This window comes from Polynucleobacter ibericus (assembly GCF_018687955.1).
Lineage (GTDB): Bacteria > Pseudomonadota > Gammaproteobacteria > Burkholderiales > Burkholderiaceae > Polynucleobacter > Polynucleobacter ibericus.
Genome location: NZ_CP061309.1, coordinates 284462 through 342132 on the forward strand (window position 1 = coordinate 284462; position 57671 = coordinate 342132).

Annotated in this window: 56 protein-coding genes (2 of these 56 running past the window's edge); 45 read left to right on the plus strand and 11 right to left on the minus strand. The window is 41.9% G+C overall.

Going from position 1 to position 57671, the window contains the following annotated elements; all coding sequences use genetic code 11:
• The 9 genes from AOC20_RS01545 to AOC20_RS01585 all read left to right on the plus strand — a co-directional run.
• Positions 1 to 112 carry the end of a YajQ family cyclic di-GMP-binding protein gene (locus AOC20_RS01545; RefSeq protein ID WP_215360834.1) on the plus strand. It extends 374 nt beyond the left edge of the window, so only the last 112 of its 486 coding nucleotides appear in the window; the start codon falls outside the window, past its left edge; it ends in the stop codon at positions 110 to 112.
• Positions 105 to 1031 (plus strand): site-specific tyrosine recombinase XerD, encoded by a 927-nt coding sequence (gene xerD, locus AOC20_RS01550; RefSeq protein WP_215360836.1) that lies wholly within the window; start codon positions 105 to 107, stop codon positions 1029 to 1031. Before AOC20_RS01545 ends, xerD begins: the two co-directional genes overlap by 8 nt.
• Before the next feature lie 59 nt (positions 1032 to 1090).
• Positions 1091 to 1723, plus strand: a complete 633-nt coding sequence (plsY, locus tag AOC20_RS01555; protein ID WP_215360838.1) for a glycerol-3-phosphate 1-O-acyltransferase PlsY — start codon at positions 1091 to 1093, stop codon at positions 1721 to 1723.
• A gap of 21 nt (positions 1724 to 1744) precedes the next feature.
• The gene (locus AOC20_RS01560) at positions 1745 to 2116 is read left to right on the plus strand and encodes an MAPEG family protein (protein ID WP_215360839.1); all 372 of its coding nucleotides are present in this window, start codon (positions 1745 to 1747) and stop codon (positions 2114 to 2116) included.
• 66 nt (positions 2117 to 2182) lie between these two features.
• Positions 2183 to 2983 (plus strand): GTP cyclohydrolase I, encoded by an 801-nt coding sequence (gene folE, locus AOC20_RS01565; RefSeq protein WP_251373121.1) that lies wholly within the window; start codon positions 2183 to 2185, stop codon positions 2981 to 2983.
• A gap of 4 nt (positions 2984 to 2987) precedes the next feature.
• Positions 2988 to 3935 carry a hypothetical protein gene (locus tag AOC20_RS01570; RefSeq protein ID WP_215360840.1) on the plus strand — a complete coding sequence of 316 codons (948 nt, stop codon included), beginning with the start codon at positions 2988 to 2990 and terminating at the stop codon, positions 3933 to 3935.
• 20 nt (positions 3936 to 3955) lie between these two features.
• Entirely contained in the window at positions 3956 to 4159 is a 204-nt protein-coding gene (locus AOC20_RS01575; protein ID WP_251373122.1) for a hypothetical protein, read from the plus strand.
• Between the two features lie 178 nt (positions 4160 to 4337).
• Positions 4338 to 4646 carry a high-potential iron-sulfur protein gene (locus AOC20_RS01580; protein WP_215360842.1) on the plus strand — a complete coding sequence of 103 codons (309 nt, stop codon included), beginning with the start codon at positions 4338 to 4340 and terminating at the stop codon, positions 4644 to 4646.
• A 110-nt stretch (positions 4647 to 4756) separates the two neighbouring features.
• Positions 4757 to 5299 carry an HPP family protein gene (locus tag AOC20_RS01585; RefSeq protein WP_215360844.1) on the plus strand — a complete coding sequence of 181 codons (543 nt, stop codon included), beginning with the start codon at positions 4757 to 4759 and terminating at the stop codon, positions 5297 to 5299.
• A 27-nt stretch (positions 5300 to 5326) separates the two neighbouring features.
• Here AOC20_RS01585 and AOC20_RS01590 read toward each other — a convergent pair whose 3' ends face one another.
• Entirely contained in the window at positions 5327 to 5467 is a 141-nt protein-coding gene (locus tag AOC20_RS01590) for a hypothetical protein (protein WP_215360845.1), read from the minus strand.
• Positions 5468 to 5653: 186 nt separating this feature from the next.
• On the opposite strand from AOC20_RS01590, the gene AOC20_RS01595 reads away from it, so the two are divergent.
• The 10 genes from AOC20_RS01595 (at position 5654) to AOC20_RS01640 (ending at position 16577) form a co-directional block, all read left to right on the plus strand.
• Positions 5654 to 7138, plus strand: coding sequence for a mannose-1-phosphate guanylyltransferase/mannose-6-phosphate isomerase (locus AOC20_RS01595; protein ID WP_215360846.1), 1485 nt, complete (start codon positions 5654 to 5656; stop codon positions 7136 to 7138).
• Between the two features lie 45 nt (positions 7139 to 7183).
• Positions 7184 to 8314, plus strand: coding sequence for a GDP-mannose 4,6-dehydratase (gene gmd, locus AOC20_RS01600; protein ID WP_215360848.1), 1131 nt, complete (start codon positions 7184 to 7186; stop codon positions 8312 to 8314).
• A gap of 29 nt (positions 8315 to 8343) precedes the next feature.
• The gene (fcl, locus tag AOC20_RS01605) at positions 8344 to 9321 is read left to right on the plus strand and encodes a GDP-L-fucose synthase (RefSeq protein WP_215360849.1); all 978 of its coding nucleotides are present in this window, start codon (positions 8344 to 8346) and stop codon (positions 9319 to 9321) included.
• A gap of 12 nt (positions 9322 to 9333) precedes the next feature.
• On the plus strand, positions 9334 to 10080 hold the full coding sequence (locus AOC20_RS01610; RefSeq protein ID WP_215360851.1) for a glycosyltransferase family protein: 747 nt from the start codon (positions 9334 to 9336) through the stop codon (positions 10078 to 10080).
• Between the two features lie 3 nt (positions 10081 to 10083).
• Positions 10084 to 11460 carry a hypothetical protein gene (locus tag AOC20_RS01615; RefSeq protein WP_215360853.1) on the plus strand — a complete coding sequence of 459 codons (1377 nt, stop codon included), beginning with the start codon at positions 10084 to 10086 and terminating at the stop codon, positions 11458 to 11460.
• On the plus strand, positions 11453 to 12793 hold the full coding sequence (locus tag AOC20_RS01620) for a flippase (RefSeq protein WP_251373123.1): 1341 nt from the start codon (positions 11453 to 11455) through the stop codon (positions 12791 to 12793). The genes AOC20_RS01615 and AOC20_RS01620 overlap by 8 nt, the downstream gene beginning before the upstream one ends.
• On the plus strand, positions 12793 to 13950 hold the full coding sequence (locus tag AOC20_RS01625) for a glycosyltransferase family 9 protein (RefSeq protein WP_215360856.1): 1158 nt from the start codon (positions 12793 to 12795) through the stop codon (positions 13948 to 13950). The genes AOC20_RS01620 and AOC20_RS01625 overlap by 1 nt, the downstream gene beginning before the upstream one ends.
• The gene (locus AOC20_RS01630; protein ID WP_251373124.1) at positions 13951 to 14787 is read left to right on the plus strand and encodes a glycosyltransferase family 2 protein; all 837 of its coding nucleotides are present in this window, start codon (positions 13951 to 13953) and stop codon (positions 14785 to 14787) included.
• A 75-nt stretch (positions 14788 to 14862) separates the two neighbouring features.
• On the plus strand, positions 14863 to 15777 hold the full coding sequence (locus tag AOC20_RS01635) for a glycosyltransferase family protein (protein ID WP_215360857.1): 915 nt from the start codon (positions 14863 to 14865) through the stop codon (positions 15775 to 15777).
• Between the two features lie 29 nt (positions 15778 to 15806).
• Positions 15807 to 16577, plus strand: coding sequence for a class I SAM-dependent methyltransferase (locus AOC20_RS01640; RefSeq protein WP_215360858.1), 771 nt, complete (start codon positions 15807 to 15809; stop codon positions 16575 to 16577).
• Between the two features lie 16 nt (positions 16578 to 16593).
• Here the strand turns inward: AOC20_RS01640 and AOC20_RS01645 are convergent, their stop codons facing one another.
• The 4 genes from AOC20_RS01645 to AOC20_RS01660 form a co-directional block, all read right to left on the minus strand.
• Entirely contained in the window at positions 16594 to 17391 is a 798-nt protein-coding gene (locus tag AOC20_RS01645) for a WecB/TagA/CpsF family glycosyltransferase (RefSeq protein WP_215360859.1), read from the minus strand.
• A 4-nt stretch (positions 17392 to 17395) separates the two neighbouring features.
• Complete coding sequence (locus AOC20_RS01650) at positions 17396 to 18454, minus strand: glycosyltransferase family 9 protein (protein ID WP_215360860.1); 1059 nt, start codon at positions 18452 to 18454, stop codon at positions 17396 to 17398.
• A gap of 38 nt (positions 18455 to 18492) precedes the next feature.
• Entirely contained in the window at positions 18493 to 19854 is a 1362-nt protein-coding gene (locus AOC20_RS01655; RefSeq protein WP_215360862.1) for an undecaprenyl-phosphate glucose phosphotransferase, read from the minus strand.
• Positions 19855 to 20069: 215 nt separating this feature from the next.
• Entirely contained in the window at positions 20070 to 20969 is a 900-nt protein-coding gene (locus tag AOC20_RS01660; RefSeq protein ID WP_215360864.1) for a hypothetical protein, read from the minus strand.
• Positions 20970 to 21631: 662 nt separating this feature from the next.
• Between AOC20_RS01660 and AOC20_RS01665 the strand changes: the two genes are divergently transcribed.
• From AOC20_RS01665 to AOC20_RS01770, 22 genes are all read left to right on the plus strand, one after another.
• Positions 21632 to 22903 (plus strand): hypothetical protein, encoded by a 1272-nt coding sequence (locus tag AOC20_RS01665; protein ID WP_215360866.1) that lies wholly within the window; start codon positions 21632 to 21634, stop codon positions 22901 to 22903.
• 48 nt (positions 22904 to 22951) lie between these two features.
• Positions 22952 to 24232, plus strand: coding sequence for a Vi polysaccharide biosynthesis UDP-N-acetylglucosamine C-6 dehydrogenase TviB (gene tviB / locus AOC20_RS01670; protein WP_285896901.1), 1281 nt, complete (start codon positions 22952 to 22954; stop codon positions 24230 to 24232).
• Between the two features lie 17 nt (positions 24233 to 24249).
• The gene (locus tag AOC20_RS01675; protein WP_215360868.1) at positions 24250 to 25278 is read left to right on the plus strand and encodes an NAD-dependent epimerase/dehydratase family protein; all 1029 of its coding nucleotides are present in this window, start codon (positions 24250 to 24252) and stop codon (positions 25276 to 25278) included.
• Positions 25279 to 27048: an ABC transporter ATP-binding protein gene (locus AOC20_RS01680; RefSeq protein ID WP_215360870.1), complete on the plus strand. Its 1770-nt coding sequence runs from the start codon at positions 25279 to 25281 to the stop codon at positions 27046 to 27048.
• Positions 27045 to 27749: an acylneuraminate cytidylyltransferase family protein gene (locus AOC20_RS01685; RefSeq protein WP_215360873.1), complete on the plus strand. Its 705-nt coding sequence runs from the start codon at positions 27045 to 27047 to the stop codon at positions 27747 to 27749. The genes AOC20_RS01680 and AOC20_RS01685 overlap by 4 nt, the downstream gene beginning before the upstream one ends.
• The gene (locus tag AOC20_RS01690) at positions 27742 to 28785 is read left to right on the plus strand and encodes an N-acetylneuraminate synthase family protein (RefSeq protein ID WP_215360874.1); all 1044 of its coding nucleotides are present in this window, start codon (positions 27742 to 27744) and stop codon (positions 28783 to 28785) included. The genes AOC20_RS01685 and AOC20_RS01690 overlap by 8 nt, the downstream gene beginning before the upstream one ends.
• Before the next feature lie 2 nt (positions 28786 to 28787).
• Positions 28788 to 29927, plus strand: coding sequence for a UDP-N-acetylglucosamine 2-epimerase (neuC, locus tag AOC20_RS01695; RefSeq protein ID WP_285896909.1), 1140 nt, complete (start codon positions 28788 to 28790; stop codon positions 29925 to 29927).
• Positions 29924 to 30664 carry an imidazole glycerol phosphate synthase subunit HisF gene (gene hisF, locus AOC20_RS01700; protein ID WP_215360879.1) on the plus strand — a complete coding sequence of 247 codons (741 nt, stop codon included), beginning with the start codon at positions 29924 to 29926 and terminating at the stop codon, positions 30662 to 30664. The genes neuC and hisF overlap by 4 nt, the downstream gene beginning before the upstream one ends.
• A gap of 5 nt (positions 30665 to 30669) precedes the next feature.
• Complete coding sequence (gene hisH / locus AOC20_RS01705; RefSeq protein WP_215360880.1) at positions 30670 to 31308, plus strand: imidazole glycerol phosphate synthase subunit HisH; 639 nt, start codon at positions 30670 to 30672, stop codon at positions 31306 to 31308.
• A 1-nt stretch (position 31309) separates the two neighbouring features.
• Entirely contained in the window at positions 31310 to 31453 is a 144-nt protein-coding gene (locus AOC20_RS01710) for a hypothetical protein (RefSeq protein WP_215360882.1), read from the plus strand.
• On the plus strand, positions 31450 to 32652 hold the full coding sequence (locus tag AOC20_RS01715) for an N-acetyl sugar amidotransferase (RefSeq protein WP_215360886.1): 1203 nt from the start codon (positions 31450 to 31452) through the stop codon (positions 32650 to 32652). Before AOC20_RS01710 ends, AOC20_RS01715 begins: the two co-directional genes overlap by 4 nt.
• Positions 32649 to 33461 carry a hypothetical protein gene (locus tag AOC20_RS01720; protein ID WP_215360889.1) on the plus strand — a complete coding sequence of 271 codons (813 nt, stop codon included), beginning with the start codon at positions 32649 to 32651 and terminating at the stop codon, positions 33459 to 33461. The genes AOC20_RS01715 and AOC20_RS01720 overlap by 4 nt, the downstream gene beginning before the upstream one ends.
• Positions 33462 to 33507: 46 nt before the next feature.
• Positions 33508 to 34179: a methyltransferase domain-containing protein gene (locus AOC20_RS01725; protein WP_215360891.1), complete on the plus strand. Its 672-nt coding sequence runs from the start codon at positions 33508 to 33510 to the stop codon at positions 34177 to 34179.
• Positions 34176 to 35231, plus strand: coding sequence for a glycosyltransferase family protein (locus AOC20_RS01730; RefSeq protein WP_215360894.1), 1056 nt, complete (start codon positions 34176 to 34178; stop codon positions 35229 to 35231). Before AOC20_RS01725 ends, AOC20_RS01730 begins: the two co-directional genes overlap by 4 nt.
• A 163-nt stretch (positions 35232 to 35394) precedes the next feature.
• Positions 35395 to 36684 carry an O-antigen polymerase gene (locus tag AOC20_RS01735; RefSeq protein WP_215360897.1) on the plus strand — a complete coding sequence of 430 codons (1290 nt, stop codon included), beginning with the start codon at positions 35395 to 35397 and terminating at the stop codon, positions 36682 to 36684.
• Positions 36677 to 37765 carry a glycosyltransferase gene (locus tag AOC20_RS01740; protein WP_215360899.1) on the plus strand — a complete coding sequence of 363 codons (1089 nt, stop codon included), beginning with the start codon at positions 36677 to 36679 and terminating at the stop codon, positions 37763 to 37765. The genes AOC20_RS01735 and AOC20_RS01740 overlap by 8 nt, the downstream gene beginning before the upstream one ends.
• Before the next feature lie 3 nt (positions 37766 to 37768).
• Entirely contained in the window at positions 37769 to 39631 is a 1863-nt protein-coding gene (gene asnB / locus AOC20_RS01745; RefSeq protein WP_215360900.1) for an asparagine synthase (glutamine-hydrolyzing), read from the plus strand.
• 135 nt (positions 39632 to 39766) lie between these two features.
• The gene (locus AOC20_RS01750; RefSeq protein WP_215360902.1) at positions 39767 to 40909 is read left to right on the plus strand and encodes a glycosyltransferase family 4 protein; all 1143 of its coding nucleotides are present in this window, start codon (positions 39767 to 39769) and stop codon (positions 40907 to 40909) included.
• A gap of 85 nt (positions 40910 to 40994) precedes the next feature.
• On the plus strand, positions 40995 to 42116 hold the full coding sequence (locus tag AOC20_RS01755; protein WP_215360904.1) for an SGNH/GDSL hydrolase family protein: 1122 nt from the start codon (positions 40995 to 40997) through the stop codon (positions 42114 to 42116).
• A gap of 4 nt (positions 42117 to 42120) precedes the next feature.
• Positions 42121 to 43578, plus strand: coding sequence for an MBOAT family O-acyltransferase (locus AOC20_RS01760; protein ID WP_215360909.1), 1458 nt, complete (start codon positions 42121 to 42123; stop codon positions 43576 to 43578).
• Between the two features lie 8 nt (positions 43579 to 43586).
• Entirely contained in the window at positions 43587 to 45344 is a 1758-nt protein-coding gene (locus AOC20_RS01765) for a carbamoyltransferase family protein (RefSeq protein ID WP_215360911.1), read from the plus strand.
• Positions 45345 to 45349: 5 nt separating this feature from the next.
• On the plus strand, positions 45350 to 46165 hold the full coding sequence (locus tag AOC20_RS01770) for a glycosyltransferase family 2 protein (RefSeq protein ID WP_215360914.1): 816 nt from the start codon (positions 45350 to 45352) through the stop codon (positions 46163 to 46165).
• A 249-nt stretch (positions 46166 to 46414) separates the two neighbouring features.
• On the opposite strand, the gene AOC20_RS01775 is transcribed toward AOC20_RS01770, so the two are convergent.
• Positions 46415 to 47494 carry an MraY family glycosyltransferase gene (locus AOC20_RS01775; protein WP_215360918.1) on the minus strand — a complete coding sequence of 360 codons (1080 nt, stop codon included), beginning with the start codon at positions 47492 to 47494 and terminating at the stop codon, positions 46415 to 46417.
• A gap of 377 nt (positions 47495 to 47871) precedes the next feature.
• On the opposite strand from AOC20_RS01775, the gene AOC20_RS01780 reads away from it, so the two are divergent.
• A complete protein-coding gene (locus AOC20_RS01780) occupies positions 47872 to 49302 on the plus strand; it encodes a bifunctional class I SAM-dependent methyltransferase/glycosyltransferase family 2 protein (RefSeq protein WP_215360919.1) in 1431 nt (476 codons plus the stop codon).
• Between the two features lie 103 nt (positions 49303 to 49405).
• Here AOC20_RS01780 and AOC20_RS01785 read toward each other — a convergent pair whose 3' ends face one another.
• A complete protein-coding gene (locus AOC20_RS01785; protein WP_215360920.1) occupies positions 49406 to 50923 on the minus strand; it encodes a phospholipid carrier-dependent glycosyltransferase in 1518 nt (505 codons plus the stop codon).
• Between the two features lie 83 nt (positions 50924 to 51006).
• Between AOC20_RS01785 and AOC20_RS01790 the strand changes: the two genes are divergently transcribed.
• Both AOC20_RS01790 and AOC20_RS01795 read left to right on the plus strand, forming a co-directional pair.
• Complete coding sequence (locus AOC20_RS01790; RefSeq protein ID WP_215360923.1) at positions 51007 to 53055, plus strand: acyltransferase family protein; 2049 nt, start codon at positions 51007 to 51009, stop codon at positions 53053 to 53055.
• Between the two features lie 48 nt (positions 53056 to 53103).
• Positions 53104 to 54003 (plus strand): glycosyltransferase family 92 protein, encoded by a 900-nt coding sequence (locus AOC20_RS01795; RefSeq protein WP_215360926.1) that lies wholly within the window; start codon positions 53104 to 53106, stop codon positions 54001 to 54003.
• A gap of 79 nt (positions 54004 to 54082) precedes the next feature.
• Here AOC20_RS01795 and AOC20_RS01800 read toward each other — a convergent pair whose 3' ends face one another.
• A complete protein-coding gene (locus tag AOC20_RS01800; protein ID WP_215360928.1) occupies positions 54083 to 55102 on the minus strand; it encodes a calcium:cation antiporter in 1020 nt (339 codons plus the stop codon).
• An 80-nt stretch (positions 55103 to 55182) separates the two neighbouring features.
• Between AOC20_RS01800 and AOC20_RS01805 the strand changes: the two genes are divergently transcribed.
• Entirely contained in the window at positions 55183 to 55545 is a 363-nt protein-coding gene (locus AOC20_RS01805) for a sirohydrochlorin chelatase (protein WP_215360930.1), read from the plus strand.
• Here the strand turns inward: AOC20_RS01805 and cobA are convergent.
• The 3 genes in view from cobA to AOC20_RS01820 are tightly spaced (at most 33 nt apart) and all read right to left on the minus strand, a layout consistent with a single transcriptional unit that may run on beyond the window.
• Positions 55468 to 56325: a uroporphyrinogen-III C-methyltransferase gene (gene cobA, locus AOC20_RS01810; RefSeq protein ID WP_215360934.1), complete on the minus strand. Its 858-nt coding sequence runs from the start codon at positions 56323 to 56325 to the stop codon at positions 55468 to 55470. The two genes, AOC20_RS01805 and cobA, sit on opposite strands and share 78 nt — an antisense overlap.
• A 33-nt stretch (positions 56326 to 56358) precedes the next feature.
• Entirely contained in the window at positions 56359 to 56934 is a 576-nt protein-coding gene (locus AOC20_RS01815; protein ID WP_215360936.1) for a DUF934 domain-containing protein, read from the minus strand.
• Positions 56931 to 57671, minus strand: partial view of a nitrite/sulfite reductase gene (locus AOC20_RS01820; protein WP_215360939.1) — the 3' end only. The gene runs 975 nt beyond the window's last position; the window shows 741 of its 1716 coding nt (coding positions 976–1716); its start codon lies beyond the right edge, outside the window; the stop codon is at positions 56931 to 56933. Before AOC20_RS01820 ends, AOC20_RS01815 begins: the two co-directional genes overlap by 4 nt.

Genomic DNA, 57671 nt, shown 5'->3' on the forward strand with positions numbered 1-57671 from the left:
TGATGCGGTACGTGTTACTGGTGCTAAGCGTGATGACTTACAAGAAACAATGGCACTACTTAAAAAAGAAGTAACTGAAGCGCCATTAGGCTTTAATAATTTCCGTGACTAATGTTGCGTCACCTGCAATAGCCCCAGCAAGCCAAGAAGCCATTGAACGCTTCTGCGATGCTTGCTGGTTGGAAGATGGGCTTGCTCAAAATAGTTTAGCTGCATACCGTAGAGACTTATTGCTATTGGCCCAATGGCTTTATAAAGAGACTGGCGGTGATCTTTACGGCGTTACAGAAAAAGATCTCACTGCTTATATCGCTCATCGTAGAGCTGATAAAGCTACTACTGCCAATCGACGTTTAACAGTTTTCAAACGTTTCTACCGTCATGCCCTGCGTATCAATTTAGTGAAGAGTGATCCTTGCATAGGATTACGCGCTGCTAAGCAAGCGCTGCGCTTTCCAAAAACATTAAGTGAAGATCAGGTAACGGCACTACTGAATGCGCCTGATATCGAAACGCCTTTAGGTTTGCGTGATCGCACTATGTTAGAGCTGATGTATGCCAGTGGTTTGCGTGTTTCAGAAATCGTCTCATTAAAAACGGTGGCACTCGGTTTAAATGAGGGTGTAGTACGGGTAGTCAATGGTAAAGGTGGTAAAGAGCGTTTAGTCCCATTTGGTGGTGAAGCAGGGCAGTGGTTAAGAAAATATTTAGCAGAAGCGCGTACTCCATTATTAGAGGGCAAAACAACAGATGCGGTATTTGTAGGTCGCCATACTGGCACCGGTTTAACTAGGCAAGCTTTTTGGGCATTGATTAAGCGTTACGCGACAGTAGCAAATATTCCTGTGGCCCTCTCACCCCATACCTTGCGTCATGCCTTTGCGACCCATTTACTCAATCATGGCGCCGATTTAAGGGTGGTTCAGCTGCTTTTAGGGCATGCGGACATCTCTACTACTCAAATCTATACCCATGTGGCCAGAGAAAGACTCAAATCCATTCACCAGCAACATCATCCTCGGGGTTCTTAAGCGCTTTCCGAGCCAAGGTTTGGCGTCTGCCTGCATTCATAAGTGTTTAAGATAGCGGTATGGACCTTACTTTAGATCTTTTGTTGATCCCCATTGCCTATTTCATTGGCTCTATCTCTTTTGCGGTCGTGGTGAGTAAGTGTATGCGCTTGCCTGATCCCCATTCTTATGGCTCAGGTAATCCAGGGGCAACCAATGTTTTGCGTACCGGCAATAAATTGGCTGCAGTGTTGACCTTAATCGGCGATGCCCTTAAAGGATATTTTGCAGTCATGCTCGCACGCGTATTGTTAGGTGATGAGTCATTAACCTCGACATTAAATTCTTGGTTGCTTTGCGGAGTAGTGATCGCTGTTTTTCTGGGCCACCTCTTTCCGATATTCCACGGCTTTAAAGGTGGCAAAGGGGTTGCTACAGCCTGCGGAATTTTGTTTGGTATTAATTGGATCCTAGGTTTAGCGACACTGAGTACCTGGATTATTGTGGCGATGTTTATGCGCTACTCATCATTGGCTGCATTAGCAGCTGCAATCTTTGGCCCCATCTATTTTGTTTTCTTGTTTGGCTTTCAGCCTATGGGTATCGCCCTACTTATTGTTTGCCTCTTATTAATTTGGCGCCACCGTAGCAATATCCAAAATTTACTCAATGGAACCGAGAGTCGCATTGGTTCCAAAAAGACTTCTCAATAATTTAATAAAAACGCTCAAAATATGACTATTGCTTATGCTTGCGTTCTCTTTATGGGACTGTTCCCCTATGTTGCTGCTGGTATAGCCAAGAAGGGCTTTCAGGGCTATGACAATGCCTTACCTAGACAATGGCTTGCTCAGCAAACTGGTTTTAGAGCAAGGGCCAATGCCGCACAAGCTAATTTATTTGAGTCCTTGCCCCTATTTTTTGCGGCAGTAATCATCGCCTCGATTGCCAATGCCCCGCAAGCTAGAATTGACCTGCTTGCACTAGGCTTTGTAGCTGCACGAATTGCTTACTTAATTTGCTATGTAGCCAATTGGCCAACGACTCGATCGATTGTTTGGTCGATTGGAATTATCTGCGTTGTCAGTATGTTTTTTCAGCTTTAAGAATTTCAATATTAAATACTATTTAAAACCTAACAATAAGTAAAAATTCGAGACAGACTATTTCTTATGCCTACTAAAAAACCAGCCGCAGCAAAAAAGACTGTAGTTAAAAAAGTAATTGCAGTAAAAAAGACAGCTCCAGCAAAAAAGATCACTACAGCAAAAAAGACCACAAATACAAAAGATGAGGGTGGCTTACCTTTGTCGGTAGTCATTCGTCGCCGTATTGAAGCGCAAAAAGCACGCTTTCATGCGAACGACAATATCTCGGCATTCATTGAGCCAGGTGAGTTAGAGGGATTAGTAGATGAGGTCGCAGAAAAGATGCAGGCTGTTCTAGAGAGCTTGGTTATTGATACTGAAAATGATCACAACACGCAAAATACAAGTCGTCGCGTTGCCAAGATGTATGTCCAGGAGGTATTTAACGGTCGTTATGTAGTTCAGCCTACCTTGACTAAGTTCCCCAATGTGAGCCGTCTCAACGAATTGATGATTATTGGGCCTATTACCGTACGTAGCGCTTGCTCCCACCACCTTTGTCCAATTATGGGTCGCATTTGGATTGGCGTACTACCTAGTAAAGAGTCTGCCTTGATCGGCCTTTCTAAATATTCGCGTCTTACCGAGTGGGTCATGTGTCGTCCGCAAATTCAGGAAGAGGCGGTAGTGGAGTTGGCTGATATGTTGGAGAAAAAAATTAAGCCTATCGGTGTTGCTGTAGTGATGGATGCGGATCACTTTTGCATGCAGTGGCGTGGCGTTAAAGATCGCGACTCGAAGATGATCAACAGTGTGATGCGTGGCGCTTTCTTGAAAGACTCTAATCTGCGTAGAGAGTTTCTGGCGCTGATTGATCGAAAATAGGAATATGAAAAAAGTTCTTATCCTGGTTGTTTTGTTTGCTATGGGTTGCTCTATGGGCCCCAATAGACAGGACTATCAGACCTTAGCGAGTGAAAAAATGGAGTCTCCATTTTTTTATATTCCTCCGCTTAATCAAAAAGACTTCAAAGACCGTACTTGGATTCTGTTAGCAGAATCCAAGACAAAGACTTGGCTCTATGATCCCTACACTTTGAGTGAAGATGAGGATGGCATTCTATCTTTTGCCGCTTACATTGCCCCCAGAGAGAAAAATAATCTACCCGCATTTAATGCCACGATCGTTGGCCCATATTTACAGAAGTTAGATTGTTTTAGTAATAATCAATGGTCAGAAACCCTCTACACCAAAGACTTGCTTGCGCAAAGGCCGCTAGTCGGAGATGCTAAGCCAGTGAACGGTTCTGGCTGGGTCAAGATTAAAGCTAAAACTGCGATGGCTTATGTGCGTTCGCGTCTGTGTGGGCGTAAATTTATTGATGATCAAAACGTCAATTATTTCTTATTCCAAGATGGTGCCTTGCCAGCGCCGATTGCTAAGAAAGCGCCAGAAGAAGTGTTTGATCAAAAACAAAGTAAGCAGATCGTGACTCTTGCGCAAGAAGAGGTCATTGAATCAAGCAATACCAAGCCGCCTATATTTTATGAAGTCATCAACAATGAAGTAACTATCGTAGATAGTAAAAAAGAGATCCGCCAGTTACGAATAAACGCTTACTATCTCGATAAAAATTTATCCAAACAAGCAGACTATATTTTTACAGCTAGCTGCGCAGATAACTCATATGCAATGACTGCTGCTGGAACAGCTCCAAAATCGAGCGCTACTAATGGCGCCATTGCTGCAAAAGATTCATTGTCTGCAGTAGCATTTAATCGCGCCTGCGGCAATCACGGCGCGTACATGAAGATGGCGACCCGAGGCTCCAAATGATGTGTATGCAATCCCGATATATGCGTCTTTTATTTTCAGTATTACTTGGGGTTGTTGTGGTTGCTTGCGCAGGTTTCCCTGACGAGAATGTTGACCCAACCAAAAACAATAAGGCGACCTACAACAAGGATTTAAAAGAGTGCCGCGAGGATTATCCAGAGCAGGGGTCTGGTGTTCACTATCGCCAGTGGATTGGTTGCATGAAACTCAAGGGTTGGAAGTAGATTTGCATTCGAACTCTTGCTGAGAACAATTCTCATCTAAATTTCTATATAAATCAAAGACTTGCATCACCCAGTGACTGAATAAATCTTCTCCACTATGATCATCTGAGTTTTCAAAGTTGCGCATTGCTACAAAGTGCGTTTGCATGTTCATCACTGATTTATTTTTGGAGAATCCATGAAAAATAGTCGTCGCCAATTTATGATTTTGTCTGCAGCTGGTGCTTGTACTTTGGCATTGAACGGTAAAGTTCAAGCTCAAGCAATGGTTGCTGAAACCGATCCACAAGCTGCTGCATTGGGTTACAAAGCAGATGCTTCTAAAGTAGACAAGGCAAAGTTTCCAAAATATGCCGCTGGTCAAAAGTGCGATAACTGTGCTTTGTACCAAGGTAAGCCTGGCTCTCCAGCAGGTGGTTGCTCATTGTTCGCTGGTAAGCAAGTTGCTGGTCCAGGCTGGTGCTCTGCTTACGCTAAGAAGGCTTAATTACCTTTTGCTAGCGTATTCATTCCAGGGCTTTAGATGTCTCGGAATAGAAAAAAGGCTGCTTTTGCAGCCTTTTTTATTACCCTCGCTGAGTCCATCAAGGAATGTGAATGAAGCAGTCCAATAAGCGTTTTTTAAAAGACCTTCTTTTTTATATGGGCGGTGATCAACCGCCTGTGAGTTGGTTGGAGAAAATTCGCTCGGTATTGGGTGCTTTTATTGGCCTTATGTTAGTGTTCACTATCGCCAAACACCTTGGCGAGCTAAGTGGTGTAGATGAATGGCTCATGGCATCCTTGGGAGCAAGCGCTTTATTGGTGTTTGCTCTGCCGGGTAGCCCTATGGCACAACCTTGGGCAGTAATCGCTGGCAATACGCTATCTGCACTAGTCGGAATTGGCTGTTTTCATCTCATTGAACAGCCATTGTTGGCGTTACCTGCGGCAGCTGCACTATCTATTCTCGGGATGTTTGTATTGCGCTGTCTGCACCCACCAGCTGCAGCCGTCTCTTTGATTGTGGTGCTAGGGCATATCGGCAGCTATCGCTATGCCTTTTTCCCTGTAATGGTGGACTCTGTTTTATTGATTCTGGCTGGGGCGGTTTACAGCAATCTGACTGGTAAACCTTACCCCAATAGGCCGCCTAGATAGGGTTCTAGACGGTAGCTGTGTTTTTTCTTATTTGATTTTGCCTGCAGCAATAGAGGCTTTGCAGTCCAAAATAGCGTAGTTCTGGAACTTCCCGGCATTCTCCTTGCGGATAGATTGACCGCACTCAGTTAAGGAATTGCGTAAGTTAATTTTAGGGATATTGCTCATAGTGATGGCTCCTGTAGTGATTTCTCTAGTTATTGTTTGAAATTCAATCTGCAATACAGCGCCATTGTGCTCTTGGCTGACGCTTTTTGGGGTTTTAATAAATTCCCAAGCTTTGCTAAAGAGGGGTCATAAACCCTTTAAAATCTACTTTTATTTATAAAAAGCATATCCATTGCTTTCAATTTCATGGCTTTAGTGATTCCAGTCATTCTTTGCGGCGGCTCCGGTACTCGGCTTTGGCCTTTGTCCCGTTCGGGCTTTCCAAAGCAATTTTTGGTTCTCTCTGGCGACGGCTCATCTCAAAGCCTTTTTCAACAAGCGGTCGAGCGCATCAATTTCGTTGCTAGTACAAAAATTACACTCGGTAATACCTTGGTAGTCACTAATGAAGACCACCGATTCTTGGTGCTAGATCAATTACGTGAAATGAAATCAGTTCACGCCACTTTGTTACTAGAGCCAGTAGGTCGCAACACAGCACCTGCATTAAGCATGGCTGCTTTTTGTGCTCAGCAGTTAGCTCAAGATCAAGATCCCATTTTGGTAATTACTCCAGCGGATCAAACGATTCAAAATCCTGCCGCCTTTACTAAGGCATTGCAAGATTGCATTTCAGTGGTTGAGGTAAATGTACCAAGCATTGCTATCTTGGGTATTACACCAACTGCACCTGAAACAGGCTATGGATATATTCAGCGCTCTGGTGCAAAGGATCAACACAACGCATTTGTAGTCGATCGCTTTGTAGAAAAGCCAGATAGCCAGACTGCACAAAGTTATTTGGCTGATGGAAGCTATCTTTGGAACAGCGGTATGTTTGTGCTCAAAGCCAGTACATGGCTTGCTGCCCTCAGGGAATATCGTGGTGATATCTATGATGCTTCACAAAAAGCATGGCAAGCGAAATCTGAAGATAGGGCCGACGGAGTGCAATTTATTCGCCCAGGCAAAGAAGAATTTATGGCAATTCCAAGTGAGTCGATTGACTATGCGGTGATTGAAAAGTGTCCGAATAGCCAAGGCGGTCAATACAACATCAAGATGGTGGAATTAGATGCCGGTTGGAATGATCTCGGTGCTTGGGATGCAGTGTGGCAAGTAGGCAAACAAGACCAAGATGGTAACGTGACTAGTGGCGATACATTGCTAACGAACTCCAAGAACTCCTTAGTGCATGCCAACAGTCGTTTGGTGAGTGTGGTTGGGGTTGAAAATCTCATCATCGTAGAAACAGCAGACGCAGTACTAGTAGCTGATCGCAAAAATAGCCAAGATGTTAAAAACATTGTGAATCTGCTGGAATCACAAAAGCGGGAAGAGAAAAGTCTGCATCGCAAGGTTGCTAGACCCTGGGGCTGGTATGACAGTGTGGATGAAGGCGAGCGCTTTAAAGTAAAGCGCATTCAGGTCAAACCAGGTGCCAGCCTTTCTTTACAAATGCATCATCACCGCGCAGAGCATTGGATTGTGGTTAAAGGTGTGGCTGAGATCACCAATGGGGATCAAGTAATCACTCTCCATGAAAATCAAAGTACTTATATTCCTCAAGGGCAAACACATCGTTTGGCTAATCGTGGCTCTGAGCCCCTGGAGATTATTGAAGTGCAGTCGGGTAGTTATTTAGGTGAAGACGACATTGTCCGTTTTGAAGACACGTATGGTCGTAGTTGATACCTAAAAAAATTAATAGCGAAGATTAAAGAGTAGAGAAGAAACATGACAAACAAACAAAAAGTAGCTCTTATTACAGGTATTACAGGTCAGGATGGCTCCTACCTTGCTGAATTCCTATTGGAGAAGGGTTATATCGTTCACGGTATTAAGCGCCGCTCATCTTCTTTTAACACCGAGCGTATTGATCATATTTATCAAGATCCACATATCGATCATCAAGATTTGATTCTGCATTACGGCGACTTAACTGATACCAGTAACTTGGTACGCATTATTCAAGAATCACAGCCCGACGAGATTTATAACTTGGGCGCACAGTCCCATGTAGCGGTATCTTTTGAGTCGCCTGAATACACGGCTGATGTCGATGCTATTGGACCATTGCGTATGTTGGAGGCTATACGTATCTTAGGTTTAGAAAAGAAAACCCGTTTTTATCAAGCATCGACTTCTGAGCTCTATGGTTTAGTTCAAGAAATTCCCCAAAAAGAAACTACGCCGTTCTATCCAAGAAGTCCATATGCCGTAGCCAAGATGTATGCTTACTGGATCACCGTGAACTATCGCGAAGCTTATGGGATTTACGCTTGTAATGGAATCTTGTTCAATCATGAATCTAAGCGCCGCGGCGAGACCTTTGTTACACGCAAGGTGACCCGTGGCTTGGCAAACATTGCTCAAGGCTTAGAGAAGTGCCTGTTCATGGGTAATATCGACGCCCTTCGTGACTGGGGTCACGCTAAGGACTATGTTCGTATGCAATGGCTAATGTTGCAGCAAGAAGTGCCCGAAGATTTTGTGATTGCAACGGGTGTGCAGTTTACTGTTCGTGAATTTATTGCCCGTAGTGCCCAGCAACTTGGCATTACCCTTAAGTTTGAAGGCGTTGCTGAAAATGAGAAAGCTATCGTAGCTGCTATCGAGGGTGATCAAGCCCCCGCATTAAAGGTAGGCGATGTGATTGTGCAGATTGATCCGCGCTATTACCGTCCAACTGAAGTAGAGACCCTATTGGGTGATCCAGCTAAGGCGAAAGCAAAATTGGGTTGGGTTCCAGAAATCACGCTTGACCAAATGATTGTTGAAATGGTTGCCAATGACCTCGATAAAGCCAAGCAGCATGCCCTATTACTTAAGCATGGCCATAGCGTTGCCGTTGGTAAAGAAAATTAATCCCCATTTTTATAAATAGAGCTAATAAAGTGTCGATTAATCTAAATCAAAAAATTTATGTAGCAGGCCATAGGGGGATGGTTGGCTCTGCGATTGTTCGTACTTTGAAGGAAAAAGGGTATGAGAACATCATTACTCGCACACATGCAGAGCTCGATTTAACGAATCAAGCAGCTGTTCAAGCCTTTTTTGAAGAAGAAAAGCCCGATCAAGTCTATTTGGCTGCAGCAAAAGTAGGCGGCATTTATGCAAACAATACTTTTCCTGCAGAATTTATTTATCAAAATCTCATGATGGAATCCAATGTGATTCATCAGGCTTTCGTTGCCGGCGTTAAAAGACTTCTGTTTTTGGGTTCGAGCTGTATTTATCCTAAATTAGCTCCGCAGCCTATGGCTGAAGATGCGTTACTAACGGGCTTGCTCGAGTCGACAAATGAGCCGTATGCAGTTGCCAAAATTGCTGGTATTAAATTGTGCGAGAGTTACAACCGTCAATATGGAGCCTCGCATGGCATTGACTATCGCTCCGTCATGCCAACCAATTTATATGGACCGGGCGATAACTATCACCCAGAAAATAGTCATGTGATTCCAGCATTGATTCGACGCTTTCATGAGGCTAAAGAAAGTCGATCACCAAATGTCACAATCTGGGGCTCAGGAACTCCTAGGCGAGAGTTTTTATTTGTGGATGACATGGCTGCTGCTTCAGTCTTTGTTATGGAATTAGAAAAGTCGATTTACGACGAACAAACAGAACCGATGTGCAGTCATATCAATGTAGGGTATGGCTCGGATGTAACTATTGCTGATTTAGCTAAGGCAGTAGGTATAGCTGTCGGCTATCAAGGCCATATCGACTTTGATCCTACCAAGCCTGATGGAGCTCCGCGTAAATGGATGGACTCCTCTAGGATCAATCGTTTGGGATGGACTCCATTGGTTACTTTAAATGACGGCCTGCAATTAGCTTACCAAGAGTTTTTACTGCGACTAACTAAATAATGAATGGGTTTCATGCGTTTTAAAGATAGCAATTTCAAAAGAGCATTAAAAAACCTTTATCTTCCAATAAGGAAAGATATTGTTGTTTTAGAACCCCATTTTGGTCTTGGCGATAACTTAGTTTGTTTGGGTTTAATGCGTGCGCTCTCGAAGCGTAATCCAAAAACTCGCTATTACTATGCTTGTTTGCCTCGCTGCTACCAGTCTTTAGCTTGGATGTTTCAAGATCTAGATAACGTTTTCCTTTTTCCAATTGAGGGTGGGCGTGAAGTCCGCCAATTTACCAGCTTCTTAAATGCCAGTTACGCGCCTATAGGAATTGATGGTGTGGATATCAAGCGCTTTGATGAATCCTTTTATGAGCAACATCACGTTCCTTTTGAAGCTCGCTGGAGTGATTGTGATGTGCCGCCGGGGCCCAAATCTGAATGGCTTTATGAAAGACTCAATCCTAATCATGAACCCTATATTTTGGTTTGCAACTTTGAATCTGGATTAGTGAGTTACGACCTCAAAATTGAAAATCCTGATGGTAAAAAAATTATTACAGTTGCACCAGAAACCAACAATATTTTTGATTGGACTAAGCTTGCCTTAATGGCTGATGAAATTCACACAATTGATACATCATTTGTGCATTTTGTAGAGAGCTTATTTCACAATCAACCACATAAACCTTTTTTCTATCATTTAGCCAGAAATAGCCCCACTGAATTTACCCGCCGCCTTCCATGGCAGGTCATTCGCTATCGGGATTGATTAATGATGAATCAAGTGAGACTGTTGGGAAGGCAAATCTATACGCCTCCTTCATTCGCTATTTATCTACAGTGCGCACTGTTTGCCATTTTATTTGGCATTTGGGTGCTTCCTGAAACAATTCTAATTCGCCACCTTTGCTTGTTTACAGGTGCGCTGATCAGCCTTTACACCATCGCTCGCAACCTAAGCATTTTTGGTAGTAAAAATTCCTTACCTATATGGATGGTTGGAGCTTTATTTGCTTGGGTTGTCTTTCATTTGATATTTTTATCTTCTGACTTTGATGCGCAGTGGTTGGAATTTGGAACTATCTGGAAGCGTACCGCCATTGGATTTATTTTTGCCTGCGGTTTGGGTCTGTCTCTCAATGGGCAGTTATTGATTGCGCCTGATAAAGCGAAAATTTCACAGAGAATTCTGTTTGCAGGATTCGCTCTGCCTACTTTGATTTATTGGATTAAATTTGGGGCCGGTATTTTGGTTGCTCGTTATGGTCTAGATGTGCCTGAGCTTATGTTGCTTCAACCTGAGGCCACCAAATATTTTGTCCATAAATCTGCTTATGTCTTTTTCTGCCTCCCTTTATATACAATATCTCTAGCATGCTTGTATGAGCTGTATTTGAAGGGTAATTTATTAAGTCGTAATGCAATGATTTATTTCATATGTATTGCGGCTGTACTACTTAATTTTATTCATGAAAAGGATCGCAATGGGGAGATCTACGCTTTTTTTCTAACTTTATGTTTTTGTGGTTTGATACTCAAAGATCAAATTAGAACGCTTTCATACCAGAAGCTCGTAGTGGGTTGCTTAATTACGGCAATACCAGTGATGGGGGCTTTCTATCAGTTTCAAAATAATGCTCAATGGAATTCGATCATTTCCGACGCCAAGATTGCCGTGCAAATTGATCAATACAATAATTGGCAGGATCAGGCAACATTAAAGCCACCTCAAAACGAAGAGGGTAGGCAAATCTCAGGTACCAACTATGAGCGTATCGCATGGGGCACCGCAGCCCTGCGTTTAATTGGTCAAAATCCACTTGGTTTTGGTTTGGTCGAAAGATCATTTGGTCGCCTGGGTAAAAAAGTGTGGCCAGAAGCAAAGCTGCATCAAAGTCATAGTGGATGGCTGGATTTCACCTTAGGTTTAGGCTTGCCAGGAATATTTTTGTTATTGGGAGCTGGCGCTATAGCTTGGTATCAATCCTTAACGGGCTCAAGCCTTTCGCAGATCATCGGTGGGTGGGTATTGCTAAGCTTGTTGCTAAGTATGTTTACTACAGAGCTATCTCAAAAAGTATATATAGACGGTCTTATTTTTATGATTAGTTTGGTTGCTACGCTTAATCTTAGGGTGCAAAGTGACTAATTTGCCTTCTGATCCTGTTTGGCTCCGCCTCATTCCATTTTCTATCCGAAAAAAACTGGCTGGTCGTGCAAACTTGCATGCTGCAATACATAACAGTGGTTGGATATTTTTTGACAAAATTTTGCGTGCTCTCCTTGGTTTGCTTGTTGGCGCCTGGGTTGCACGATATCTAGGGCCGGGGCAATTTGGAGAGTTGACTTATTACATTGCCTTTATTGCATTATTTCAGGGAGTAACCAATTTAGGTTTAGATGGAATTGCGGTTCGTGAGCTCAGTCATCACCACCTATGTGCACACGTTATATTGGGAACAATCTATAGGTTAAGGATATTTGCGGGTATTGGATGTTGGTTATTAGCCGTCTTAAGTTATGGGCTTATTGAAGGGGCCAGCGGATCCGGAATTTATATTATTGGATTAGTTGGTGCCACCTTAGTATTTCAGGCATCTGATACTGTTGATTTATGGTTCCAAGGGCAAAGTCAAAGTAAGAGAACCGTTGTCGCAAAAGCGATTGCTTACTTGTTAGTTAATGGCATTAAAGTAATGTTGATTTTGATGCAAGCTCCGATGATGGCATTTGTAGTGGTAATTGCTGCCGAATCATTGCTTAACGCACTCGCCATATTTATTGCATACAAAAGTTTTCCATCTAGTGATAGCTGGGCTCCATCCAAAGAGGTTGCCAAAAAATTACTCCAAGAGTCATGGCCTTACATATTGAGCACTCTATCTATCATAATTTATATGCGCATTGATCAAATTATGATTCGAAATATGCTTGACGAGAGGAGCCTTGGAATATTTTCGGCGATGCTGCCTATTGCAAGCGCCTGGAATATGATTCCTGGGACTATTGTCATTAGTATTTCACCTTACATGGCAAAAAAGTATCTAGAAGGTAGAGCTGCCTTTAATAATGCTTTGTTATATATGTTCAGGGCTCTATGGGTAATCAGTCTATTCGCTATTTTATTTACAACCTTAATTTCTTCATTCCTGATCCCGGCAATCTTTGGTGTGCAATACTTTGATTCCATTCATATTCTGAATATTTATGTTTGGACATGCTTGCCGATTGCTCTGGGGGTGGGTCAAGGAATTTGGATGCTAAATGAACGTAAGTCAAAATTGTCAATGATTCAGACAGTTAGCGGAGCCATTGCATCCGTTCTGACAAACTGGGCATTAATCCCCTCTTTTGGATTGGTGGGGGCCGCTTATGCAGCAATACTGTCTCAGGTTATCTCAACAACCCTTATTAATCTTTTAATTTCAAGAAAATTATTCTTTCTCCAGATCGGTATTAAGCCTCCAGAATGGGCGACTTAATGCGATCATCGATTAGGCATCTCTATCGCAGAGCAATATTCTTAGTGGATTACTTGGTTGCCAAAATACCACCTCGTAATTTCAGCAATCACTCGGTAGCCATTGTCAGAGTCGATTTAATTGGGGATTTTATTTTATGGCTGCCAGCCGCTGAAAAATTGAGAACCATTTTTCCAGGCTCTAAATTGACATTAGTCGCTAACGACGCTTGGGCTGATTTAGCGCGTGATCTGCCCTATTGGGATGAAGTGATCGCTATAAATATGAAATGGTTTTCATTTGAAAAGCTACTTTATCGCTGGAGGACTTTACGGCTTATAGCATCAAAAGGCTTCCAAATTGCGATTCAGCCCGTTTACTCTAGGTCACTTGCAGATGGCGACTCCATTATTAGAGCGACAAATGCAGTTGAGCGTATTGGCTTTGTGGGGGACTTCAGCAATCTATTAAAGGAAGAGGCTGATGTAACAAACAGATGGTATACAAACTTACATCCAACTGTGGTTGAAGCAATTCATGAGATTGATCGCAATTTAGAAATTATGGGCCAGATTTCTGGTGTCAAATATAAACGCACGCTACCCCAGCTTGAATTGGCGGGAGAAGTAAAGTCAAATCTAATTGAGTCTCTAGATAATTACCTTGTCATCACTCCAGGTGCCTCCTGGGAAGGCAAGCGTTGGGGTGTTTCCAACTACGTAGAGCTGATTCAATGTATTTTGGAGCGAATCGATTTAGGGGTAGTTCTTTGTGGCAGTCAAGCAGAGTTTGATTTGTGCGAGAGCGTTAGAAAACAAGACCCACGCATAATCAATCTTGCTGGAAAGACGACTCTAAGGGAGTTAGTTAGTATTTTAAAGGGTGCTATTTTGGTTATTGGCAATGACTCTTCAGCCATTCATATTGCTAACTCTGTAGGAACACGATCTATCTGTATTTTAGGCGGTGGTCATTTTGGCCGATTTCTGCCTTATCCTGAAGACTCTTCTGATATTAAACCCATTACTTTATTTAAAAAGATGGATTGCTATCAGTGTAATTGGCGATGTACTAAGGCGCAGATTTTTACAGATGGCGCTCCATGTATCCAAGGAATGGGTGTTGATGAGGTAAAAAGTGAAATCGAGCATCTTTTAGGGAATAATTTATCCCATTAAATGATAAAACTTACGAAAATTGAAATGAAGTCTGCTGCAAGAGTTCCCGATATGTTCCCGAAGGTATCTATTGTGATGCCTAGTTTTAATCAGGTTGAATTTATTGAGAGATCAATATTGTCTGTATTAAATCAGTCCTATTCCAATGTGGAGTTGATCGTGATCGATGGCGGTTCAACTGATGGTAGTGTTGAGATCATTAAGAGTTACGCCGATAAATTGGCGTATTGGGTTTCAGAGCCGGATGAAGGTCAGGCACAGGCCATCAACAAAGGAATTTCACAAGCTACTGGCGAATGGATTGGGTGGCAAAATTCTGATGATCTATTTTCGATCGACGCTATTCAGAAAATGGTTGAGAGAGCCCAACAGGAGCCTTTGGCTAATCTAGTCATTGGGGATATGTGCCTTATTGATGCTAACGACCAACGTATTCGTGATATCAAATACGTTGCTCCCAGTTATCGCTCCATTCTGGCAGAAGGTATGGTACTGACAAATCAAAGCGCTCTATGGCAGAGATCTATTCATTCTTCAATTGGGTATTTGAATGAGTCATTACATTATGGCTTTGACTACGAGTGGTTTTTGCGTGTTCTGGAAAAATACCGCGCTGTACATGTAGCTAAAGTGTTGGGGTATCTCCGAATTCATGATCAAACTAAGTCTTCGTTGCAGCAACCTGAGTTCAAAAGAGAATATGACTTGATACTCGCTGGTAGAGGGGTGAGTGTTTTGACCAAAAAACTTTACAAATTGCGCAGATACGCTACTTACTTATTGCGTGGCCAATTTACCTATCTGCGGGAGCAAATAAGATATGGTCTCACAAAGTAACACATACTCATGCCCATCCATTTGCGCCCCTCAATAGATTGCTAAACTAGACTACTCTTTTTACTAAGCTATATTGTGCATACATTAACTTCCCCGGTCGCTTTTATTATCTTTAATCGCCCAGATAAGGCGCAAAAGACTTTCGATGCTATCGCAAAAGTCCAGCCAAAAAAATTACTGGTTATAGCTGATGGTGCACGCACTGATGTTGCTGGTGAAGCGGAGCGATGTAAGGCAACTCGAGACATCATCGATCAGGTAAATTGGGACTGTGAAGTTCTCAAAAACTATTCAGAAAGTAATTTAGGTTGTAAGCAAAGGCTGGCTACCGGATTAGATTGGGTTTTTAGTAACGTATCAGAGGCAATTATCTTAGAAGATGATTGTTTGCCAGCACCTTCCTTTTTTCAGTATTGCGATGAGTTGCTTGCTTACTACCGCAATGATGATCGCATTGGAATGATTTCTGGGGATAATTTTCAAGAGGGTATTTGGCGTGGCGAAGGGGATTATTACTTTAGTAGGTTCTGTCATATTTGGGGCTGGGCTACTTGGGCTCGAGCATGGAAAAAGTATGATGTTAATGCCTCTAGCTGGCCTCAACTAAAGGCGCGTGATTGGCTGAGCTCTCTGGGATTTAAAGGCTCAGAAAAGAAACACTGGGAAGAGGCGTTTGAGAGCGTGTACACCAAAAGATTAGATACCTGGGATCACCAGTGGAATCTGGCATGTTGGCAAAATGAAATGTTCTCTATTACCCCCAATGTGAATTTGATCAGTAACATTGGTTTTGGGGAGGGGGCAACGCACACCACGGGTCCCAGCATTCACTCAGATATGAAAACCATAGATTTGCAGTTTCCTTTGAGGCATCCAACTAAAGTAGAGAGAAATCTAGCGGCTGATAATATGTCGTCACGACGCTTATTTACTAATTCTTATTTAGTGCGGGGCATCCGAAAAATCAAAGCTATTTTAGGTATTCGATAATGAAGTCTTGCCCCATTTGTGATAGGTCAATGCCATTTGCCTTTTCTGAAAAAATACTTAAGAAGTATGTAATTAGCTATTTTTATTGCAAGTACTGTAATTTTGTTCAAACCGAAAAGCCGTATTGGCTTGATGAGGCCTATAACAATCCAATAGCTGATAGTGATACAGGTTTAATACAGCGAAATATTTCCCTATCCTCGCGCTTGGCTGTTTTGATTGCATTGAATTTCGATCTACAGGGGTCATATTTAGATATTGCTGGAGGTTATGGGATCCTAACGCGCTTAATGCGGGATGACGGCTTTAATTATTTCTGGCAAGACCCTTACTGTCAAAACGTCTTTGCACTTGGATTTGAGGGTAGCAAAAGTGAGCATGGATATGATGCTATTACTGCATTTGAGGTATTGGAGCATGTTGAAGACCCTGTTGGTTTTATTCAAAATGCCATGCTAGAAAATAACTCCAAGACAATTATTTTTAGTACTGAGTGTTTTTCTGCAGAGGCCCCGCCAAATAGTGATTGGTGGTATTACTCTTTTTCTACTGGACAACATATTTCTTTCTTCAGCTCAAGGGCCTTACAAGAAATTTCTCAAAAATTACATTTATATTTTTACTCTTTTAATGGGCTTCATATTTTGAGTAAATACCCCTTGAAATATCCGACATTAAGCAGAGTTTTTACTAAGCGATATTTGAGCTCAATCTTTACCTTCTTTCTGAATCGTCTCTTGAATAGTAAAACCTTAAGTGATTCTCAGCTTAACCTGCATAAGCCCGCATCTCCAGAGTGATATTGAGATATATTGCCTATTTAGGCTTATTGATTTGCAGTAGGTCAAGTAAAGTGTAATACACAAAAGCGGAGTTACTCGCTAGATATCGCTTCCACAATCTTCCTGGTTCGGAGAGTAACCTATAGAGCCATTCCAGCCCACATTGCTGGATGAACGCTGGTGGCCTTTTTTTAGTTCCGGCATGAAAGTCAAAAGCTGCGCCAACACCTAGAGCAATAGGAATTATTTTGGGCGCATAGGTTGCGCACCAGTACTCTTGTTTTGGGCATCCTAGCCCAACAAATAAGAAGCTTGCTCCAGAGGTATTGATGTTCTCAACTAAACTTTCATCCACAATGGCTTGCTCTGGTAATTTTTCAGGAGCATACATTCCTGCAATATTTAGCCCTGGAAATTGTAGGAGCAAATTACTCGATAACAAATCTAAGGTTGATTCATCTGCGCCCAATAGATAAATCGAGTGGTTGCTCTGTGAGGACAATTTACATAACTCAATCATTAAATCTGGACCAGATACTCTCTGGGCATTTTTGAAGCCTTTGATTTTTTGCGTCCAAACTAATGGCATTCCATCTGGGGTAACTAGTTGGGCATTTTCAAGGATGGATTTATATCTTGGGTTTGCATGCGCAATGGTTAGCATATGTACGTTAGCCACACAGACGTACCTGCCAGTATTCTTTTTTTGATCTGCCAATGATATTAAATAGCGAGACATACTAGAGATTGTGCCAATATCAACGGGAACCCCAATTACTTCAGTTTGTACTCGAGCTATTTTTATTTTGAGGGTCTCTGGGTAAGTGGCCATGGCTTTATTCTCGACCCATATGAATGGTCGAGTCAAATTCAATGGCAGCAATAATTTGCTCTGGCGTAATAGACTTAATGCAAGCAGACTCAGTTATCTTGCCAATGCATTTGGGTTCGTTAAAGCAAGGGTAATATGTGCATCCTCCGCTTTGACCAATTGCTACAGAATTAGGAGGCGCCCACCACTGGGGAAGATTGCCGGCATTAATTACGATAGTCTTTTTACCTAATGCAGAGGCAAGGTGTACTAAAAAGCTATCCACCCCAATTAACAGATCAAATTTTTTTATTTCGGCAATGAGTTGCTCAAGAGATTCAGAGGGGGCGATATGAACAGTAGGTATGCTGGACCCAAATTGGTCTCTTGCTTCACTCTCTTCAGAGGATGAGCATAGGGTAGATGGTGTAATGGCATATTGGGAAAGTAACTGTGCTAGCTTAAGCCAGTGTTGGTTAGGCCATTTCTTAAATGCTTGACTGGAGTAGGGATGAAAAGCAATTTTAGGGGATGTATCAAATGCTAACTTCTTCAAGCTCGGCTTAATTGGAGCGCTAAGTTTGGAGCCCACTAATTCTGAAAGGAGGGCGGGGATAAATTCATAGACCTGATGATCATTAGGTTTGACTGACAGATAGTTCACCCCAGGGATTTGCATGCGCCAAATGAGATGATGCATCCAGTGAGAAGGCGCCCATTTTGGTGAGTAATGGACTCTACTGCCAATTAGCGTCCCTAAAAAAGACTCCCTAGTATCACCAATAAAATCGAAACTGACATCGATCTTCATCTTGCGCAATTGAATAGTAGATTGAATTAGATCAATCCAACCACCTTTAATTATTTTTGGAAATCCCCCGGCAATAGGAAATTCTGCTGTGATGAGGTTATCAAATCCCATCAATTTAAACAGAAGGGAAAATTCTGGTTTAGTCCAAATAATCCACTTAATATCTGGACGAGCCTGAGATGCTAGCTTTAGATTAGAGGCATTCATGATTGCATCGCCAAAACGACGCGCACTCAGAATGCAAACAGTCGCATTAAGTGGGATAAGACTCAAATGTGGGCTCTCTATAAGAAATAATGCATTTGATTGGTTTAGTAGGCTGTTTTACTCGTAAAACCATTGATGATGGTCAGAAAGATAATCTTGAGATCAAGCCATATAGACCAGTGGTTAATGTAGTAGAGATCATAGTCAACTCTCGACTTCATCTTATCAATAGTTTCAGTTTCTCCGCGTAAGCCATTTACTTGAGCCCAGCCTGTAATTCCTGGCTTCACTTTATGGCGCAGCATATAGCCTTGAATCAATTGGCGATATTGCTCATTATGTGAAATCGCATGAGGACGTGGCCCCACAATAGACATCGTTCCTTGCAATACGTTCACAAATTGGGGTAGCTCATCGAGTGAAGTTCTACGCAGAAATCTTCCGAGAGGGGTAATCCGTGGATCGTCCCTGGAGGCCTGCACCACAATTGCCCCATCATCTTGCGTGGTCATGGTTCTAAATTTGAGAACTTGAATAATCTCACCATTCAGTCCATATCTACGCTGCTTAAAGAGAATTGGACCTCTTGAAGTGAGCTTGACAGCAAGGGCAATTACCACCATCAACGGCAAAATGAGTATAAATAGTAGGCTACCCAAAATGAGGTCCTCAATTTTTTTAAGCGCCCAATGGCCGCCATAAAAAGGGTGATCATTAATGGTAATCATGGGAATATTCCCTACAGTTACCCAGTGTGAACCTAGGAGATCCGCCAGAAATATATTGGGCGCCAGATAAACGGTAGCGGTTGAATTGGCCAAAGCTTTAATGGCCTCAAGAATTTCTTGTTTTTGGTGTCCAGCATAGGTTAAAAAAACATAGTCTATATGTTTTGTCTTAATTTCGCCCAATAAACCCTTGAGATCATGATAGCTACCTTCATGACTTAGGCCAGCCCAAGGCATGGATTGAATTTTTGCTAACAGATAGTCTGGTGATTCGCCGTCACCCAAAATAACAAAGGTTCTAGTATTTCCGCCTTTAGCGCGCGCTAGCCTTAAAATCAAATAAAGAAAAATTCGCTCTAATACTAAGAGAATTGGCGTGGAAATTAACCAAGCGCTAATAGCTAAGCGAGAAAAGTTAGCAGACGTTTTGGTGGCAAAAGCCATCACAATTAACGTCATACTCACGATCAACCAGGTACTGAGAATTTTTCCAGCAATCTGCCCGTAACCCTCAAGGCGGGAAGATCGATATACCGCTCGAACTTCGGCTAATAAAAAATAGAAAATGATGGCTAGAAAGGCTGCGTATTGATAAATATCTTTGTAGGCAAGGTCAATTGGAAAAACTAAGGAGCTTATATACAAAGATGACCAAATGATGGCAGCATCCAGGATGCGATTTAAGGACGATAACTCAGCACTAAAGGGTCGAAGACGTCCGCTGATTTGGGTGCTCATGAATTTTTGGTATATGGACGAATCAATTGATGTTTTCTATGTGGTTACTTGATATTTTTCTTCGTAGATGCTCATGGGCATTGACAAGTAAATCCCCTGTATAAATGCCTAACTACCGCATTATAAGTGGATAGTATTCTTATTTCGGTAATTAATACAGTGATTTACGAAGCTATTCGACAAATTTTGTTTCCCTCATATTTTAAAGGCAGCCCTTAATTTGTAGCTAGATTCTTTTTATGAAAAGCCAGTAATTTTTCGCAGATCACGCCAATGAATATCAAGAGAAAAAACGGCTGTCTTTCCCCTTCTGGCACCACAGAGGTATTCATGATTAAGAAGATGGGGATAGCAATAGCTGCCAAAAAGAGTCCCATAGTTTGGTTGATGCGTATTAGTAGAATAAGTCTATAGAAGATATACCCAAAAAGTAAGAGTGCAGCCGCTAAGCTCCAAAATCCAGAGAGGCGATGTACATCAGCAAAAAAGTTATGAAACCACTGGTAGCCTTGCCATTGCGCGGGACCGACTTCAATTCGAGTAAAGGGATCTTCAATTAAATGAGAAAACCAGTAGGAAAACATCTGAAAGCGCGCGTCATTCATTAAGTTGTCGTTTGGAAGACGAGTCCAAAGACTATTGGACAAGAGTGAGTTAATCATCCAAAGGGTGGGGTATAGCGCCAGCGAAACAACCACCCAGGCAAAAGTACGCCACGCTCGTTGGATTGCCAAAAAAAGGCCTATAAGCATCGGCGCAATCAGCAAGGTAACAACGAAGTAAGAGCGTTGATTAATCACAATTGCAGCACCCAAAGAAAGGGCAAAACCAGATACTCCTAAAACCCAAAATCCCCATGGCCTTTGCTCTCGCTTAATTAATAATCCCGCCATAAAGGCAACCGGGAAAAAACATAGTAAGTTAGAAATACCAGGGGAGTTGATATAACTTCGAGCGCTAAAAACCTTGGGGGTAAGAATATTGACTAAGCGCCCATAGTATGGCGGGGACTCTAAAGCCAAACTTGCGCCAATAGTCAAGAGGCTGAAAAGGAGGGCGCCAAGGCAAAAAAACCATATAAATTGAATATATTGACGATTTTCCCTAAAGCTCATGATCCACAGCGAGGCGCCCAGGGTGATTGCCAGCAAAATTGTGAAATATCTTCCTGGCAGTGTGTAAATTTGGGGGTGGTAAGGGATGTAAAACAACCGATAACACCCTAAAAACAAGCCCAAAATCAAGCAAAATACCAAAACTTGGACCTCAAAACCAATGCGCTTTCGAGTGGGAGGAAAGGGCGCCCAATCATTTTTGAAGTACACCAAAGTTAAAGCAAGTAATAAAACAGGGATCATCCAAAAGTAGATGCCAAATCCAACGGCAAAAGGGATCAAAAAAGCAAAAGTTTGATGGAATCGTGCACATTTTTTACTTAATGGGATGATCATATGTTCTGCGGAGACTGGTGATGAAGGATGTTAGAGTGGAGAAGTCCCAGAATTTTCCGATAAAAATGCAAAAAACTTGTATTTTTATGGTTTTTAGGGGGGGTGCTCATATTAACAATTGCGAGTGGGTGATGCGAAACTTTTATCAAGCACTCAACCTAGTCAGAGTTTGTAGTTTATGCATTAACTCTTATCCAGCATAAGAGCCTAAAAATCTATGATATCTGCAACAAGGCTATATCTATTGGCTTTTTGGGAATTAAGACGCTGTCAAAAGTTATAATGATTAATCTAATACATCTAGTATATAAACCAATTCCATTTTTATGAATATAGGCTCTAGCCAAAACTTAGCAACCCCTGATGATGCGAATGAAATCACACTGCCTGATATTGTTAATTTCCTGGCTGAGTCTTGGAAAATACTTGCTCTAGCAGCCATTACTGGCGCAGTTTTGGGCCTAGGGGGTTGGTGGCTCTTGGGTAGCTATTCTGCGGAATACATCCTTCTGAACAACACCAACACCAACACCAACACCAACACCAACACCAACACCAACACCAACACCAACACCAACACCAACACCAACACCAACACCAACACCTATGGACTAGATCTACTCTCTTGGAAGCTGATTCAAAAAAGCCTACCTAATTTAGCCGCTCAAATAGTAGATGATGGTAAGGCGCCTGAGGGTCAAGTCGCGCTATATAAGACATTGGCGGGTGATCAATGGTGGCAGAAAAATGCAATACCGAATTACGCGCTTTCCAAGGCTGATACGAAAGAGTTAGCAGGCATCAGCAAAGAATTTGATAGCGCTAGCACTACGATCTTAAGTCTGGCGATTCATGCTAGCGGTCCCAGCAAAGAGGGTGCAATAGATGCTGTCAGGGGAGCTTCTCAGTTCTTGCGTTCTGGAGGCGCATATCTACAGATACGCAGTATGCTCAACGGATATGAGGGCGAGGTTATCAGTGCTGCAGGAGAGATTCAAAGAAAAATCACCAGCACGAAAATTGAAATGGGTCATCAGCAGCAACGCGCCAAGTCTTTGGAGGAGCTATATAAGCGCTACCCTACTAACTCCAGCGCCGGTCAACAAGTGGTTGATACAAAGGAATCTGGCGGCAAGTACCTCTCCATTACTACTCAAATTGTTGCGGCAAACAATGATATTAACCAGTCCAAGGAGCTCTTACTGAGGCTAGAGGATCGCTTAGCTCAACTCGCCTTAACTAAATCTTTTCTTGATGAGGCGCTCCCTAAAATTGATACTACCTTTGATGGTCTAGTCTTGGATAAAGAACTTCTTGCAATCGAGGCAACGCTCAGAGCAAAAATTGGAAAAGACGATCCAAAGCAACAAGAAATCTTAGATCAAATTCGCTCACAACTCCTAATTATTCAGGCCCGCTTTACAAAGGGATTGGAAGCCAATACAGCGCCAACCAGCAGTGGAAAAAATGGCATGATCAAAAGTACTGCTGGCGGAATGGCTGGCGGATTTTCTCTGGTGCTTATGTTGCTCCTGGTGCAACGCTTTTGGGCTAGCATAAAAGTGATGGTACTAAGTGAGGACCCTCATGCAAGCTAATGCCCGAGATCGGGCATTAGCGGGCGCAAGTAACTAAAAAGAGAAATTGTGAATTTAGCCGACATTAAATTAGCAGTAATTGGCCTTGGGTACGTGGGGCTTCCACTTGCCGTTGAGTTTGGGAAAAAGCGTCTGGTAGTGGGTTTTGATATCAATCAAAAACGCATTGCCCAGCTTCAATCTAGCGTTGATCATACTTTAGAGGTGAGTGCCGAAGAGTTGAAAGAAGCCACCAAACTTTCATTTACTCATGAGCTTACAGATTTGACTGGAAGTAATTGTTTTATTGTTACAGTGCCCACTCCTATTGATGAGCATAAGAATCCGGATTTAATGCCGTTGATTCGCGCTTCTGAGACGGTTGGAAAAATTCTTAAAGCGGGCGATATAGTCATTTATGAATCTACCGTTTACCCGGGATGTACAGAAGAGATTTGCATCCCAGTTTTAGAAAAACACTCTGGCCTGAAATTTAATCAAGACTTTTTTGCTGGATATAGCCCTGAACGAATCAATCCAGGCGATAAAGAACATCGAGTCTCCACGATTAAAAAGGTGACCTCCGGTTCAACTCCGATGGTTGCTGATCTAATCGATGTGCTTTATAACCAAGTTGTAGTGGTAGGCACTCATAAGGCGCCAAGTATTAAAGTCGCTGAAGCAGCAAAGGTGATAGAAAACACTCAGCGTGATTTAAATATCGCCTTAATCAATGAGCTGGCGATTATTTTTAATAAGCTTGGTATTGATACTGAGGCGGTATTGCAGGCAGCAGGTTCTAAGTGGAATTTTTTACCCTTTAGACCTGGTCTTGTTGGCGGCCATTGCATTGGCGTTGATCCTTACTACCTAACTCATAAAGCCGAAGCTATTGGATACCATCCAGAAATTATTCTGGCTGGCCGTCGACTAAATGACAGTATGGGAGGCTATGTGGTAGGCCAGCTCGTTAAGGCGATGACCAAAAAACGTATTCATGTAGATGGTGCCAAAGTGCTTGTGATGGGATTGGCGTTCAAAGAGAACTGCCCTGATCTGCGAAATACTCGAGTAATTGATATTATCAATGAGCTTAAAGAGTACAACTGTGAAGTCGACGTTTTTGATCCTTGGGTTGATGCAAAAGATGCAGACCATGAGTATGGCATTACCCCAATTAAACAATCTGCCCTAACACCTCAAGCCTATGACGCTATCATTTTAGCAGTCGGACATTCTGAATTTAAGAAAATGGGTGTCAAAAAGATACGTGCCCTAGGCAAGCCCTTGCATATCCTTTATGACATTAAATATCTTTTGGATTCATCTGAATCTGATTTAAGACTCTAAGAAAAATTAACTTCAACATGAATGCATACAAAAAATGTCAAGAGCAATTACTGGATGAACCTAAGACTTGGTTGGTTACGGGAGTTGCTGGGTTTATTGGCAGCAATCTTTTAGAGTCTTTGCTACTTTTGAATCAAAGCGTAGTAGGTCTAGATAACTTTAGCACTGGATATCAACGTAATTTAGATGAGGTCCAGGCTCTTGTAACACCAGAGCAATGGGGTCGATTTCACCTCATCAAGGGAGACATTCGGAATTTGAATGATTGTCAAGATGCTTGTAAAGGTGTTGACTATGTGCTACATCAGGCGGCTATTGGTTCTGTTCCCAGAAGTATCGAAGACCCAATTTTTACAAATCAGAACAACATTGATGGTTTTTTGAATATGCTTGTGGCTGGACGCGATGCAAAAGTAAAAAGTTTTACATATGCGGCATCGAGTTCTACTTACGGTGATCATCCGGGGTTGCCTAAGATGGAGGACCAAATTGGCAAACCACTTAGTCCGTATGCAGTGACTAAATTTGTAAATGAAATATATGCAGATGTTTTCTTTAGAGCTTATAAATTTAAATGTATTGGGTTGCGGTATTTTAATGTGTTTGGAAGGCGACAAGATCCTGAAGGTGCTTATGCTGCAGTAATACCAAGATGGGTTTCTGCAATGATAAAGAAAGATCCAATCTACATTAATGGCAATGGCGAGACAAGTCGTGATTTTTGTTACGTCAAAAATGTAGTGCAAGCTAATTTGCTTGCTGCGTGTACAGAAAAAGTTGAAGCAATTAACCAAGTTTATAACGTTGCTCTTGGCGGTCGAACTAGTTTAAATAACCTTTTTGAGCTTTTATCAGGCAGCCTAACTGCAAGGGGTTATGACTTGAGAGGTATTAAGAAAATCTATCGAGACTTTCGAGTTGGGGATGTTATGCATTCTCAAGCTGATATTGTAAAAGCTAGGCAACTTCTAGGGTATTGCCCAAGACATACTATAGAGCTAGGAATTGAAGAGTCCCTTGAGTGGTATGAAGTGGATAATAAATAAGTGTTAATACGATTATTTAAGCACATCAGCCGGCAACGCCGCTATCAGTTTGCCGGGCTTGTACTACTAACAGTCATTAGTTCCTTTGCAGAGGTCATCAGCCTGGGTGCCGTTGTGCCTTTTATTGGCATTATTACTCAGCCAGAAACTGTCTTCAAGACCCCAATAGTTAGTAGGATTGCTATCTATTTTGGAATTAATTCGGCTCATGAGCTGATACTACCACTAACCTTTTCTTTTATAGCCGCCGCAGTCCTTGCGGGAGCAATGCGTCTATTGCTCCTTTGGATTGGAATACGGCTAGCCAATGCAACTGGAGCGGATTTAAGTGCTGAGGTTTATCGGCGCACCCTATACCAACCATATAGGGTTCATATTGACCGTAGTAGCAGTGAAATTATCGCTGGAATAACACAAAAAGTTGCAACTGCAACGAGCGTCCTTTTATCGTTGGTTACGGTACTTACATCCATTGTTTTGTTTATTGCCATATTTGTCACTTTGATTCTAATTGATCCGCTGATTGCAACGCTTGCGATGTTAATTTTTGGTGCAAGTTATGGATGTATTGTCTATAAGACGCGGCAACGATTGAGGCGCAATAGTGAGTCAATTGCTTTGCAGCAGACCCAAGTCATAAAGATACTTCAAGAGGGTCTTGGATCTATACGAGATGTTCTTTTAGACGGCAGTCAGTTAGTGTATTGCAACACATATCAGAAAAGTATCCAGCAGCTACAGTATGCAACTGGCGAAAACTCATATATTACGATTGCTCCAAGATACGTCATGGAGACTTTAGGTTTGCTGCTTACCGGTGTATTTGTCTGCATCATTAGTGGGGATGAAGTCGAAGGTGTAAGTGGCGCTTTACCGGTTTTAGGCACACTGGCTTTGGGTGCGCAACGACTATTACCCCTTTTGCAATTAATATATGGTAATTGGACATTTGTGATTGGAAGTCAGGCATCGCTTAAAGATGTTCTGGATTTGCTAGAACAGCCCCTGCCTGAAAATGCAAAACAAGATCAAATAAAACAGCTTGATTTTCAACGGTCCATCCGCTTTGAAAATGTTTCTTTTAAATATGGTGTCGATTTACCCTTGGTATTGAAACAGATTAATTTTACTATTTCTAAGGGCGGCAGGATTGGCATTGTAGGTAGCACGGGGAGCGGTAAAAGTACTGTCTTAGATCTACTAATGCTCCTCCTTAAACCTACACATGGGAAAATTCTTATTGACGATTGCGTAATTGGTGATGAGCTTTGCCAGGCATGGCAAAAAAATATTGCACATGTACCTCAAAGCATTTACCTAGCGGATGCCACTTTAGCCGAAAATATTGCATTTGGTATTCCGTTTGATCAAATTGATTTTCATCGCGTTAAGCTAGCAGCTTCGCAGGCTCAACTCTCTGAGTTTATAGAAAATAAACCGAAGAGTTACTATGAATTTGTGGGGGAGAGAGGGGTGAGGTTAAGCGGTGGTCAGCGACAACGCATCGGAATTGCACGAGCGCTGTACAAGCAGGCTAACGTGCTAATTTTTGATGAAGCGACTAGCGCTCTAGATAATGAAACTGAGTGCGATGTTATGAGGGCAATTGAAGATCTTGGAAATCATCTGACCATTTGTATGGTTGCGCATCGCCTGACTACGCTTGAAAAGTGCGATCAGATAATTGAGTTTCGTGGTGGTATGGTGCATCATATTGGAGACTATCAATCAGTTGTTCAAGCCTCTAAGGCTGCAAGGACTTATCAATGATTCTCTCAAGGCCTGTATTTGCGCTAGTGCCAGCACGTGGGGGTTCGAAGGGAATTCCTCGTAAGAATCTAAGAAAAATTCAAGGCCGCACGCTTGTTGAAATAGCGCTAAAAGCAGCTATTGATTCTGTTTATGTTGATAGAGTATACCTATCTTCCGAGGATGAGGAAATATTGGAGCAGGGCCGCAACCTAGGTGTTGAGGTTATTAAACGACCAGTCGAGCTTGCTTCCGATACCTCTTCAGCTAATGAGGTGGTTAACCATTTTATAAATCAAAATAGCGAGGAATTTTCAAAGGATGACCCATACATTTTATATTTACAACCCACTTCTCCATTAAGAGCGCTAAGACATATAAATGAAGCTTTAGAGGAGATGCAAACACAAAAAGCTGATTCGTTAATTAGTGTTATAAAGCTAGAGAAGTCCCCCTATAAATCTTTTTCAATTGATATTAACGGCAGATTAAGATCCCTTTTTGAGGAGAGTCTATCTAATTTCCGTCGTCAAGATTTACCTAATACATATATCCCTAATGGAGCATTATATGTATTTACTGCTTCAGCATTTCGATTGCGAGGAATTTTTCCATCTAATGGAAGCTTGCCATATGTAATGAGTGAGTCTGACAGTATTGATTTAGATGAAGAGGATGATCTTATAAAATTAGAGAAAATTTTAGGATTAAGTAATGGCTGAATTTAAAATTGGTAACCGTTTGATCGGTGATGGTCATCCGCCCGTTGTTATTGTTGAAATTGGTATTAACCATGAAGGATCACTTGATACTGCAATTGAGATGGTTGATGCTGCCATTGACATGGGTGCAGAAATTATCAAACATCAGACACACATTGTTGAGGACGAGATGTCCGATGAAGCAAAAACAGTGATTCCGGGTAATGCTGATGTTTCAATCTATGAGATCATGGAGCGTTGCGCCTTATCCAAGGAGGATGAGCGATCGCTAATGAATTACGTACATCAACGTGGCGCTATTTTTATTAGCACACCTTTTTCTAGAGCCGCGGTAGATAGATTGGTTGAGTTTGATATTCCAGCATTTAAGGTGGGCTCTGGAGAGTGTAATAATTATCCGCTAATTAAATATATTGCAAAGTTTCGTAAGCCAGTCATCATCAGCACGGGAATGAATTCGATTGAATCAATCAAACCCTCGGTTGAAATATTGCGAAACGAACAGATTCCTTATGCGCTTATGCACTGCACTAATGTTTATCCGACCCCTCCAGAGTTAGTACGCTTGGGTGCTGTGCCTCAACTCAAGGAGGCTTTTCCGGATGCGGTGATTGGTTTGTCAGACCACACTACATCTAACTACCCGTGTTTGGGCTCGGTGGCTTTGGGTGCTTCATTACTGGAGCGCCACTTTACGGATCGAATGGATAGATCCGGTCCAGACATTATCTGCTCAATGGACCCTATCGCACTGAGAGAATTAATCGAAGGCTCAAACATCATCTTTGCTGCACGTGGCGGGGAAAAAGGTCCTGTTGAAGCCGAGACTCCGACAATAGCATTCGCATTTGCCTCGGTCGTGGCAATTCGTGATATTGCGCCCGGACAGAAGCTGACTGAAGAAAATATTTGGGTTAAACGTCCGGGAGGTGGAGACTTCACGGCGTTGGACTACGAGTTACTGCTTGGCATGGCTGCTGCTACAAATATTCGCCGTGGGTTCCAGCTAAAGAAGATAGACGTTAAATCGGGATGACAATGACCCCGACGCGGATCCAAAAAATTGTCTTCCTGACCGGAACGCGAGCCGATTTTGGTAAGCTCAAGTCGTTGATGAATCGCTTGAGGGGTGACGACAGCTTTGAATTACATGTCTTCGTCACAGGGATGCATATGCTCACTAAGTATGGCTACACTTGCGAGGAAGTGGAAAAAGCAAACTTCAGGAACATACATAAATTCATCAATCAAAACGCCAGTGATAGTATGGATCACATATTGTCAAAGACAATTTCAGGCCTTTCCGACTATGTTAAAGAGATCAAGCCTGACTTGATCGTTGTTCACGGTGATCGAGTCGAGGCACTTGCCGGAGCGGCGGTAGGCGCATTGAACAATATTCTTGTCGGGCATATCGAAGGAGGGGAAGTGTCGGGAACGGTGGATGAGTTGATTCGACATGCCGTTTCAAAGCTGTCTCATATCCACTTTGTTGCTAACGAAGAAGCGAAAGCAAGATTGGTTCAGCTTGGCGAAGTAAGTAACGCCATTCATGTCATTGGCTCTCCAGATGTTGATGTGATGAACTCTAGCGCGCTCCCCAGCATTGAAGAAGTGAAGAGATATTACGGTTTTGACTTTCCGGAGTATTCCGTTCTTATGTTTCATCCAGTTACCACCGAGTATGGTGACCTGAAACGTCAAACAAGTACTGTGGTTGATCAGGTAATCGAGTCGGGACTGAACTACGTCGTTATTTACCCGAATAATGACCTTGGGACTGACATCATTCTCCGTGAATACGGTAAATTGGCCGGACTCGGGCGAATACGTGTTTATCCATCAATGCGATTTGAATATTTTCTGACCCTCCTAAAAAATTCCCATTTCATTATTGGTAATTCAAGCGCGGGAGTGCGGGAGGCTCCTCACTTTGGAGTTCCTGCCATCAATCTGGGAACAAGGCAGCATAATCGCGTGCAATGCAATAGTGTCCTGAATGTGGAAATCGAAGCGGTCAAAATCAAGCAGGCGATTGAGGATGTCAAAGCCAAACCAAGACATGCATACACACTATTTGGAAATGGTGGCAGCGACGAGCGTTTTTACGGAATTCTCAAGAGTCAGGAATTCTGGAATATCAAAACCCAGAAAACTTTTGTAGACTGGGCTGGATGATGAGGTTGATTGCTCGGCTTGACGTTAAGAACCAGTTCGTCATCAAGGGAATTCACTTGGAGGGGCTGCGCAAGGTTGGCGATCCCAACCAACTTGCAAAAGCCTATTACGAAGCCGGTATTGATGAGATCGTGTTCATTGATGCTGTGGCCAGTTTATACAATCGCAATAACCTGTTCTCAGTGATAAAAAAAGCCTCGGAGGAGGTATTCGTGCCGATCACAATCGGGGGCGGTCTACGCAGTTTAGCCGATGTTGAACAGGCTTTGGATGCTGGAGCCGACAAGGTTGCGCTTAACACAGCAGTGATTCTTGAGCCCGAATTGGTTAAAAAAGTTGCTAAGCGATACGGGAGTCAATGTGTAGTCGCGTCTGTTCAAGCCAAGCGAACGGCAAACGGATGGGAGGCATACATGGAAGCTGGGCGGGAGAAAACCGGGTTACAGGTATTGGATTGGGTAAAGAGGCTTCAGGACTTGGGCGCGGGCGAACTTTTGTTAACCTCGGTAGATCAGGAAGGAACCAAATCAGGTTTCGATGTGAAACTCGTGGAAGCTGTGAATAAGGCTGTTTCGATCCCTGTTGTAGTTAGTGGCGGTTATGGACAACCCAGACATATTCAAGAATTGCTGGAGGTCACCGTGCCCAGCGGGGTATGTTTTGCATCAGTACTCCATTACAAGTCGACGACAGTTGAAACCTTAAGGTTGAGCATTGAACAGTCAGAAGCGAATTGAAAAAAATGAAAAGAATTGTCGTTTTAAATTATGGGCTTGGTAATGTCCGAAGCGTAAGTAATGCCTTGCGCGCGGTAGGCGCCGAGGCTGGTGTTTCGTGTAATGAGCGCGAAATTGCACAAGCGGACGGGTTGATCATCCCGGGAGTGGGTGCATTCCCAGATGGAATGGTAAATTTAACCGAGTCAGGGCTGGTTGAAGTTGTTCGCGAATATATCGATTCTGGGCGCCCGGTATTGGGCATCTGTCTGGGTATGCAGCTACTTTTTGAGAAAGGAGCCGAATATCAGATGACACAAGGCTTGAGTGTAATATCCGGCTCGGTCGAAATCATTCCGGTCAAGCCTGAAGAGGGCAAAATGCCACATATAGCCTGGTCCACGATCAAACCCACAGAGATGGGGGCTCAAACAATGTTCGCGGGTATGTCCGATCGAGAAATGCGTTTCTACTTTGTCCATAGTTACGCGGCAACCAAAGTGCAGGCTCAGGATTTAAGCGCGACTGTGGACTATATGGGGTATGAGATTGTTGCCGCTGTGCAAAAGAAAAATGTATGGGGTACGCAATTTCATCCAGAGAAGAGTGGGCCTTCTGGATTGCGGGTTTTGCGGAATTTTATTTTGAATGCTGATGGAAAATAGTATGAAGCAACCGAACATTGCGGATGATATGCATCAGGAAGCTGAGGCTTTTGATAGTCAGATCGAAGAGCTCTTCCACGTGGAAACGGAAGTTCTAAATGAAACAAAATTTTTATTTGTTGGACGTAAGGTAAATTTATTATGATTAAATCGTTATTTGGATTGCCCGAGGAAGTGGTTTTTTGCAAGCACTGTGTGATCTCAAACCAGCGACCAAGCTCGACGGTTGAGTTCAAACATAAACAAGACGAAAAAAAGGCAACGATAGGCTTTGACGATCAGGGTGTATGCGATGCCTGCCGGTATCATGAAATAAAAGAGAAGCAGATTAGTTGGGAAAAGCGCGAACAGGCACTGATCGCATTGCTTGATCAGCATCGCCGCAATGACGGCGGATACGACGTAATCGTTCCCGGAAGCGGCGGCAAAGATAGCGCCTATACCTCTCACATACTCAAGTATAAATATGGCATGAATCCGCTTACGGTCACGTGGGCGCCGCATAAATACACTGAGATCGGCTGGAAAAACTTTGAGAATTGGGTTCATGTTGGTGGTCTGGACAACATTCTGTTTACACCAAACGGAAAGCTTCATCGATATTTGACGAGACAAGCTTTTTTAAATTTACTACATCCTTTCCAGCCATTTATCGTGGGTCAACGTATTATCGGTCCGGCGATGGCGGCAAAGTTTGGCGTTAAGTTAGTAATGTATGGGGAAAATCAGGCGGAGTATGGCAATAATCCCGATGATAATTATGTCCCGACCATGGATCGCAAGTTCTTCTCGGTGGGCGATCCTGAAGAGATGCTTTTGGGGGGAAAGCCTATTAAAGATATTATTTCTGAGGGGCAATTTAACCTAAATGATTTCGCTCCTTATATACCGCCAAGTGCAGAATTTTTGGAGAGTAAGGGTGTAGAGGTGCATTATCTTGGTTATTACCTTAAATGGGATCCGCAGGAATGCTACTACTATGCGGTTGAAAATACTGGTTTTCAATCGAACAGCGAGAGAACGGAGGGCACCTACTCGAAATATAGCAGCATAGATGATCAGATAGACATGTTTCACTACTTCACCACACTTATAAAGTTTGGTATTGGTCGCGCAACCTACGATGCCGCGCAAGAGATCCGAAATGAGAAAATAACACGAGATGAAGGGGTTCTTTTAGTTCGCAAATATGACCAAGAGTTCCCAAAAAAATACTTTAGGGAGTTTTTAGAATATATCAATATTTCGGAAAAAGAATTTCATGAGACCGTAGATAGATTTCGATCTCCAAATTTGTGGGAAAAAATCGATGGAGAGTGGCGCCTAAGGCATCAAGTGGTATGACATACAAGAGCTATGCTTCCCGCCTCCTTACTCATGGGCTGATAAAGTTTCGAAATATACATAAAGGAGAAACTTGTTATATTTTCGGTGACGGCCCTTCAGTGAAATGGTTTGACTTTAGTGAATTTGTAGATCATCCGTCAATATGCTGCGGCATGATCCCATTTCACCGAGATTTTGAATTGCTGAATGCAAAATATTACGTTTTAGTTGAGCCATGGTTATTTGTCCCAAGAATTTTCCAGCCAAAATATTTGCATGAATTAAGCTTGTTGGTACCAGAATACAGAAAACGTATTGAAGCCATGCGCGATAAGGAGATTTTCGTCAGCTTAAGTAATGCACTTTCTTTATCTGGCCCCAACATAAATTATGTATACGGAGGCTTGCCAGCCCCCAGTTCTAATACAGATAGATTGCTTAATACTTTTAATTGCTTTGCCGGCTCATTTGAGGCAACTTTAGCGATTGCTTATTATCTTGGGTTCAAAAAAGTTTATCTTGTTGGATTTGATGCCTGGACAATTCAACCATCTAGAACGCGTCGTTGGTATGAACTTGGCGAAGGAGAGGTATACAACTCAAATAATTTTGCATTTAAATACCTTGATGTACTTAAGAGGGAGATGGATATTTATACAATTTCCAAGGATGGAGAATCCTGCAATGTAAAAAATATTAGTTATCAGTCATATACTGGACATGAACCCATTTTTAAAGAAAATTACGAGTTACTTAGTAAAGATGTATTAAATGCGCTTGCAAGCGTTACTGAAACTGGCTATAAGATTTTTCAGAATGAAAATTAAATTTTTTTGTATTGGCTTGTAAGTTAATTTACTTAAATATATATATATGAATAATGATCTAATTCCAGAGCCTATGGCTATGCCTATAGATAGGGTTGAATGGATGAAAAAGTTGAATCTAAGTAATTTCATTAACTCGTATTATCAGTACCAAGATGTGCAATTATGCGGGTCAGTTATTAAAATTTTGATTATTGGACCTGGGCAGGGCCTTGATACTCAAATTTTTAGGTGGAGGGGGTATGAGGTTACTACTTTGGATATAGATAAGACGTTTAATCCAGATTTAATTGGCAGCGCTCATGATCTTTCCATGTTTGAAGACGCTACTTTTGATGTGCTTATCGCCTCGCATGTGCTAGAGCATCTACCATCTCCTTATTTGGAGGTTTGTCTAGAAGAGTTTTCGCGTGTCTCCGCTTATTCAATTATCTATTTACCGGTAGCCGGAAGGCATTTTCAGACAAGATTTCAGTTTGATCTTAAAGGGATCGATATATCTTTTATATTTGACGTGTTTAATTACCTTACTAAGCCAAGTATTGCTATTCCGAAGTATTGTGGTGGCCAGCATTATTGGGAGGTGGGTATAAGGGGATTTTTTGTTTCCGACATGCTTTCCCGCTTTAGAAAAAAATTCAAGGTCATTAAGCATTACAGAAATTACGACTGGAATCCGAGCTACAACTTTATTCTAAAATCAATGGCCATTAAATGAAAGTTATATATTCGTATAACAAAGAAGGCTTTGAGGCGGAATACTGGGGCAGGGAGATAGCGGCTGCATCCTCGCATGCCTGTAAGTTTATTCCATTCAATCATGGATCGTATCTAAATCCATATAGTTACATTCGTGCCCAGCTACTTGATAATCTGTATTATTCCTCCGACCATCGTTTGTCGAGAATGTATGCTGAATTAGAGGCTCTGATAAAAAGCGTTGGTGCCAACGTCCTCATAGTGGATAACTGTTTTCCATATCATCCGGAATTTTTAAGAAGACTTCCAATTTATAAGGTGCTGCGGACAAGTGATGGGCCTTTAGCGTCATATGATCGTGATTTTGCTTATCTTCATGCATATGACCATGTGCTATTTCATAGTCCGGCCTACAGTAAAGATATTGATATGCGGGAGAAGTTGCGATATTGTGGCGCAAAAAATGTAGATTTTTGGCCTCTGGGATCGTTTGAGGCTCTTTGTGATCTCTCTAAGACTCCAGCAAAAATTTTTTCTAGTGAGCGCGATATTGACGTAGTATTTATTGGTGCTTTGACCCCCAACAAAATGCCTCTGCTTGCAAAGGTGAAAAAAGCATTTGGAAGGCGAATGAGGTTTCATGGGTTGACCAATATAAAGAAAAATGCATACTTTAATTTTAAATATGGCTTTCCGGGCTGGGTGCGTCCGATTCCTTTTGCGGATTATGTCCCCATCTACCAAAGGTCAAAAATTGGTATCAACGTTCATAATCGAGGGGATTACACTGTTGGTGGGTATAGACTTTTTGATTTACCAGCAAATGGCGTAATGCAAATTTCGGATGGGGGTCCCTACCTCAATACTTTCTTTGAGGTAGGCAAGGAAATTGAATCTTATAGAAATACTGATGAGTTGATTGATAAAATAAAATATTACTTAGAGCATGATGCTGAGCGTCAACAGATTGCACAGAATGGATTTAGGCGTGTAGAGTTAGATTACAGAATAGCTCATTTGCTTCAAAAAGCGGGGGAGATTATAAGGGCTAGAATGGAGAAGGTGTGTTAAGAATCGATAGTTTTGTTGTAACTTTTTTTTGCTTTTCAACCCCTTTTGAAATTTTATTAGACTTTCTAGTTGGCACAGCATTAGGCTTCATATCTCTTGCTAAATTTAAAGAAGATGGCTGGTTAAGTTTTATCCAAAAAACAAAAAACTTTGCGACGTAAAAATGTTTACCCTTTTGTTCTTTGTATCAATTGTTTTTGCCATTGTGCTTTTGCTTTTTTTTCAGTCACTCGGAAAGAGAAGTCTCTTTGAACCAGGCGTACTAATTATCGGCCTATTTTCTCTGTGTTATTTGCTACCTGCGCTAGCTATCTTATCCGGAGAAAATATCTTAGCGGTAGAAAATTTTGACTTTGTAGAAACGGTTTCGTTGTACGGTTTTCTATTTGCAGTTTCATTTGTATTTTTTTATATAATCCTTAAAGGGGTTGTCTATCTGCGTCTATTTCCAGCTAAAAATATAACTATCGATCTACATCCTGCGAAATATTTAATGGGTTTTATTTTTGTCTTTGTGATTACCAAAATCATTGGTTGGTATTACGGAGTGGGTGAATCAACTGAATATGCACAACAGTACATCGTGAGAGCTTCAATGCCCCCGCTCATTAATCAAACGATCGTCTTTTTTCAGTGCTTAGAATGGATATTAGTATGTTTGTTGCTGGCAGCCTGCTTCTCTGATACCAATCACAAGCGCTCAAAACTCTATATTTTTATTATGGCCATTATATTTGCGGGGGAAATGTGGCTAACAAATTCTCGATCTAATTTTGTCACATTTTGCATAGTTTTGATGGCCGCCTATATGTTATTCAGACGTCCGATCGGTTTGGTTAGAGAGGTAATAATTGCATCCGGTTTTATTGTAATCATTGGACTTTTAGCATTTAAACGCTTGGGATCGGAAGTGTTAATTGATCCGAGCATAATAGACGTCTTAATTCCCGGCGAATTCACCAGTATATATAGCAACGCTATTCATTGGTCGTCAATTCTAGATGCGCCAGATGTTGTAATGCCGCCCAACAGCTCCTACCTACAGTCGCTGATTTCTTTTTTGCCAAAACAACTCAATGAAGGCAAGTGGGATCTAGCAGGTTGGTATGTAACACAGTACTTTCCTGAGTATGCTGAGGCGGGTGGTGGTTTGGCTTTTGGGATCATTCCAGAAGCGATGGTAAATTGGGGTCCAATAAGTATTGTATTTCAGGCCTTTGTTATAGCGCTAATATTTAGAGTGGCGCAATTTTCCGCACATGCAAATCGTACAAATCCAGGGAATGTGTGGGTAGTGTTTTATTTACTATGTTTCTCGCAAATTTATCAACTAATCCGGTCACATTCATTTACGATAATTAGTAGTTTTGTATTGGGGTTTGCTGTCCCTTATGTAATTTTATATTTTATAAGTATCTTTCGGTTGCACTGTGGGCGTTCAACTAATGCCTAGAATTTTGCATTTAATACCCACTTTGGCTGGTGGGGGTGCAGAGCGTCAACTTGCTATGCTTGCTCAAGAGCAATCCAAATGTGGCTGGGAAGTACATATTGGAGTGCGACGGGGCGGTGTTCATCTCGCAACTCTTAAGAGTGGCGGGGTCAACGTCCATTACCTTGGTGATTTTAGATCAGTTGATCCACGTCTTTTTATGAATATCCACAAATTAATTAAAAGTATAAGACCTGCTATCGTTCAGACTTGGTTACCTCAGATGGATGTGATTGGTGGGGTTGTGGCATTATTGGGCCGAGTGAAGTGGGTTGGAACTGAAAGATCATCTACGCTTGGCATAAATGACAATAAATTTATAACTGCGATCAGAAAATATATATTTCAATATGCAGATGCAATAGTAGCAAATTCAGTTGTTGGTAAAAATTATTGGCAAAAAAAACTGCCAAATAATGCATATATTTTCCATGTAGGTAATGCGGTAGATGTGCAGGTAATAAACAATACTCCCTCAAAGAATATTGACGCATTTACGGGCGGTAATAAATTTATTTTGGTTGTCGGTAGACTTCATCATCTTAAAGCAGTTGATGTATCTATTCAGGCAATTTCTCTACTGCCTGGTTACGACGATTTGAAATTAATTGTTATCGGTGAAGGTCCTATGCAAAATGAGTTAGAGGACCTGATCGAAACTCTTGGATTGAAAGATCGAGTTTCAGTGCTTCCATATGAGACTGAGTGGTGGGGAATATTAAAACACGCGAGCGCCTTAATAAGCATGAGTCGTTGTGAGGGAAGTCCGAACGTTGTTCTTGAGGCAATGGCTTTGGAGTGTCCGCTAATAGTGAGCGACATTCCTGAACATCGAGAAATTTTGGATCAAGACACGGCGGTATTTACGCCAGTTGATGATTCTTTGGGCTTATCTCATGCAATAAGAGGGCTATTAATAGACTTAGAGCTAGGGAAGCAAAGAGCTTGTTTGGCCAAAAATCGCGTAAACAAAATGTCTATTCACGCTATTGCAACTGCATATGGCCTAGTGTACAAGAAACTTAGAAATTTAAGGGCCTAAAGTATGTGTGGAATTATTGGTATTGCAACAAATTCTCGGAATTCGGATCCTGGGTGGCTAATATTAGGTCGAGATACGATGAGACATCGAGGCCCTGATGGCTCTGGCTTATGGTGGTCACAAGATGGTCGAGTGGGGTTTGGTCATCGTCGTCTGGCAATTCTAGATATATCCTCCGCTGGTCATCAGCCTATGCACGATGTTAGCAATACGCTGACTATTATTTTTAACGGTGAAATCTATAATTTTCGAGATTTGCAACAGGAGCTGATAGTTCTGGGGCACCATTTTCGCTCACATAGTGATACAGAAGTTCTCCTGGCATCTTATCGTGAATGGGGTGTCGATTGCCTATCCCGTCTAAATGGAATGTTTGCATTCGCCATTTATGATACAACAAGCCAAACTCTTTTTATAGCCCGTGACAGGGCGGGCGAAAAGCCACTTTTTTACTCGATGGAAGATGGAAAATTTCGATTTGCATCGGAATTAAAGGGTCTGCTTGCTGATAAAACTACTTCTCGCTCCATAGATCACCAGGCGCTAGATACTTATTTAGCTGTTGGGTATATTCCTGGGGATCGATGTATCGTGAGGGGGGTTAATAAGCTCCCACCTGCCCATGCCTTAATCTTTAATTTATCGAATAACTATCTCAAAATATGGAGATATTGGAATCCGCCTTCTCCTGTAGAAAGCATTTCTGGGATCTTCGATGAGAACATTTTGCTGGATGAATTTGAGTTGCTGCTGGAGGATGCGGTCCGTCGTCAACTCATAGCCGATGTTCCCGTGGGCGTGTTGTTAAGTGGAGGTGTGGATTCTAGTTTAATCACAGCAATGGCAGTTCGTATTGCTAGCGACGTGAAGACATTTACTGTTGGGTTTAAAGGCTTTAGTTCTTATGATGAAACCGAACATGCGCGCTTAATTGCGAAATATTTTGGGACGAATCATGTTGAGTTGGATGCGGGCGAAGCTAACCCTGAGTTAATGCCAATGCTTGCTCGACAGTTTGATGAGCCAATGGCGGATTCATCAATGATTCCCACATATATGGTTAGCCATTTAGTTAAGCAACACTGTACTGTCGCGCTGGGTGGTGATGGTGGCGATGAATTATTTGGAGGATATGCTCATTATGATCGCCTCCTTAGAAAGCGGCACGCCATAAGATATATTCCGATGTTATTTCGAAACGTTGCTGCATATTGTGCTGGTGAGTTTTTGCCTGCTGGATTCAGGGGTCGACATTGGCTAAGGTCTTTGGGCGATGATTTGGAACGAGGGCTGCCATTATCCGCAACTTTTTTCGATGGAAAACAAAGGAGAGAGCTACTTGGAAATGGCGACTGGCCTCTTGTTGCTGAGGGCATCTGGGGCCTAAATGCGGCGATGGATGGCGATTTGCTGCAGCGTATGACACGTATGGATTTCCAAAATTATATGGTCGAAGATATACTGGTCAAGATTGATCGTGCAAGCATGCTAAATTCTTTGGAGTTGCGTGCACCGTTTTTAGATTATCGAATAATTGAATTTGCGTTTGCTAGAGTGCCGTCGCAGATGAAGGCAACCCTCAATCAGCGCAAGATTTTTCTAAAAAAATTGACTGCAAACATACTCCCACCAGACTTTGATAAAAATCGAAAGCAGGGTTTTTCCGTTCCGTTGAATAGCTGGTTGAATCAGGGGCCATGGCGTCAAGCCTTCCAAGATGTGTTGTTTGATAGCAAATGTATCTTTAACAAAGAAATGGTAAAAGGTCTTTTTTATGGCCAAGATCAAGGCAGAAATAATAGTGAAAGGTTATTTAGCTTGTATTTGTTTGAGCTCTGGCGGCGTGAATATGGCATGGCCCTTTGAATATTTGTATATTAGCCAACCTTAAAGGTTTAGCTATTGCAAATCTGAGGGATAGGCAGTTTTGTGGTTTTTGGCTCGAAATAGGGGAATGCAACAGCATTGAAGTGTAAATAAGCAGTAAGCTGTTAGACAATCATGAGCCATTCCAAACAAAAGCCACTAGTTTGTCATTTTTTAATTGATCACCGCATCGGTGGGCCACATAAGTACGTTGAAGTTTGTTCGAGATATATGGAAAATGATTATGAATCCATATTATTTACTTGTGGAAAGAGTAAGATTCAATCTGTTACCCTGCTAAATCTTAGAGCTTTAAATAGATTTCTCTATCCAATCGAGGTATTGATCAATACGATATATATATTGTTGATCGCTTGCTATTTCAGGTTTAAGAATCGAATAATCATTTTTAATATTCATGGTGTACATAATCTTGCGCCAATATTGGCAGGATTGCTTTTAAGGATTCCATCGGTATTATTGATTCATGAGAGTATGCGCGAACTTAAAATTTTTGCCCGCATATCGCTATTTTTTCTTCGCCATAATTCTGGTAAGGTGCTTTCTGTTTCTCAAAGAGGTTTGAATGAATATGGAGCCAAGCAAGGGGAGGTAGTTTTTTCTCCTGTGGATGTGAGCTATTGGAAAAAAAGCTCATGTTTGCGAGCATATTCTTTTTACGCACTGCAGAGTGAAAAGCAGCCATTAAGGCTGGTGTGCGTTGGAAATCTTAATCCGATAAAGGGTCTCGATAATTTAATTGATTCACTTGCAAATTCGGTTGGGTCAATTCATGTAAATATTATTGGTGCTTCCATGCAATCCCATTTTGAGTATTTTGTTGAGTTGAAAAAAAAGTCTCAAATTGCGGAAAATATGAACCCATTACTCAAGATAAATTTCTTAGGCTGGCGGGAGACTGATGAAATTCGTAGTTTTATATATGAGGCTCATATTTTTGTGCTGCCATCTTTGTCAGAGGGGTGTCCAATAGCCCTAATTGAGGCTATGGCAACAGGATGTATACCTTTTGTAACTGATGTAGGGGATGTTAGACAGATTTTGTCTAAAACTATGCCTGAAGTAATATGCGATGGTTATGATTCGGGTTCTCTTAATTTGGGTTTGAGTCGCCTATTGGAGGCGCTTTATAGATTATCGCCTGAAGAGGAATTATTGCTCAGGGAGAAGTTTAGCAAAATTGCTACGACTCAGTTTGATATACCTGTTGTCGCCTCGAAAATAATGGATACATATAAATTAATGGGAGGATATTGAAGGATAATTTTGAATCTAGACCAGCGCCATATTGGCCAAATTTAAATAACATATAATTGCAGCATGGCTCTAAGCAAAAATAAGTATGAAAAAATATAAGCAGATCACAATATTGATTTTCTCAGTATTGTTAGCATGGTTATTATTGAGTTTGTATAACGATAGAAGAATTCAGGCTGATGATTTCGCTTTAGGAAAAGAAAATACGAGTCGCATTGAAATTCTAGATGGCGTTCAATTCACCGCGCATAATGTTGAGGAGATTAATTCTGTAATTAACTATTACGGGAATGTATATGGAGCTAAAGTATCCCACCAAGCACGACCAAAAATTGTTTTATGGTTGGGTAACTCCCAGATCCATACTATTAATCAATTTAAATCTGGCGAGCATATAGCCCCATATTGGTTGAGAAAATTCAATGGATGCGAGGAGTGCATATTACCACTCGGAATTTCACTATCAAACGCCAATCCGCAGGAGGAATTATTACTAAGTCAATTTGTTGAAAGTAAGCTGAATCTGGATGCATTGGTAGTTGAAGTCGAATTTATGGGCTTTAGGGAAGGTGGGTTGCGTAAGGAACTCTCTCAAATTGTTAACGCCAATCTTGTTGATGTTTTGCGTGATAGTTCGGTGAGCAAAGAATTGGAGCAACTATTCGATGGTGATAGGGGTGTTGAAGGAGATGTTATTGATAGCAGAACTGACGGCTCAGCCAAACAACGAATAGAAAATTTTCTTTCGGAGAGCTTGGGCGATCTATGGAAACTCTGGAAAGATCGAGGAAACTTACGAAGTGCATTTTTGGGTGATTTATTTAATCTTAGAAATTGGATTTTTAATATTAGCTCTGCCAGTCAAAGAAAGATTATTAAGCCGCGCTATGAGAAGAACGTGAAGGCCTTGGAGGATTTGTTGACGTATTCCAAAGCATCTAAGATTCCAGTGATACTTTATATTGCGCCAGTACGGCAGGATAAACCGCTGCCATACGACCAGAGGGAATACTCGCAATGGAAGGAGCAGGTGCAACAATTGGCCAAAGTATATTCCGCAACTTACCTCAATTATGAAAACCTAGTGCCGGGCGAGGATTGGGGAAGTAATTTTGGGGAAGATATTGATTTTATGCACTTCCAGGGGGGTGGTCATAAGATTGTTGCAAAGGAAATTCTTTCCACCCTTCAATCTAGGTTGAAATAGTTATATGCTATTTAATTCTGTCACGTATTTATGTTTCCTGACGGTGATGGTCATCGCCTATTGGTTATGTTCAAATAATGCAAGGCGATGGTTAGTTTTAGCAGCTAGTCTTGCATTCTATGGATTTTGGCGCATAGAATTCGTATTTTTGATCGCATTTTCTGCTTTTGTAGACTACTTTTTGTCATTAAGAATCTATGAGGAGAAGTGTCCGCGCAGGCGACTATATCTCTTGTTAATTAGTTTAAATATTAATATTGGTTTGCTTGTTTACTTCAAGTATGCATATTTTATTGCTGAAAATATATCTACACTTGGCCAGTCACTTGATCAAAGCTGGGATTTTTCACCGGGAAATATTATTCTTCCGCTGGGCATCAGTTTTTATACTTTCCTATCTATCAGCTACACATTAGATGTATATCGCAAGCTATTCGATCCAATAAGAAACTTCCGAGATTATTTAACTTACGTAATGTTTTGGCCGCATATGATTGCAGGACCAATTTTGCGTGCACACGAATTAATTCCTCAGATCGTTAGAGCGCCCCATTTTAAATTGCATAATCTGATAGGTGGCATCAAAAATATCATCATAGGCCTGTTTCTTAAGGTTGGTCTAGCTGACCAGATTGCGCCTTGGGTCGATGAGGCATTTAAGGCGCCCCCTAGCAGTCTAGGCGGCCTTGATGTGTGGACAATGGCATTTGGTTTCGGATTGCAAATCTATTTTGATTTTGCAGGCTACAGTCTTATTGCTGTTGGCTCGGCATTGTTACTAGGGGTTCATTTCCCTGATAATTTTAACTGGCCATATTTAGCGTCATCACCAAGAGAATTTTGGAGGCGCTGGCATATTACTTTATCAGCCTGGATTAGGGATTATCTTTATTTGCCACTTTCAGGAGCGCGCTTTAAGGATAGCTCCGAAGGTGGCATAGATATCGAGTTTAACGACCGATCAAATAGCTTTCGTTTGGCAGTGGCGCTCATGTTGACTTGGTTCATAATGGGCTTTTGGCATGGAGCGGGTTGGATGTTTGCGTTATGGGGTGTTTGGCATGCAACATTCATATTGTTATACCGCGTGACAAAAAAATGGTCACCGTTTAGCTCGGCTTATTTAATGAATTTTTTAGGATGGGTTATTACCTTACCCATCATTATGCTTGGCTGGATTCCTTTTAGAGCTGACTCGTTAAAGACTTCCATTGAGTTATGGCAACGTGTATTTGATATTTCTAGCTACCGCAGCCTGGCGTTTCGGGAAAATTTTTATTTATTAGTTTTTCTTTTTACATTCGGAATGTTGTTAACTTGGTTCCTGATACACACCAAGGCACCTGTGATAAGGCATCCATGGGTAAGGTATTCCGGAGAAATTATGGCGTTCGCCATTATGATTTTCCTGGTGTTCATCTTCCTCCGCCCAATTAGTCAATTTATCTATTTTCAATTTTAGGGTTCTGTATGACATATATTCTTGGTATTAATGCATATCATGGTGACTCTTCGGCGTGTTTAATTAAGGAGGGCACTTTGATAGCGGCTGCTGAGGAGGAGCGCTTTCGCCGGATAAAGCACTGGGCAGGATTCCCATCCGAGTCTATTCGTTATTGTCTGTCAGAGGCTGGTATTGAGCTTTCTGCAGTGGACCATCTTGCAATCAACCAAGATACTGGTGCGAGCGTATGGAAAAAAATATGTTTCACGCTTACTAAGCGCCCAAACATCAAATTTATCGTTGATCGGATTCGCAATAAAAAAGAAAGATCCAATATAAGGCAGGAACTGGCATTAGCATTTCCTGATCAGCAATTTACTGGAAAGATTCATGGCATTGAGCATCACACTGCTCACCTTGCTTCTGCTTTTCTAGTCTCGCCTTTTGATGAGGCCGTAGTTGTATCGGTTGATGGCTTTGGGGATTTTGCAAGCGCTGCTTGGGGGTTGGGAAAGGGGTCGGAAATTCATGTTGATGGGAAAGTTTACTTCCCGCACTCATTAGGAATATTTTATCAGGCCCTTACGCAATATCTTGGATTTCCTAATTATGGTGATGAATATAAAGTAATGGGATTGGCGCCTTATGGTTCTCCCAAGTATCTCCCGCAAATGCGCAATATTGTCAAATTGAAAGATGACGGCTCGTTCTATCTTAATCTAGAATATTTTCAACACCACAAAAATAAGATTGCTTATGAGTGGAAAAATGGTGAGCCAAAGGTGGGCGAATTATTTACGGATGCTCTTAAATCATTGTTTGGACCTGCGCGCTGCAAGGGTGAAGAATTAACTCAGTATCACAAAGATCTAGCACGCTCAATTCAGGCGATGTACGAGGAGGCATTTTTTCATCTTTTAAATATGTTGCAAAAGAGGCATGGCTGCGAAAATCTTTGCTTGGCTGGTGGTTGCGCTATGAACTCTGTGGCAAATGGAAAGATATATCGAAATACAGGCTTTAAAAAAGTTTATATTCAGTCGGCCGCAGGTGATGCGGGTGGTGCAATTGGGGCCGCCTATGCCACTTGGGAAAAGCTCGGAGGTAAGCGTAGCTTCTTAATGGAGCATGCATATTGGGGCCCACATTTTTCTGACCAGGAGATCAATTTCTTGCTGGAGAGCAATGCTGATAAATTACAGGAACAGGGGTGTGAAATCACTCATTTCGCAGATGAGAATCTTCTTTGTGAAATGACGGCTAATGCTATTTCTGAGGGCAAAGTAATTGGGTGGTTTCAGGGGCGTATGGAATGGGGCCCTCGGGCTCTTGGAAATCGATCAATCCTCGGCGACCCACGCAGAGCAGACATGAAGGATATTCTAAACATTAAGATCAAGCGACGTGAGTCCTTTAGGCCATTTGCACCTTCAATATTGAGGGAGGCGGTACCGGAATGGTTTGAGCAAGATGATGATGTGCCTTTCATGATGCAGGTTTATCCTATCCGTAAGAGTAAGCAAGAAACAATATCTGCTGTAACTCATGTCGACGGCTCTGGGCGGTTGCAGACCATAGCTGAGGAGCAAAATCCTCGCTACTATAGACTTATCAAAACGTTTGGCAACTTAACTGGTGTCCCGATCCTCTTAAATACTTCCTTTAATGAAAATGAACCAGTTGTATGTCGGCCCGTGGAAGCTTTGAATTGTTTTTTAAGAACAAAAATGGATGTCCTGGTTTTAGGTAACTATCTAATTAAACGGCGTATGTTTGAGCAATAGCAAGGATGAAAATCACCATTATTACTGTTTGTTACAATAGCGCCTCTACTATTGCTGACACTCTTAATTCGGTGTCGTGTCAAACTTTCAAAGATTTTGAGCATTTAGTCATCGATGGGAATTCAACAGACTCGACACTTAAAGTCGTAGAGCTGCATCGTCATTCCAACCTGACGGTTTGTTCTGAGCCCGACAGTGGCATTTACTACGCTATGAATAAAGGATTGAGGCGTACAAGCGGTGAAGTTATTGGTTTTTTGAATTCCGATGATTATTATGCTGATGCTACTGTGCTAGAAAAAATTGCGATAGTCTTTCAGGATGCGGCGGTCGAGGCTTGCTATGGAGACCTTGATTATGTCACAAAAGATAACGGTCATATAGTTCGTTACTGGAAGTCAAAGCCATATATTAAGGGAGATTTTGCAAGGGGCTGGTGTCCAGCTCATCCAACTTTCTATGTGCGTAAATCGACGCTTGAGAGGTTGGGTGTTTTTGATACATCCTTCAAGTTTGCAGCTGATGTTGAACTTATGATGCGTTTTCTGGAGAGTGGAGCAATAAAGTCTGTTTATATCCCTTCTGTTTTAGTTCGTATGCGTCTTGGAGGTTTGTCTAATCAAAGTTGGGTAAACATCTTCAAGCAAAATAATGAGATATTTAGAGCGCTTACAAAAAATAAAGTGGCATTTAAATTTTCTAGTTTCTGGATACATAAAGTTCTAAATAGGGTATGGCAATACCTTGCTGCTCGTATATTTAGATCCACTATTCTGAGTCAGATTAATAAATCTAAAAAAACAAAAAATAGTGATGTATAAAATCATTCGCCAGAGATGGGGATTATTGAGCTATTGTTAAGACCTCAAGAAAATTTTTTATTACTTCGATATATTTTTGACGAATCGATTTTCTACATATTATGAATCTTTACAGGGAGACTTTTTTGTTTTTTATTTAGTTGGCTAGAAAGTGTATCAGCTTAAGTTATTTTTTAAGCTAATGCTGGTTTGAAGCAGAGCATTAATACTCTTGTTGTGATTAGATCTGATGAATACTTCAATGTTGGGTTAAAACTTCATCCAATATGGTGTTTTAAAGGTCACTACTTTTTTATATAGAATCACATAACTTATGCAAAAAAATAGAAAGCAGGCAATCAGAATTGGAGTTGAATGCCAAAACACCACGGCTGGCATACAAGCGAAGCTGCAGAAAACCCAAAGGTATGGAGATGTTTTAGCATTCGCACTAAACCATTCCAATTTATTTCGTGGGCTTACACTGTTCACTACGCGTCTAAATATTAACGAGTGGAAATGAATGCCATCAGGGTGCCCCGGGCATTTACCTTGATGAACTTTTCTGCGATAAATTGTAAAAAGTGTTTCTGAGATAGGGTAAGCATTGATGAGGAGTGCAAACCATGGGGATATTTCACTATGACGACAGATAATTAGTATGCTGAGTGTTGCCACCCAAAATCCAATAAAATATGCGCCACCGTCACCAAGAAAGATTAAGCCCCTTGGGTAGTTCCAAATAAAAAAACCGAAAATACTAGCCATCATTGAAAAGCTTAAAAATATGATTAGGGAATCATTAAAGCTGATACTTATATAGCCAATCGCTGCCAGTGAAATAATCCCGACCATGCTCGATAAGCCATTAAATCCATCGATGATGTTGTAGGCATTCGCAAGTCCGGTGATGGCAAAGACCGTAAAGAGAGTAGATATTATCGAAAACGATAGCAAATAATCAATATACGGAATAGCCACACTTGATATCTGAGCATCCAGTAGTAATACTGCCATCAGAGCACTTAGCGCTGTAAAAATTAGTCTCAAACGAACACTGATTTTTTTGGTTAAATCTTCAAGAAGTCCAATCAAAAAGGTTGGTAATGTGCAAAATAATAGGGTGATTTGTGTAGTGAATGCGTCAGCTTGCTGCTGGTGGACGGCAATCGCAATGAGTATTCCGAGTCCAATTGCCAGACCTCCAATCCTGGGAACTGCATGCATATGAAATTTCTGCGGACCATCTAATTGGTGGTCAGCACTTATTCTCCCATGAAGCTTTTGGGTGCGAATAATTAAAATTGTTGCAATAAAAGAAGTAAAAAAAGCGAAAATTAAGCTGACCATAAATCATTATAAATTCTAAATTAAAATAGCTGTCGTTTACTTGAGAATTTTTTCCCGCTATTAAGAGTGGATAGAAATTTTTTGGTTAGATGGGGTAGGTATAGGGCTTATCAAATCACTTAAGTGCGTATTGCTATACTTATTTAAGGGCTAAGACAAGGCTAGCGACTCAATAATCATTAACTCAAGTGTATAAATTCTTCCCCCAAATGCTGTTTTTAAGATGGTATTAAGCAGAGACAATTTATTGCTTATATTCGTAAGGAGTTAGCTAGTTAAATCGTCTTTAGGCTCATGGCGCTGGATCATAGAGCCAGTATTTGGGCAATTGGCCAAAAATTGGGTATAGTGGTTACTAACTCTTAAAGCAGCCTCTCATGAACACCCATCACCAAGAATTTATCCAATACCAGCAAAAGCGTCAAAGTTTTTGGCAGCGCATCCATTTGGCTGTCTCGCGCTCCTTGGGCGGTTATTACCAAGGTAGATTGATTGATATATATCAACAACTCATACCGGTCGGATCTCGTGTTCTGGAGCTTGGATGTGCTAATGGCCGTTTATTGGCTGCTTTAGATCCTTCGTATGCGCTGGGGATGGACTTTAGCTCTTCCGCATTAGAGTCTGCCAAAAAGAAATCTCCTCAGATCACCTTTATTGAGATGGATGCTCATGAGATTAAATTAGGTGATCAAACTTTTGATTTCATCATACTGTCTGATTTAGTAAATGATCTCTGGGATGTGCAAACTGTTTTAGAGCAACTGCGTCCCTATTGCCACTCAGAAACACGCATTATTTTTAATTTCTTTAGCCATTTGTGGAGCTTGCCTCTGCGCTTTGCTCGCTGGCTTGGTTTGGCTACTCCCAATCTTCCTCAGAATTGGTTAACGCGACATGATATGAAGAATCTCTTGGAGATCTCTGAGTATGAGGTTTTGCGGGAGTGGAGAGAAATCATCGCCCCTTTACCGATTCCGCTACTGTCTAACTTTTGCAACCGCTATCTAGCGCGCATTTGGCCATTTGAATTGCTAGATATCACCAATTTTGTCATGGCTCGCCCTATAGGTTTAGCTATAAAGAAGAGTCCTACTGTCTCGGTGATTGTGGCAGCTCGTAATGAGTCTGGCCATATTGAAGAACTCATGGAGCGTATTCCAGAGATGGGCGGTGGAACCGAGATTATCTTTGTAGAGGGTAATTCCACTGACGATACTTACGACAAGATTGCTCTAGAGATTTCTAAGAACCCCAATCGTAACTGCAAATTACTCAAGCAAGATGGCAAGGGTAAAGGTAATGCAGTGCGGAATGGCTTTGATTTGGCTAGCGGCGATATTTTGATGATTCTCGATGCCGATATTACAGTGCCACCAGAAGACCTAATGCGCTTCTTTAACGTGATTGCCAATGGTTCAGCAGAATTTGTCAATGGTGTCCGCTTAGTCTATCCAATGCAAGAAGATGCCATGCGATTTTTAAATCTCATTGGCAATAAGTTTTTCTCCTGGGCCTTTAGCTGGCTATTAGGTCAACCCATTCGGGATACCTTATGCGGAACTAAGGTGCTTTGGAATAGTGATTACAAACGAATTGCTCATAACCGCAGCTACTTTGGTGACTTTGACCCTTTTGGGGACTTTGATTTACTCTTTGGTGCTGCGCGGCTAAACCTCAAAATTATGGAAGTGCCTATTCGCTATCGTGCCCGTCGGTACGGTGAGACTAATATCTCCCGCTGGTCTCATGGCTGGTTGCTGCTCAAGATGGTTGTATTTGCAGCCCGCAGAATAAAGTTTACCTAAGCTGCTGCCTAACTTGCCCATAAAAAAGGGTCTACCTAAGTGGTATACCCTTTTTTATTTGCCATCCATTTGTTAATGCCTGATTTTGAACTGCCGACTCTTATTAAATAGGGTTGTCTTTGCATTCCAACGCAATTTTCTGCGCATTAATCTTTTCTAAATAGATTTGTGGGGATGAACAGAATGGTTGGCCGCCCTTACGCATCAGTAGATTTACAAAGCGCGTATGGGGAACTAGATTGATGAAAAGAATGATAAAAATTAATGCGCCGACAGTCTTCATTTTGGCTTTTGTATTGCCTAGCTTACTTATCAGTACGAGGGCAAATCCTAGTAGGAAAAATTCTGAGAGCAGAAGGTAGTGTGGCGCATCAATGTAGCGTGTTCTATTAATTAATGAAACCGCATAAAAGGCTAAGAAGCTGTAGGCACCAAATAAAAAATCAGATTTTTTAAGACGCTGACGAAGGCCATACATCAGTCCAAGGCAAAATATCAACAGCACAAGTGGTGAGGATACCTTCGTAAATAGGGTAATAAATGGCTCAGCCAAAGAATTGGCAATTTTTCCAAGTACATACATCGCATTGGTATCCATCGCAATTTTTTCAGCATTGGGATCTGGGGCAAGCCAGCGAGTCATGCTAATGGGGTCTTCAATATTTGAAAAAATAGAGACGTTTTGATTGAGCTTAAAGCTGAAATAGTTTAAAGACTCAAATGCGAGAAGATAAAAGACGTTGAATAGGCTAGTAGCCTTATATGCATCTATGCCAGACTTTTTGGCACAAAGAAAGGTGAGCCCATAGAAAAAAGTAATTAAGCCCAAGTTGATGATGAGGCTTAATCCCGATGAAATCAAACTATAAAAGATTGCTAATGCGATAAAGGAGGTAGCGCTAGCAATTTGTAGCCAAGAATTACTGCTAGCTACAGAGCGATTTCTTTCTGTGGTGATGAAGTAATAAGTCCAGGTGAAGTAAAAAGGCGCCAGAACAAGAACTTGTGCTTTATTGAGTGCGCCGCAAAATAACATTGCTAGACACAGTAATAGTGATAGAGGGTGCTTATCCTGCCCATGGTTAAAAAACTGAGTATAAAAATACAGTGACCAGATTAAAAAGAGAAAAGCAATTGGTTCTGTTCTGGTGAGGGTGAAATGGAAAAAGACACCATTGCTGACAAACACCAGTAGGGCAATTAAAAAGGAAAGGATGCGCTCACGAGTAATTTTGTTTGCGATGTAATACGCAGTAAAAACATAGGCAAGCGAGGTAATTAAAGCTGCATGACGCGTTGTGATGATGAGCTCTTTAATTCCTTCCAACATAGAAGGTAGGTTATTGAGGTCACCTACATCTTGAAGCTGGTAAAAACCTAGATAATTAGCGATGCTTATTAGGTAAGCAATCAGGTGAATCGAGAAGAAGCCGGGGTGGTCCAGATACTCTTGATTTGAGCCTGAATATACTAAAAGTCCGTTATACGAGAGGGTGAGCTCTTGATCTACCCAATGAGGCCAATTGCGATTAAATCCCGTCGCGTAGAACAAGGCTAATAGCAATACGCTAAGCACAAGGTATGGCCAGAAACCGGATAAAGTTTTGAAAAGTCGATTCATGAGTATATTTTGGCTTAAAAAGGTTTCTCTAGTACCATTTAGCCTCATTATCCCTCTTTGTTTTAATACCACAGTAATTCAACTTGTCTTCTACTACGACCTCTAATAATCAAGCATTTGGCCACCTAGGATATCGTAAAGATATCGATGGCTTACGCGCTTTAGCGGTATTGTTGGTAGTGATTTATCACGCTTTTCCTGGTTGGGCGCACGGTGGCTTTATTGGTGTCGACATCTTTTTTGTAATTTCAGGCTATTTAATTACTTCTATCATTTTAGATGGACTGCGTGACGGATCGTTTAGCCTCGTCGATTTTTACGCCAAGCGAATTATTCGAATATTCCCAGCATTGATTTTAGTGATGCTGATCTCCATTGGATTTGGCTGGCTCATTCTTTATCCTGCAGAGCTACAACTGCTTGGAAAACATATTCTGTCTGCTGTTGGGTTTTTTTCTAACTTTACATATTTTTCTGAATCGGGCTATTTTGATAGTAGGGGTGTTGAGAAGCCACTATTGCATTTGTGGTCACTGGCAATTGAAGAACAATTTTATTTATTATGGCCAGTGCTCCTATGGGTTGTTTATAAATTAAGAGCCCCCTTTTTGGCGGCCATACTTTTACTCATTCTGGGGTCATTTGCTTGGAATATTCATTTAGTCCATCTCAATAAGTCTGCTGCTTTTTATCTTCCTTTGGGCCGTTTCTGGGAGTTGTTATTTGGAGCTTTGTTGGCTCTCGCACTCTTGACACCTCAATCTCACTCTCGAGTAACTGCAGGCAAGTCTCTTTGGATACAAGTTTATGGTTGGTTTGGCACAAGTTCGGTGTGCAAACAGATTTACTCTATCTTAGGTTTAGCGCTTTTAGTAGTTGGCGTGATTGTGATTTATCCGCGTAGTTTGTTTCCTGGCTGGTTTGCTTTATTGCCTGTGGTTGGCGCTTCATTGATGATTTATGCCGGTGAAAACGCATGGATCAATCGTTATCTTCTATCCAATCGATTATTGGTTGGTATTGGCCTGATTAGCTACCCTTTATATTTATGGCATTGGGTCTTATTGTCCTTCGCTCAAATTTGGGGCCCCATATTTATTGAGCAACGACTAATGCTTGTCGGCGCTTCATTTGTATTTGCATGGTTAACCTACAGGTTATTAGAAAAACCTTTGCGTAATCGTCAGTCCATCAGAAAAAAGGCTGGGGTATTGCTGTTGTTGATGGGAAGTATTTTTTTCATTGGGCTCTGCTTGAGTCTCAATGGATATCCACAAAGAAACGTCAACTTACTTCCTCAGTTTGAAAATACAGCTTATGACGGTGGGGATCAAGGACAGATTGAAGAGGGGTGCGGTCTTTCGGATTCGAGCTTGAAAAATTACTTTTATGGATGCTTTCAAGATAAACGTGAGTCTGCTAAATTTGCTTTAGTTGGTGATAGCAAGGCAATGGCACTGTTTCCGGGTCTGGTAAGAAGTTCATCTCCAGGGTCAAGATGGCTCACTATTTATGGGCCTGGAGGAGATAAAGCGATTCCACCATACCTTTCTAATAGCCGTTCTGACGTGAAGCCGGTTGATGCACCATATACAGACCGAGCAATTGATCAAATTGCAAAAAACCCGAATATTAAAGACGTGGCCTTAGTCTTCTCTAGTAAGGGGGTTATGACAACGGATATTGATAGCCTTTACAAGGGGGTGCATCAAGCGCAAGCTATTAACGGCTTATTGGCAATCACTGCGAAGTTGGTTGAAAGTCAAAAGCGGGTCGTCTTAGTTGTGGATAATCCGAGCTTAGCACTTCCTCAGGACTGTTTTCACAGAAAAGTAGGACTCGCTTGGTTTGATGCTTTTCAACGCATAGATAATCGCTGTGAAATGGCCTTGGAAAAGCACCAAAACATGACAGCGAAATATATTGAGGCTCTTAAGGCTGTTAAGCAACAATATCCTCACCAGGTGACTATTTTTGATACTACACCTATCTTATGTGATGCACAGGGCGGTGTCTGTTCTTATCAAAAATCAGGTCGCAAGATGTACTCGTATACCGATCATATATCTGACTTTGCTGCTGGAGAAGTTGGGCTTGCCCTAAACCGTCAGCTTATAGACAGGTCAAAATAATATCAATTAGCATGAAGCATAAGATCACTTCCCCGAAGAAAGATTCCGATGAGAATTATTCTAGCTAGTCAATACAAGAATGAGTCCATGAGAGTAGTGGAGTGGTTGGAGTACTACCGAGATCGAGGTATTACAGATTTCATTCTGTGTGATGATCACTCGACTGATAATTCTATTGAGGTGATTAATGGTGTAGCCGGTATCAATGTCATTCATTTCTCTTCACTATCTACCCCAACACGCTTTTCCGGATCCTCTGATACGGAGCTCTATAAATGGGACTTGGAGCACCCCCAAAATCAACATAAAAATTTCCGCAGAATGTTTGCTTATGCTTGTGAGCATTTTGATGCCGATACTGCTATTGGCTTTTTGGATATGGATGAGTTTATTTTTACTAACGCACGTAAATCATTAGTCGAGGTGATTTCTGAAAGCATCAAGCCTTATGCCGTCATGTCTATCTGTAGTTTTGAGGTGGATTCAAGAACCTTTGAGCTAAATGGCCAAAGCTTGCTTGCCCAAACAACACGTTCTATGTCAGTGAAGAGCCGTACCCACTCCACTCGACGTACCTCTGTGAAATCGTTCATTAATCTAGGGCACCCTCTACGTTGTTATGCTTTTACTGAGCCTGTTGAGGAAATTGGTGCGGGCATTCATACGGCTGGCTTACCCTTGAGCTCAAGACAGACCATAGGCAAGTTATTTCGTAAGCGCCTCAAGAATTGGTTTCGAGCCCTTCTAAATCTGGGTCCGCAAAGATGGTACGCACTGGAAGATGTATGGGTTCCAAAAGATCCACTAGACCGTTTTTCGCTGGATACGTTATGGTTAAGAGTAGACCCATTTAGTTTGTCATATCTTCACTATCGCACACCAAGCTATGACATGTCTATTAATAGTCCATTATTTGATTGTGATTATGATTTACAAATAAGCCGCTAGATTTCTTCAATTTTTATTTTAACTTCGGCAGTTTTTTGGATTTATGAATTGAAATTCACTAAAAATTAGCCTGTGGAAATTAGGGTACCAAACTCAAAAATAAGTACTCAAAGAAAATGATCAGATGAACCACGCCTTGAAGTAGGGTGGTTCTACCAATGGCTAATGTGAGCGCTCCAATAAAGAAGGTGAGATACATCAACGTCATATTGAGATCGCTAATGCCTAGGCTGATTGGTAGATTAAAGTAGATTGCTATAGCAGCAATCACAGGTATTGATAATCCAATACTTGCTAAGGCGGATCCTAGTGCCAAGTTGAGACTACTTTGCAGGCGATTCGCTTTAGCAGCCCTGACTGCGGCATAAGCCTCAGGCAATAAAACCAACATCGCAATGGCGATACCCACAATCGTTTTTGGTGCGCCAGCGGATTTAACGCCGGCTTCAATTGCGGGACTCAATAACTCTGCGAGCCCTACCACCACGATGAGTGAGGCGATTAACAAGAAGACACTAATGGTAGTTTTCAGGTTGCTCGGTTTTTGCGCATGAAAGTTGATATCTGTTTTTTTATCTTGCGCCTTTGGTAGGTAGTAATCTCTGTGACTGACTGTTTGAAAAAATAAGAAAGCGGCATAGAGGGTAAATGAGGCAATACCTGCAAAGGCCAGCTGGCTCTTGGTGAAGTCTGGCCCTGGAGTGCTAATAGTAACTGTTGGCATTACCAAAATAAAGGTTGCAAGCGCTGTCAATACGGCTAAAGCTGAATTAGTGCCTTCATTACGAAAGCTCATCTCATGGTGATGCAGGCCGCCAATAAAAATACATAGACCAATGACGCCATTGATCACAATCATGACAGTTGCAAACACGGCATCACGGGCAATAAACTCTGAGCCATCATGTCCCGATAGCATCATGGAGATAATTAAAGAAACTTCGATAATCGTGACGCTAATCGCGAGTACTAATGCGCCATAAGGCTCACCAGTTTTATGGGCAATGACTTCGGCGTGATGCACAGCAGATAAAACAACCCCTATCAAAGTAACGGCCATTAAGATAATGAACCAGGTTTGACTGAGTAGTGTTGCCATGAGTGCGCCCGAAAGAGATTAAGGTTAAGCTTGTAGAAATTACGAAAAATACAATTTATTCTGAGAGTGTATAGCCATCTATGAAAGCCATTATCTTATTCGGGCACGGAGCGCGCGATAGTCGCTGGCGTGAGCCTTTTGACCGTCTGGCCGCCTTATGGCAAGCGCAATATCCGGCTACGCCGGTTGAACTGGCTTTTCTAGAGATGATGCAGCCCTCTCTAGAAGAGGCAGTTGCTGCACTCGTTGCCAAAGGGGCAACTGAAGTAGCGGTGGTGCCAGTCTTTTTTGGACAGGGCGGGCACCTCAGAAATGACTTCCCCGTTTTACTGGAAGAGTGTCGAGGCAAATTCCCCAACATCCAATTAAGCGCTACGCCTGCCGTTGGGGAGGATGCGGCTGTCTTGCAAGCTATTATCGATTTCGGAGCTAGAGCTCTCTAAATTTGGATTTGTCTGGGTTGTATCTCTGAGCGCTTCACCAATCATGATGAGTGCGGGTGAGCTGCTATCAAACCATTGATCTGCTTTGCCGGCTGCTAATTCTTGCAAGGTACTTGTCCATAAGCGCTCACGAGGAGTGCTGACAGCTTCCAAGATTTGTACAGGGGTATTGCTGTGTTGATTAGGGCTTTGCGCAATCAATTGCTGTGCGATACGAGCAGCATCTTTACGGCCCATGTAGTAAACCAAAGTATCGGCCGAAGGATTGGGTATAGGCTGTCCTGGAGCGACATTCTCTGTGCCTTGCGCCAAAGTAACAAAAGCAACGCTTCTTGAAACACCACGAAGCGTCAGTGATTGCTGAATACTGGCAGCACCAGCAAGCGCCGCGGTAATGCCGGGTACTATCTCTACTTCAATTCCAGCTGCTTTTAAGGCTTGAATCTCTTCATCAGCGCGACCAAAGAGCATGGGGTCACCACCTTTAAGACGCACAATCAAAGGATACTTTTGCGCAGCATCCACGAGACGTTTATTAATAAACTGTTGTGCAGACGAGAGCTTGCCACAACGTTTTCCTACTTCTACCAAAATCGCTTGTGGACATAGTGTCAACATTTCCGAATCCACTAAAGCATCATAAAAAACAATGTCAGCTTGCACTAGTAGTTTGGCGCCACGCACAGTGATGAGATCAATCGCGCCCGGACCAGCACCCACTAAATACACTTTACCAAGTGCTTGGTTGGCAAAGTCCTGATTGGTAGATGCTTTAGTCATGTTGATGAGTATCAGTTTGGCAGACGCACTGCGTTAAGCGCTTAATGTTGCCCGTTTATCACGCCAGCTATTCTGAGTAGTGAAGGTAAACAAATCAAATTGCTTTAAGGCGACATCTAATTGTTGATCTGGGCGTAATGCAAAGCTATCAAAGCCAACGCGAGCGCCCTGAAGAAGTTGATCAATTAACACATCACCAATGGCGCGAATTTCCCCTTGCCATTGGAAGCGATCTCGTAATAAAGCTGCCGTACTAAAGCTACGACCATCTCTAAAAATGGGAAAGTGAGCAGCTACTAATGGCCATACTTCTTTGCCAGCCTCAATGACATCAACGTGCCTGAGGATATCGTCATCAGTCGCAAACCAGACCCCAATTTGACCTGCCTTGGCTTTACTCTGAATATCTACTTCATGATGATGGGCAATCCACCATGCAAATGGAACCAATACTTTATGGGCGCCATGATCAAGATCTGGGGACTCAAAATGCGCACCTTCATCTTGGCTATCACTCCAAACTTGCCATTCATTTGGAGTTAGTACAGGTTTTCCATCTTTAGGAAAATGCAAAATTTCTGGATGGGAAGCGAGATTGATTTGACTCATGATGCATTTCCGACAGCAGCTTTATCTTCTACTTTTTCTTTTTTCTTGGCATTCTTATAAGCAGACTCTTTAAACGGTGCAACACCTAGACGGCGATACGCTTCAATAAAAGACTCATCGCTCGTACGATGCTCAATATAGGTGTTGATGACATTGGTAATCACATCTGGAATCTCATCAGCATAGAAGGAAGGGCCGATGACTTTGCCAATAGCAGCATCATTACCTTGTTCGCCGCCTAAAGTAATTTGATACCACTCCTCACCATCTTTATCGACACCTAAAACGCCAATATTGCCAACGTGATGATGACCGCAAGAGTTAATGCAGCCAGAAATGTTCAGGCTGATATCCCCTAAATCAAATAAGTAGTCCAGATCATCAAACCGTTCCTGAATTGCTTTAGCAATCGGCAAAGACTTGGCATTCGCTAGGGAGCAGAAATCGCCACCAGGGCAAGCAATGATGTCTGTGAGCAAGCCAATGTTTGGTAATGCTACTTTTTGCTTTTTCGCTTCTTGCCAGAGTTCATATAACTTGGATTGCTCAACATCGGCGAGTACTAAGTTTTGTTCATGAGTAGCACGTAATTCACCAAAGCTATATTGATCTGCTAAATCTGCAATCGCCAACATTTGAGCAGTAGTTGCGTCACCGGGGGCGACTGTGCCATGTGGCTTGAGAGACAAGATCACGCTGGCGTAACCCGCAACTTGATGAGCTTTGACGTTGCGCTC

Bases quoted from the DNA above. Each gene is read 5' to 3' on its own strand.
- plsY (WP_215360838.1), top strand. From the start codon at position 1,091: ATGGACCTTACTTTAGATCTTTTGTTGATCCCCATTGCCTATTTCATT.
- AOC20_RS01560 (WP_215360839.1), top strand. From the start codon at position 1,745: ATGACTATTGCTTATGCTTGCGTTCTCTTTATGGGACTGTTCCCCTAT.
- folE (WP_251373121.1), top strand. From the start codon at position 2,183: ATGCCTACTAAAAAACCAGCCGCAGCAAAAAAGACTGTAGTTAAAAAA.
- AOC20_RS01570 (WP_215360840.1), top strand. From the start codon at position 2,988: ATGAAAAAAGTTCTTATCCTGGTTGTTTTGTTTGCTATGGGTTGCTCT.
- AOC20_RS01575 (WP_251373122.1), top strand. From the start codon at position 3,956: ATGCGTCTTTTATTTTCAGTATTACTTGGGGTTGTTGTGGTTGCTTGC.
- AOC20_RS01580 (WP_215360842.1), top strand. From the start codon at position 4,338: ATGAAAAATAGTCGTCGCCAATTTATGATTTTGTCTGCAGCTGGTGCT.
- AOC20_RS01585 (WP_215360844.1), top strand. From the start codon at position 4,757: ATGAAGCAGTCCAATAAGCGTTTTTTAAAAGACCTTCTTTTTTATATG.
- AOC20_RS01590 (WP_215360845.1), bottom strand. From the start codon at position 5,467: ATGAGCAATATCCCTAAAATTAACTTACGCAATTCCTTAACTGAGTGC.
- AOC20_RS01595 (WP_215360846.1), top strand. From the start codon at position 5,654: ATGGCTTTAGTGATTCCAGTCATTCTTTGCGGCGGCTCCGGTACTCGG.
- gmd (WP_215360848.1), top strand. From the start codon at position 7,184: ATGACAAACAAACAAAAAGTAGCTCTTATTACAGGTATTACAGGTCAG.
- AOC20_RS01610 (WP_215360851.1), top strand. From the start codon at position 9,334: ATGCGTTTTAAAGATAGCAATTTCAAAAGAGCATTAAAAAACCTTTAT.
- AOC20_RS01615 (WP_215360853.1), top strand. From the start codon at position 10,084: ATGATGAATCAAGTGAGACTGTTGGGAAGGCAAATCTATACGCCTCCT.
- AOC20_RS01625 (WP_215360856.1), top strand. From the start codon at position 12,793: ATGCGATCATCGATTAGGCATCTCTATCGCAGAGCAATATTCTTAGTG.
- AOC20_RS01630 (WP_251373124.1), top strand. From the start codon at position 13,951: ATGATAAAACTTACGAAAATTGAAATGAAGTCTGCTGCAAGAGTTCCC.
- AOC20_RS01640 (WP_215360858.1), top strand. From the start codon at position 15,807: ATGCCATTTGCCTTTTCTGAAAAAATACTTAAGAAGTATGTAATTAGC.
- AOC20_RS01645 (WP_215360859.1), bottom strand. From the start codon at position 17,391: ATGGCCACTTACCCAGAGACCCTCAAAATAAAAATAGCTCGAGTACAA.
- AOC20_RS01655 (WP_215360862.1), bottom strand. From the start codon at position 19,854: ATGAGCACCCAAATCAGCGGACGTCTTCGACCCTTTAGTGCTGAGTTA.
- AOC20_RS01660 (WP_215360864.1), bottom strand. From the start codon at position 20,969: ATGAGCTTTAGGGAAAATCGTCAATATATTCAATTTATATGGTTTTTT.
- AOC20_RS01665 (WP_215360866.1), top strand. From the start codon at position 21,632: ATGAATATAGGCTCTAGCCAAAACTTAGCAACCCCTGATGATGCGAAT.
- AOC20_RS01675 (WP_215360868.1), top strand. From the start codon at position 24,250: ATGAATGCATACAAAAAATGTCAAGAGCAATTACTGGATGAACCTAAG.
- AOC20_RS01685 (WP_215360873.1), top strand. From the start codon at position 27,045: ATGATTCTCTCAAGGCCTGTATTTGCGCTAGTGCCAGCACGTGGGGGT.
- AOC20_RS01690 (WP_215360874.1), top strand. From the start codon at position 27,742: ATGGCTGAATTTAAAATTGGTAACCGTTTGATCGGTGATGGTCATCCG.
- neuC (WP_285896909.1), top strand. From the start codon at position 28,788: ATGACCCCGACGCGGATCCAAAAAATTGTCTTCCTGACCGGAACGCGA.
- hisF (WP_215360879.1), top strand. From the start codon at position 29,924: ATGATGAGGTTGATTGCTCGGCTTGACGTTAAGAACCAGTTCGTCATC.
- hisH (WP_215360880.1), top strand. From the start codon at position 30,670: ATGAAAAGAATTGTCGTTTTAAATTATGGGCTTGGTAATGTCCGAAGC.
- AOC20_RS01710 (WP_215360882.1), top strand. From the start codon at position 31,310: ATGAAGCAACCGAACATTGCGGATGATATGCATCAGGAAGCTGAGGCT.
- AOC20_RS01715 (WP_215360886.1), top strand. From the start codon at position 31,450: ATGATTAAATCGTTATTTGGATTGCCCGAGGAAGTGGTTTTTTGCAAG.
- AOC20_RS01720 (WP_215360889.1), top strand. From the start codon at position 32,649: ATGACATACAAGAGCTATGCTTCCCGCCTCCTTACTCATGGGCTGATA.
- AOC20_RS01725 (WP_215360891.1), top strand. From the start codon at position 33,508: ATGAATAATGATCTAATTCCAGAGCCTATGGCTATGCCTATAGATAGG.
- AOC20_RS01730 (WP_215360894.1), top strand. From the start codon at position 34,176: ATGAAAGTTATATATTCGTATAACAAAGAAGGCTTTGAGGCGGAATAC.
- AOC20_RS01735 (WP_215360897.1), top strand. From the start codon at position 35,395: ATGTTTACCCTTTTGTTCTTTGTATCAATTGTTTTTGCCATTGTGCTT.
- AOC20_RS01740 (WP_215360899.1), top strand. From the start codon at position 36,677: ATGCCTAGAATTTTGCATTTAATACCCACTTTGGCTGGTGGGGGTGCA.
- asnB (WP_215360900.1), top strand. From the start codon at position 37,769: ATGTGTGGAATTATTGGTATTGCAACAAATTCTCGGAATTCGGATCCT.
- AOC20_RS01750 (WP_215360902.1), top strand. From the start codon at position 39,767: ATGAGCCATTCCAAACAAAAGCCACTAGTTTGTCATTTTTTAATTGAT.
- AOC20_RS01755 (WP_215360904.1), top strand. From the start codon at position 40,995: ATGAAAAAATATAAGCAGATCACAATATTGATTTTCTCAGTATTGTTA.
- AOC20_RS01760 (WP_215360909.1), top strand. From the start codon at position 42,121: ATGCTATTTAATTCTGTCACGTATTTATGTTTCCTGACGGTGATGGTC.
- AOC20_RS01765 (WP_215360911.1), top strand. From the start codon at position 43,587: ATGACATATATTCTTGGTATTAATGCATATCATGGTGACTCTTCGGCG.
- AOC20_RS01770 (WP_215360914.1), top strand. From the start codon at position 45,350: ATGAAAATCACCATTATTACTGTTTGTTACAATAGCGCCTCTACTATT.
- AOC20_RS01775 (WP_215360918.1), bottom strand. From the start codon at position 47,494: ATGGTCAGCTTAATTTTCGCTTTTTTTACTTCTTTTATTGCAACAATT.
- AOC20_RS01780 (WP_215360919.1), top strand. From the start codon at position 47,872: ATGAACACCCATCACCAAGAATTTATCCAATACCAGCAAAAGCGTCAA.
- AOC20_RS01785 (WP_215360920.1), bottom strand. From the start codon at position 50,923: ATGAATCGACTTTTCAAAACTTTATCCGGTTTCTGGCCATACCTTGTG.
- AOC20_RS01795 (WP_215360926.1), top strand. From the start codon at position 53,104: ATGAGAATTATTCTAGCTAGTCAATACAAGAATGAGTCCATGAGAGTA.
- AOC20_RS01800 (WP_215360928.1), bottom strand. From the start codon at position 55,102: ATGGCAACACTACTCAGTCAAACCTGGTTCATTATCTTAATGGCCGTT.
- AOC20_RS01805 (WP_215360930.1), top strand. From the start codon at position 55,183: ATGAAAGCCATTATCTTATTCGGGCACGGAGCGCGCGATAGTCGCTGG.
- cobA (WP_215360934.1), bottom strand. From the start codon at position 56,325: ATGACTAAAGCATCTACCAATCAGGACTTTGCCAACCAAGCACTTGGT.
- AOC20_RS01815 (WP_215360936.1), bottom strand. From the start codon at position 56,934: ATGAGTCAAATCAATCTCGCTTCCCATCCAGAAATTTTGCATTTTCCT.